Source organism: Haloarcula sp. H-hyl2, from assembly GCF_056934385.1.
Map to the genome: position 1 here is coordinate 771,978 of NZ_JBRIIJ010000001.1, position 54,973 is coordinate 826,950.

At 64.6% G+C, this 54,973-nt stretch carries 54 protein-coding genes and 1 tRNA gene (2 of these 55 only partly in view); 24 read left to right on the forward strand and 31 right to left on the reverse strand.

The genetic code is table 11. The features are described 5' to 3' along the window. The 4 genes in view from Hhyl2_RS04030 to Hhyl2_RS04045 are tightly spaced (each overlapping or abutting the next) and all read right to left on the reverse strand, a layout consistent with a single transcriptional unit that may run on beyond the window. A protein-coding gene (locus Hhyl2_RS04030) for a SpoVR family protein (RefSeq protein ID WP_483549444.1) crosses the window boundary here: on the reverse strand, positions 1-206 show its beginning. It extends 1,831 nt beyond the left edge of the window; only the first 206 of its 2,037 coding nucleotides appear in the window; the start codon lies at positions 204-206; its stop codon lies off the left edge, out of view. Next, on the reverse strand, positions 203-1,516 hold the full coding sequence (locus Hhyl2_RS04035) for a YeaH/YhbH family protein (protein WP_483549445.1): 1,314 nt from the start codon (positions 1,514-1,516) through the stop codon (positions 203-205). Before Hhyl2_RS04035 ends, Hhyl2_RS04030 begins: the two co-directional genes overlap by 4 nt. Beyond that, complete coding sequence (locus Hhyl2_RS04040) at positions 1,507-3,789, reverse strand: PrkA family serine protein kinase (protein ID WP_483549446.1); 2,283 nt, start codon at positions 3,787-3,789, stop codon at positions 1,507-1,509. The genes Hhyl2_RS04035 and Hhyl2_RS04040 overlap by 10 nt, the downstream gene beginning before the upstream one ends. Continuing rightward, the gene (locus Hhyl2_RS04045; RefSeq protein WP_483549447.1) at positions 3,789-5,861 is read right to left on the reverse strand and encodes a PrkA family serine protein kinase; all 2,073 of its coding nucleotides are present in this window, start codon (positions 5,859-5,861) and stop codon (positions 3,789-3,791) included. The genes Hhyl2_RS04040 and Hhyl2_RS04045 overlap by 1 nt, the downstream gene beginning before the upstream one ends. Positions 5,862-6,310: 449 nt before the next feature. On the opposite strand from Hhyl2_RS04045, the gene Hhyl2_RS04050 reads away from it, so the two are divergent. Beyond that, on the forward strand, positions 6,311-6,688 hold the full coding sequence (locus tag Hhyl2_RS04050; protein ID WP_483549448.1) for a DUF5820 family protein: 378 nt from the start codon (positions 6,311-6,313) through the stop codon (positions 6,686-6,688). Between the two features lie 32 nt (positions 6,689-6,720). Further along, positions 6,721-7,173 carry a UPF0179 family protein gene (locus Hhyl2_RS04055; RefSeq protein ID WP_483549449.1) on the forward strand — a complete coding sequence of 151 codons (453 nt, stop codon included), beginning with the start codon at positions 6,721-6,723 and terminating at the stop codon, positions 7,171-7,173. 26 nt (positions 7,174-7,199) lie between these two features. On the opposite strand, the gene menD is transcribed toward Hhyl2_RS04055, so the two are convergent. Further along, positions 7,200-8,972 carry a 2-succinyl-5-enolpyruvyl-6-hydroxy-3-cyclohexene-1-carboxylic-acid synthase gene (gene menD, locus Hhyl2_RS04060; RefSeq protein ID WP_483549450.1) on the reverse strand — a complete coding sequence of 591 codons (1,773 nt, stop codon included), beginning with the start codon at positions 8,970-8,972 and terminating at the stop codon, positions 7,200-7,202. Continuing rightward, complete coding sequence (locus Hhyl2_RS04065) at positions 8,969-10,306, reverse strand: isochorismate synthase (protein ID WP_483549451.1); 1,338 nt, start codon at positions 10,304-10,306, stop codon at positions 8,969-8,971. Before Hhyl2_RS04065 ends, menD begins: the two co-directional genes overlap by 4 nt. A gap of 230 nt (positions 10,307-10,536) precedes the next feature. Here Hhyl2_RS04065 and Hhyl2_RS04070 point away from each other — a divergent pair, with 230 nt between their 5' ends. Both Hhyl2_RS04070 and Hhyl2_RS04075 read left to right on the forward strand, forming a co-directional pair. After that, the gene (locus tag Hhyl2_RS04070; RefSeq protein WP_483549452.1) at positions 10,537-10,752 is read left to right on the forward strand and encodes a ribbon-helix-helix domain-containing protein; all 216 of its coding nucleotides are present in this window, start codon (positions 10,537-10,539) and stop codon (positions 10,750-10,752) included. A gap of 74 nt (positions 10,753-10,826) precedes the next feature. After that, positions 10,827-11,108 (forward strand): UPF0058 family protein, encoded by a 282-nt coding sequence (locus Hhyl2_RS04075; RefSeq protein WP_483549453.1) that lies wholly within the window; start codon positions 10,827-10,829, stop codon positions 11,106-11,108. A gap of 87 nt (positions 11,109-11,195) precedes the next feature. Here Hhyl2_RS04075 and Hhyl2_RS04080 read toward each other — a convergent pair whose 3' ends face one another. The 3 genes from Hhyl2_RS04080 to Hhyl2_RS04090 are packed head-to-tail and all read right to left on the reverse strand — an operon-like array spanning position 11,196 to position 13,495. Beyond that, positions 11,196-11,708 (reverse strand): winged helix-turn-helix domain-containing protein, encoded by a 513-nt coding sequence (locus Hhyl2_RS04080; protein ID WP_483549454.1) that lies wholly within the window; start codon positions 11,706-11,708, stop codon positions 11,196-11,198. Positions 11,709-11,745: 37 nt separating this feature from the next. Next, positions 11,746-12,645: a ferritin family protein gene (locus Hhyl2_RS04085; protein WP_483549455.1), complete on the reverse strand. Its 900-nt coding sequence runs from the start codon at positions 12,643-12,645 to the stop codon at positions 11,746-11,748. 55 nt (positions 12,646-12,700) lie between these two features. Further along, a complete protein-coding gene (locus tag Hhyl2_RS04090) occupies positions 12,701-13,495 on the reverse strand; it encodes an enoyl-CoA hydratase/isomerase family protein (RefSeq protein WP_483549456.1) in 795 nt (264 codons plus the stop codon). 90 nt (positions 13,496-13,585) lie between these two features. Here Hhyl2_RS04090 and Hhyl2_RS04095 point away from each other — a divergent pair, with 90 nt between their 5' ends. The 6 genes from Hhyl2_RS04095 to Hhyl2_RS04120 all read left to right on the forward strand — a co-directional run bounded on the left by Hhyl2_RS04095 (position 13,586) and on the right by Hhyl2_RS04120 (position 17,821). After that, positions 13,586-14,989, forward strand: a complete 1,404-nt coding sequence (locus tag Hhyl2_RS04095; protein ID WP_483549457.1) for a cryptochrome/photolyase family protein — start codon at positions 13,586-13,588, stop codon at positions 14,987-14,989. Positions 14,990-15,347: 358 nt separating this feature from the next. After that, positions 15,348-15,959, forward strand: coding sequence for a superoxide dismutase (gene sod, locus Hhyl2_RS04100; RefSeq protein WP_483549458.1), 612 nt, complete (start codon positions 15,348-15,350; stop codon positions 15,957-15,959). A 96-nt stretch (positions 15,960-16,055) separates the two neighbouring features. Then, complete coding sequence (locus Hhyl2_RS04105; RefSeq protein ID WP_483549459.1) at positions 16,056-16,325, forward strand: DUF5827 family protein; 270 nt, start codon at positions 16,056-16,058, stop codon at positions 16,323-16,325. Continuing rightward, entirely contained in the window at positions 16,322-17,149 is an 828-nt protein-coding gene (locus tag Hhyl2_RS04110) for an ATPase (protein WP_483549460.1), read from the forward strand. Before Hhyl2_RS04105 ends, Hhyl2_RS04110 begins: the two co-directional genes overlap by 4 nt. Before the next feature lie 118 nt (positions 17,150-17,267). Next, complete coding sequence (locus Hhyl2_RS04115) at positions 17,268-17,498, forward strand: DUF433 domain-containing protein (RefSeq protein WP_483549461.1); 231 nt, start codon at positions 17,268-17,270, stop codon at positions 17,496-17,498. Then, entirely contained in the window at positions 17,495-17,821 is a 327-nt protein-coding gene (locus Hhyl2_RS04120; RefSeq protein ID WP_483549462.1) for a DUF5615 family PIN-like protein, read from the forward strand. The genes Hhyl2_RS04115 and Hhyl2_RS04120 overlap by 4 nt, the downstream gene beginning before the upstream one ends. 70 nt (positions 17,822-17,891) lie before the next feature. Here Hhyl2_RS04120 and Hhyl2_RS04125 read toward each other — a convergent pair whose 3' ends face one another. Then, positions 17,892-18,497, reverse strand: coding sequence for a hypothetical protein (locus Hhyl2_RS04125; protein ID WP_483549463.1), 606 nt, complete (start codon positions 18,495-18,497; stop codon positions 17,892-17,894). A 65-nt stretch (positions 18,498-18,562) separates the two neighbouring features. Continuing rightward, on the reverse strand, positions 18,563-19,144 hold the full coding sequence (locus Hhyl2_RS04130; RefSeq protein WP_483549464.1) for an MBL fold metallo-hydrolase: 582 nt from the start codon (positions 19,142-19,144) through the stop codon (positions 18,563-18,565). A 131-nt stretch (positions 19,145-19,275) separates the two neighbouring features. Between Hhyl2_RS04130 and Hhyl2_RS04135 the strand changes: the two genes are divergently transcribed. Next, complete coding sequence (locus Hhyl2_RS04135) at positions 19,276-19,860, forward strand: HalX domain-containing protein (protein ID WP_483549465.1); 585 nt, start codon at positions 19,276-19,278, stop codon at positions 19,858-19,860. Positions 19,861-19,870: 10 nt separating this feature from the next. After that, positions 19,871-20,530, forward strand: a complete 660-nt coding sequence (locus Hhyl2_RS04140; protein ID WP_483549466.1) for an RAD55 family ATPase — start codon at positions 19,871-19,873, stop codon at positions 20,528-20,530. Positions 20,531-20,555: 25 nt separating this feature from the next. On the opposite strand, the gene Hhyl2_RS04145 is transcribed toward Hhyl2_RS04140, so the two are convergent. After that, positions 20,556-21,179 (reverse strand): trimeric intracellular cation channel family protein, encoded by a 624-nt coding sequence (locus tag Hhyl2_RS04145; protein ID WP_483550549.1) that lies wholly within the window; start codon positions 21,177-21,179, stop codon positions 20,556-20,558. 167 nt (positions 21,180-21,346) lie between these two features. Here Hhyl2_RS04145 and Hhyl2_RS04150 point away from each other — a divergent pair, with 167 nt between their 5' ends. Next, positions 21,347-22,558 (forward strand): outer membrane protein assembly factor BamB family protein, encoded by a 1,212-nt coding sequence (locus Hhyl2_RS04150; RefSeq protein ID WP_483549467.1) that lies wholly within the window; start codon positions 21,347-21,349, stop codon positions 22,556-22,558. Positions 22,559-22,561: 3 nt separating this feature from the next. Here the strand turns inward: Hhyl2_RS04150 and Hhyl2_RS04155 are convergent, their stop codons facing one another. The 4 genes from Hhyl2_RS04155 to Hhyl2_RS04170 form a co-directional block, all read right to left on the reverse strand. After that, positions 22,562-23,302 carry a hypothetical protein gene (locus Hhyl2_RS04155; RefSeq protein ID WP_483549468.1) on the reverse strand — a complete coding sequence of 247 codons (741 nt, stop codon included), beginning with the start codon at positions 23,300-23,302 and terminating at the stop codon, positions 22,562-22,564. Between the two features lie 297 nt (positions 23,303-23,599). Continuing rightward, positions 23,600-23,674 (reverse strand) — tRNA-Glu (locus Hhyl2_RS04160). Positions 23,675-23,741: 67 nt separating this feature from the next. Next, positions 23,742-24,944, reverse strand: coding sequence for a helix-turn-helix transcriptional regulator (locus tag Hhyl2_RS04165; RefSeq protein WP_483549469.1), 1,203 nt, complete (start codon positions 24,942-24,944; stop codon positions 23,742-23,744). A 130-nt stretch (positions 24,945-25,074) separates the two neighbouring features. Then, positions 25,075-25,476 carry a YlbF/YmcA family competence regulator gene (locus tag Hhyl2_RS04170; RefSeq protein WP_483549470.1) on the reverse strand — a complete coding sequence of 134 codons (402 nt, stop codon included), beginning with the start codon at positions 25,474-25,476 and terminating at the stop codon, positions 25,075-25,077. Between the two features lie 93 nt (positions 25,477-25,569). Between Hhyl2_RS04170 and dph2 the strand changes: the two genes are divergently transcribed. From dph2 to Hhyl2_RS04195, 5 genes are all read left to right on the forward strand, one after another. Further along, positions 25,570-26,616, forward strand: coding sequence for a diphthamide biosynthesis enzyme Dph2 (gene dph2 / locus Hhyl2_RS04175; RefSeq protein ID WP_483549471.1), 1,047 nt, complete (start codon positions 25,570-25,572; stop codon positions 26,614-26,616). Positions 26,617-26,690: 74 nt separating this feature from the next. After that, entirely contained in the window at positions 26,691-29,015 is a 2,325-nt protein-coding gene (locus Hhyl2_RS04180) for a PAS domain S-box protein (RefSeq protein ID WP_483549472.1), read from the forward strand. Beyond that, on the forward strand, positions 29,012-29,455 hold the full coding sequence (locus Hhyl2_RS04185) for a response regulator (protein ID WP_483549473.1): 444 nt from the start codon (positions 29,012-29,014) through the stop codon (positions 29,453-29,455). The genes Hhyl2_RS04180 and Hhyl2_RS04185 overlap by 4 nt, the downstream gene beginning before the upstream one ends. Beyond that, positions 29,455-30,549 (forward strand): sensor histidine kinase, encoded by a 1,095-nt coding sequence (locus Hhyl2_RS04190; protein WP_483549474.1) that lies wholly within the window; start codon positions 29,455-29,457, stop codon positions 30,547-30,549. Before Hhyl2_RS04185 ends, Hhyl2_RS04190 begins: the two co-directional genes overlap by 1 nt. A 41-nt stretch (positions 30,550-30,590) precedes the next feature. Next, a complete protein-coding gene (locus Hhyl2_RS04195) occupies positions 30,591-31,217 on the forward strand; it encodes an METTL5 family protein (protein WP_483549475.1) in 627 nt (208 codons plus the stop codon). On the opposite strand, the gene Hhyl2_RS04200 is transcribed toward Hhyl2_RS04195, so the two are convergent. Further along, positions 31,214-32,878 (reverse strand): rhomboid family intramembrane serine protease, encoded by a 1,665-nt coding sequence (locus tag Hhyl2_RS04200; protein WP_483549476.1) that lies wholly within the window; start codon positions 32,876-32,878, stop codon positions 31,214-31,216. The genes Hhyl2_RS04195 and Hhyl2_RS04200 overlap by 4 nt on opposite strands. Positions 32,879-32,944: 66 nt before the next feature. Then, entirely contained in the window at positions 32,945-33,364 is a 420-nt protein-coding gene (locus Hhyl2_RS04205; RefSeq protein ID WP_483549477.1) for a DoxX family protein, read from the reverse strand. A 136-nt stretch (positions 33,365-33,500) separates the two neighbouring features. Between Hhyl2_RS04205 and Hhyl2_RS04210 the strand changes: the two genes are divergently transcribed. Continuing rightward, positions 33,501-33,845 (forward strand): winged helix-turn-helix transcriptional regulator, encoded by a 345-nt coding sequence (locus Hhyl2_RS04210; RefSeq protein ID WP_483549478.1) that lies wholly within the window; start codon positions 33,501-33,503, stop codon positions 33,843-33,845. Between the two features lie 129 nt (positions 33,846-33,974). Then, positions 33,975-34,301, forward strand: coding sequence for a hypothetical protein (locus tag Hhyl2_RS04215; RefSeq protein ID WP_483549479.1), 327 nt, complete (start codon positions 33,975-33,977; stop codon positions 34,299-34,301). Here the strand turns inward: Hhyl2_RS04215 and aglJ are convergent. Continuing rightward, the gene (gene aglJ / locus Hhyl2_RS04220) at positions 34,298-35,323 is read right to left on the reverse strand and encodes an S-layer glycoprotein N-glycosyltransferase AglJ (protein WP_483549480.1); all 1,026 of its coding nucleotides are present in this window, start codon (positions 35,321-35,323) and stop codon (positions 34,298-34,300) included. The two genes, Hhyl2_RS04215 and aglJ, sit on opposite strands and share 4 nt — an antisense overlap. A gap of 406 nt (positions 35,324-35,729) precedes the next feature. On the opposite strand from aglJ, the gene Hhyl2_RS04225 reads away from it, so the two are divergent. Further along, positions 35,730-36,608 (forward strand): glycosyltransferase family 4 protein, encoded by an 879-nt coding sequence (locus Hhyl2_RS04225; protein ID WP_483549481.1) that lies wholly within the window; start codon positions 35,730-35,732, stop codon positions 36,606-36,608. Positions 36,609-36,697: 89 nt separating this feature from the next. Next, positions 36,698-38,110, forward strand: coding sequence for a lipopolysaccharide biosynthesis protein (locus tag Hhyl2_RS04230; protein ID WP_483549483.1), 1,413 nt, complete (start codon positions 36,698-36,700; stop codon positions 38,108-38,110). A 28-nt stretch (positions 38,111-38,138) separates the two neighbouring features. On the opposite strand, the gene Hhyl2_RS04235 is transcribed toward Hhyl2_RS04230, so the two are convergent. The 4 genes from Hhyl2_RS04235 to aglG form a co-directional block, all read right to left on the reverse strand. Next, on the reverse strand, positions 38,139-39,278 hold the full coding sequence (locus tag Hhyl2_RS04235; protein ID WP_483549484.1) for a glycosyltransferase: 1,140 nt from the start codon (positions 39,276-39,278) through the stop codon (positions 38,139-38,141). A 39-nt stretch (positions 39,279-39,317) separates the two neighbouring features. Further along, a complete protein-coding gene (locus tag Hhyl2_RS04240) occupies positions 39,318-40,295 on the reverse strand; it encodes an alkaline phosphatase family protein (RefSeq protein WP_483549485.1) in 978 nt (325 codons plus the stop codon). 117 nt (positions 40,296-40,412) lie between these two features. After that, a complete protein-coding gene (locus Hhyl2_RS04245) occupies positions 40,413-41,561 on the reverse strand; it encodes a glycosyltransferase family 4 protein (RefSeq protein ID WP_483549486.1) in 1,149 nt (382 codons plus the stop codon). Between the two features lie 3 nt (positions 41,562-41,564). Beyond that, positions 41,565-42,500, reverse strand: coding sequence for a glucosyl-dolichyl phosphate glucuronosyltransferase (gene aglG / locus Hhyl2_RS04250; protein WP_483549487.1), 936 nt, complete (start codon positions 42,498-42,500; stop codon positions 41,565-41,567). A 94-nt stretch (positions 42,501-42,594) separates the two neighbouring features. On the opposite strand from aglG, the gene Hhyl2_RS04255 reads away from it, so the two are divergent. Further along, on the forward strand, positions 42,595-45,513 hold the full coding sequence (locus Hhyl2_RS04255; RefSeq protein WP_483549488.1) for an oligosaccharyl transferase, archaeosortase A system-associated: 2,919 nt from the start codon (positions 42,595-42,597) through the stop codon (positions 45,511-45,513). A gap of 152 nt (positions 45,514-45,665) precedes the next feature. Here Hhyl2_RS04255 and Hhyl2_RS04260 read toward each other — a convergent pair whose 3' ends face one another. From Hhyl2_RS04260 to Hhyl2_RS04290, 7 genes are all read right to left on the reverse strand, one after another. Further along, positions 45,666-45,845: an HEWD family protein gene (locus Hhyl2_RS04260; protein ID WP_483549489.1), complete on the reverse strand. Its 180-nt coding sequence runs from the start codon at positions 45,843-45,845 to the stop codon at positions 45,666-45,668. A gap of 73 nt (positions 45,846-45,918) precedes the next feature. Further along, the gene (locus tag Hhyl2_RS04265) at positions 45,919-46,374 is read right to left on the reverse strand and encodes a DUF7992 family protein (RefSeq protein ID WP_483549490.1); all 456 of its coding nucleotides are present in this window, start codon (positions 46,372-46,374) and stop codon (positions 45,919-45,921) included. 83 nt (positions 46,375-46,457) lie between these two features. Further along, the gene (locus tag Hhyl2_RS04270) at positions 46,458-47,204 is read right to left on the reverse strand and encodes an MBL fold metallo-hydrolase (protein ID WP_483549491.1); all 747 of its coding nucleotides are present in this window, start codon (positions 47,202-47,204) and stop codon (positions 46,458-46,460) included. Between the two features lie 46 nt (positions 47,205-47,250). Then, positions 47,251-48,909, reverse strand: coding sequence for an ATP-dependent DNA ligase LigA (gene ligA / locus Hhyl2_RS04275; protein ID WP_483549492.1), 1,659 nt, complete (start codon positions 48,907-48,909; stop codon positions 47,251-47,253). 110 nt (positions 48,910-49,019) lie between these two features. After that, on the reverse strand, positions 49,020-51,464 hold the full coding sequence (locus Hhyl2_RS04280; protein ID WP_483549493.1) for a type II secretion system F family protein: 2,445 nt from the start codon (positions 51,462-51,464) through the stop codon (positions 49,020-49,022). Between the two features lies 1 nt (position 51,465). After that, positions 51,466-53,088, reverse strand: coding sequence for a type II/IV secretion system ATPase subunit (locus Hhyl2_RS04285; RefSeq protein ID WP_483549494.1), 1,623 nt, complete (start codon positions 53,086-53,088; stop codon positions 51,466-51,468). Positions 53,089-53,209: 121 nt separating this feature from the next. Next, complete coding sequence (locus Hhyl2_RS04290; protein WP_483549495.1) at positions 53,210-53,710, reverse strand: TIGR04206 family protein; 501 nt, start codon at positions 53,708-53,710, stop codon at positions 53,210-53,212. A gap of 158 nt (positions 53,711-53,868) precedes the next feature. Between Hhyl2_RS04290 and Hhyl2_RS04295 the strand changes: the two genes are divergently transcribed. After that, a complete protein-coding gene (locus tag Hhyl2_RS04295; protein WP_483549497.1) occupies positions 53,869-54,291 on the forward strand; it encodes a DUF5793 family protein in 423 nt (140 codons plus the stop codon). Here the strand turns inward: Hhyl2_RS04295 and Hhyl2_RS04300 are convergent. Beyond that, positions 54,288-54,973, reverse strand: partial view of an NAD-dependent protein deacylase gene (locus tag Hhyl2_RS04300; protein ID WP_483549498.1) — the 3' portion only. Its footprint extends 88 nt past the window's final position; 686 of the gene's 774 nt are visible here — the last part of the coding sequence; its start codon lies beyond the right edge, outside the window — the gene reads right to left on this strand; its stop codon occupies positions 54,288-54,290. The genes Hhyl2_RS04295 and Hhyl2_RS04300 overlap by 4 nt on opposite strands.

The following is a 54,973-nucleotide window of genomic DNA, read 5'->3' on the forward strand; positions in this document are numbered from 1 at the left end:
TACTGCATCCCCCAGCGCCAGTGTGGGTAGCGACGCTGGAACCCGCCGTAGGCGATCAGTTCGTTCATCTCGTCGTAGTCGACGACCCAGTAGTTGACCGGGTACGGCGAGAGCCCGAGCTTCTCTGCCAGGTTGCTCGCCTCCTCGACGTGTCGTTCGAGGTCGGCGGCGATACGCTGCTTGGTGATTCTGTCGTCGGTGCTCATTCGTCGTCCTCCGTGCTGAGTATCTCGTAGATCGCGTCGACCACGTCCTCCGGCGAGGAGACGTACGCGACCGCGACGTTGTCGGCGTCGCGGAAGCTCCGTTCGACCTCCTCGGCGTGGGTGGCGTTGATCGCGTTGCCGCTGGGCTGGGTCTCCACGTAGGCGTGGAGGTTCGCGGGGATATCCTCCATCAGCGGGATCACCTTCTCCTCGGTGTCGTTGCTGGAGTTCTCGCTGTCGCCGGCGGCGAAGACGTAGCGGTTCCACTCGCTCCAGGGGTACTCCTCTTCGAGAACCGCGGCGGCCAGTTCGTACGCGCTGGAGATGCGGGTCCCGCCGCCAGAGCGGATGCCGAAGAACTCGTCACGGTCGACCTGCCAGGCGTCGGCGTCGTGGGCGATGTAGACGAACTCGGCGTTGTCGTACTTGCCCTGGAGGTACCAGTCCAGCGGCGTGAACGTCCGCTCGACGAGTTCGCGCTTCTTCTGGCGCATCGATCCCGACACGTCGCGGATGTTGACCACGACGACGTTCTTCTCGCGTTCCTCGATGATCTCGGGGTAGCGGTAGCGCTCGTCCTCCCGGCGGAAGGGTACCTCGTCGACGCCGTCCCGACGGATGCGCTGGGCGGTTGTGACCTGCTCGACGTTCGCTTCCATCTCCTCGATAGAGGCCCACTCGCTCTTCTCGTCGCTTGCGAGTTCGTCGTAGGCGTCCTCGATCCAGGCCTTCGAGACCGGGATGTTGTGCTCCCGGGCCCACTCGAAGACGGTCTGTGGCCCCCACCCCTCGATCTTGAGGGCCTCGCGGACGTAGTCCTCGTCGAACTCCATCGCCAGCTTGCGCTTGAGCCCCTTCTTGAACAGCCGCTCGAAGTCCAGCGTCGAGGACGGGCCGGTCCGGGTCATGTCGGTGAAGTCGCCCTCCGTCTCCTCGACGACCTTCTTGCCCTTCGGTTCGAGGTCGAGGCCGAGTTGCTCGTCGAGTTCCTGGGCGAACTCCTCGGGGTCCATCTCGTAGTACTCGTGCTCGCCGCCCTCCTCGCCGGGGTCGCCGTCCTCGTCGCCGTCGCCGGGCTGGGGCTGTGGCTGGCCGACCGGGTCGCCGGGCTGGGCGCCTTCGCCCTGGCCGACGCCGCCCTTGTCGCGCTGGTCGTACTCGAAGCTCGGCAGGTCGACGATCTTGATCGGGATACGGACCTCGTCGTCCCTTGACTGGCCCAGGTCGCCGTACTGGATGAACTCCGAGAGATCCTGGCGGCGCTCCTCGCCCACTTCACGGTACCGTTCGAGGTCGTCTCTCAGTCCCATCTGTAGCTCACCTGGTTCATGACGTGCCGGCTGGTCAGTTCGGCAGAGGCCTCGCTGTAGTCGTGCATCTCGACCATGTTCCGGACGGTCTTCTCTTTGAGCCGGGCCGTCTCGGTCCCCGACGGCGGGGAGTCCCACTGCCGGGGGTCGAAGTCCTCGTAGGTCCGCCGGACGTCGTCCCAGTCGTGGCGGCCGAGGACGGTCTTGATGACCGGGATCTCGGTCGGGGAGACGTCGCCGACCTGGAACTCCTCGTCGCGGCGCTGCCACGCGTGGCGGTTCAGCGCCGTGATGATCTTGTCGGTGCGGAACGTCTCGACGGCCTCGTCGGGCTCGTTGCCGTCGTAGTTGTCCTCGTCGAACCGGCCCAGATGCTCGATCTCGAAGACCTTCATCTCCAGGGGGTCGGGATCGACGTACTCGCCGCGGTCGTTGACGATCTGCTCGTCGGACTCCCAGGCGTAGACCTGCTCGATGTAGGCCTCGACGGTCGCCTCGTCGACGCGCTTGTCCCGCATCATCGCGTCCAGCACGTCCTGTTCCTGCTGGCCGAAGACGTGGTTCTTGACGGTGACGACCCGTTCCTCGTACTCGCTGGCCTCGTTGGCCGAGAAGACGGGCGCCTCGCGCATCCCCTCGGCGACCGCGTTGAGCACGTCACGCGGCATGATGACGTTCTCGACGGGGAGGTCCGGGTGGTGGCGGTCCTGTGTCTCGTGGAGCAGGTCCGCGACGACGTCGCGAACGTAGGTCACGGGGATGCCGTGGTCGCCGTCACGCGCCGTCGTCGCCATGTCGTAGTCGTCGATGTCGACCCGGTCGTCGCCCTCCATCAGGTAGCCCCGGTCGAACAACAGTGCCTTGTCGACCAGGTCCAGTCCGTTGGGGACCGACCGTTCGTCGAGCCGCGAGACGACGGCGTACAGCGCCGCCGCCTCGATGGTATGGGGTGCCAGTTCCTTCTCCGTGGCCGTCGCGAGTTCGTCCCGGACCGAGATCGAGAGGGGCTCCTGGATCCACTGTTCCAGTTCCTCCCAGGAGTCCGGGTCCCAGACGCTCGTCTCGTCGGTCAGTTCACGCCGGAGCAGTTGTGCCTCCAGCGAGAGGTTCGTCAGGTACGTGAACTCGTGTTTGTCCAGTCGCCGCTTCAGCGCCTTCAGCGGGTCCTGGCCCTCGCGGTCGGCGTGCTGATTCAGTTGGGCCTCCAGATCCGGGTTCGAGATGATGATCAGTTGCGTGTCGATGTCCATCCCGATGCCCTTGTCCAGTTTGACGTGGCTCTCGTCGGGGACGTTCAGCAGTTTCTGGAGCAGGTCGGCGTGCTGGCCAGCGTCCTCGACGACCGTCAGCAGGCCGTTGCCCTGCGAGAGGACGCCGTCGTAGCTGAACGCCTGGGGGTTCTTCCGGCCCCGTGAATCCAGTTCGCGGAGCATCCCGTGCATCCACGACCCGACGAGCCGTTCTTTCGGTGTCCCCTCGTCCTCGGAGTGGAGGACGCCGATGCCGTGGCCCACGTCGACCACGAAGTTCTTGACCCGGAGGTGGTCCGGCCCGGTCACCGCCGAGAACAGGTCTTTCGTCCCGGTGCGCCGGTACTGCTCTTCGAGGTAGTCGTAGGCCTCACGCGAGAACGGGTCCAGATCGCCGTCGACGCGGATGGGGATGTGATCGTCGAGGGTCTCGTTCAGCGCCGTCAGCAGATCCTGCCGGACGTCGTCGGGGAACACCGTCAGCGGGTGGATCTGGACGGGGCTCTCGTACCAGTCGTCCTCGTCCTCGATGGGCTGATCGCCGTAGGTCAGCGCCGAGTCAGACCCACCGGCGCCGGCGACGTTCCACTCTAAGGTGTATCGCCGACCGGTGGGTGTCTTGGAGTACTCGCGCAGGCCGTTGATGAGACAGCGCTTGAGTTCGGACTTCCCGGTGGCAGTCGGCCCCTCCAGCCAGATGATCTTCTCGTCCTTGCCGCGTCCAGCGGCGATCGACCGCAGGTCGTCGACGAAGGCGTTGAGTACGTCGGTGTTGCCCAGGATGGCGTGCTCGCCGTCGTTGTGGGGGTCGTCGAAGAAGCGATACCGCTCCTTCTCCTCGCCCTCCTCGATGACGGTCCGTGTCCCGGCTGCCTCGATGGCGTCGAGCAGGTACTTCGAGGCGTGGGCGGCCAGCTCCGGCGATTCGAGGATCTGGTCGACGTACTCTGCGAGCCCCATCGGCGCCTCGTAGGCCCGATCCAGCGAGTCGTCCGCCCGGCCGATGTACTCCTCGCCTGTCATCACTCCTCCATTTCGCTCTTTGCGACCTCGGCGCCGGCGAACTCCAGGACCTCCTTGGCGCCGGCCTCGGAGTAGCCCTGCTCGATGAGGGCGTCGATCCACTGGTTGCGGTCGTCGTCGTCCATCTCCCCCGACGACACGAGCGCCGAGAAGTTGATGTTGTGTTTCTTGTCCTCCCAGAGTTTCCGTTCCAGGGCGCGGCGCAGACGGTCGTTGTCCTGCGGGTGGAACGTGTCACCCTCGCGTGCGCGTCGGGAGACCCAGTTCGAGACCTCCTGGCGGAAGTCGTCCTTGCGGTCCTCGGGGAGGTTGAGTTTCTCCTCGACCGAGCGCAGGAACTGCTCGTCGGGTTCCTGCTGGCGACCGGTGAGTTCGTCCTCGACGGTGTCGTCGTCGATGTAGGCCATGACGTGATCCATGTACTTCTCGCCCTGGCGCTGGATCTCGTCCATGTCGTAGGCCAGTGCGTGGCGGACGTCCTCGATGGCCCGCTCCTTGTACTCCTCGCGGACGAGTTCGAGGTAGCGGTAGTACTCCTCGAAGTTCTCGGCCGCGATGGAGCCGTGGTTCTCCAGGTTCTCCTCTAAGTGGTTGAACGTCGTCAGCGGCGAGAGGAACTGGCGGTCCCGGTGCATCGAGTCCATGATCGCCTCGGCGATCTCGTCGCCGATGAACCGCGGGGAGACGCCGTCCATCCCCTCGCCGATGTCGGCGGTCTTCTCGGCCTCCTCGCGGAGCTTCTTGACGTCGATGTCGTCGGCCTCGTCGATCTCGCCGTTGTAGGCCTTGGCCTTCTGGACGAGGTCGATCGAGGAGGTGTCGGGCTCCTCGATGCGGGTCAGCACGCCGAAGAGGCCGGCCATCTCCAGGGTGTGGGGTTCGACCTGGATGTCCGGGAGGTCGGCGTTGCGCAGCATCTTCCGGTAGATCCGCGACTCCTCCTCGTACTGGAGGACGTACGGGAAGTCGATACGCTTGGTGCGGTCGTTGAACGCCTCCATCTTCTCGTCGCCCTTCTTGTCCCGGTACTCGGGCATGTTCGTCCGGCCGACGATGACCTGGTCGATGTCGATCCGGGGGTTGTTCTTGGGTTTGATCGTCTGCTCCTGGCTCGCGTGCAGGAAGTCGTAGAGGAACTCCCGCTGGAGTTTCAGTAGCTCTTCGCCGGAGAAGATACCGCGGTTGGCGTTACAGAACGCCCCGGAGTAGTCGAACGCTCGTGGGTCGCTCTCCCCGTAGATAGCGATCTTCGAGTAGTTGACGTCGCCGGTGAGTTCGGTCTCGTCCTGGTTCTTCTTGTCCTTGGGCTCGAAGGTCTCGATCCCGCGCCGGCGGTTCTCGTCGGCGACGAACCGGATGATCTCGACGTGGTCCTCCAGGACCCGCTGGAGGTCGTCGTCGTAGTAGGCCAGCAGTTCGTCCATGTAGAACTCGCTGGCCGGATCGAGTGCCTGCTCGTTGCGGATGGTGTATGGGGCGTCCAGTTCCCCGTTGATGTCCTCGATGACCCGGTCGCGTTGCTCCTGGGGGAGCAAGACGAGCGGGTCCTGGTTCATCGGGGACCGGACGATATCGTCGGCCGGGTCCTGGTCGTCGACGACGTCACAGAGGTTGGTCCACCGGAACGTGTACATCCGGCCGTCGTCGCGGCGGGTGTAGTCCTCGAAGTACCGACGGAGTTGGCGGTCGAAGTCGGACTTGCCCGAGCCGACCGGGCCCAGCAGGAGCTTGATACGCTTCTGTGGACCCAGCCCGCGGGCGCCGGACTTGACCTTGTTGACGAACTCGTGGATCGCCTCGTGGATGACCCGCCCATAGAACGTATTCTCGCCGTCGTTCAGGGGGTCCTGGCTGGCGAGTTCGTACTCGACGACGCCGGCTTCCTCGTCGTACTCGGTCCCGTAATAGTCGAACATGTCCGCGACCCGCTGGTGGGCGTTCCGGGCGATCCGGGGCTCGTCGTACAGCTGTTCGAGGTACCAGTCGAACGACCGTGACTTCCTGAGGTCGGCTGGTATCGTGTCCCGGTACTCCTTGCTCAACGCTTCTAGTGTCTCTTTGTTCTTGCTCATGCTATCACAGTGGATTCGTCTCGCGGCAGCATGTGTCGATCAGTACCACCAGACGCCGCGGGCAGGGCCCGCAGTAATGTCTCGGTAACAGACAGTCCGCCACGCTCGGCGCGCGTGCGAACAGATGTCGCCTGACCCACGGACGTGGGCCGGTCGTTGAACCATGCCATGTCTTGGTTGACGGGGGAAGCAGCAGGGACGACTCCACCCAGTCTGAGAACGGTTGACAGTGTGTGACTGTTTCCGATACTATTTATTGTATGAGAACTCCAGACTTAAAAGGTTGCCTCCGTAACCCATAAAACACCGCATCTTTTCACCCGGTTTTCAGCCCTAACACGGAGACAGCAGCCCGAAGTAATGTTACCATACGACATACCTCGCACTCTCCATTTATATACCATTCCCGGAATCACTGGATTATTGGTCGCTGCGGCGAATCTCTTCCCATGGACCTCGCGGACCTCGACGACGACTGGACGGTGTGGAACGAGACCGACGAGAAGGTGATACTCGCCTACCGGCCCGACGTCTTCGACAGTCACGACTTCCCCGCACCCTGTCTCCCGACGATCTATCTCACCCGTGGGAAGCGGACACGCCGGCCGGGTGCTCAGCGGGCCGGCGAGTCCTGGTACGTCACGCTCTATCTCGAACCGGAGGTCGAACGGGACGCCGACGTCTACGACGACCGGGAGGGTGCGCTGGCGGGCGCCGTCGACCTGGCGAACCGCTTCGCCGCCGGTGACGTCGACTATCGCTCTCTCTACCAGATTCCCCGCGAGGAGTACCTCGACGAACTCGACGAGCGGACCGGCCGAGCCTGACGTTTAACTCTCCCGGCAGCCAACGGACGGCTATGACTACGGTCACGCTCGTCGGCACTCGCCTGGCGGCTGTCGGCGAGGAGTTCGTCTACCACGGTGAAGCCAGCGGCTGTGAGGGCTGTCCCTACCGGAACCAGTGTCTCAATCTCACGACCGGCCGCCGGTACCGCGTCACCGACGTCCGCAAGAGCGGCCAGACACTCGACTGTGCGATGCACGAGGAGGGCGTCCGTGCCGTCGAGGTCGAACCGGCACCGGTCACGGCTAACGTCCCGACGAAAGGGGCCTACGCAGGGAGCGCGGCCCAGCTGGCCGGCCCCTGTCCCCACACCGAGTGCCCGAGCCACCGCTACTGTGAGCCCGCGGGCGCGGAGTTCGACGAGGAGTACCGCATCGACGCTATCGTCGGCGACCCGCCCCACGACTTCTGTATGCTCGACCGGGACCTGACGCTCGTGGAGTTCGAAGCGCCCGACGACGCCTGATTCTGACCGCCGCCGATCACTACGACTCAGCCGAGTCGGTCGGCGACGGTCCGTTCGAGGTCGTCCCGGACCTCGTGACTCGCCGCCGCGTCGAAGGGGACCTCGACGACCTGCGTCCCCGTCGACGCGACCGATTCCTCGAAGGCCGCGACGAACGCCGCCCTCTCGTGAGCGCGTTCGAACGAGAGATCGTAGAGGTCGCTCGTCGGCGCGAAGTCCAGCCCGTGGGGCGTTCGGAACTGCGACTCGAAGGTCTCGTGGTCGGCGATGGGGAGCATGTGGAAGATGCCGCCACCGTCGTTGTTCACGAGGACGATGGTCGCGTCGACGCCACACCGCCCAAGTGCCAGCAACCCATTCATGTCGTGGTAGTAGGCTACGTCGCCGGTCACCAGGACCAGCGGGTCCTCGGTCGCACTGCCAGCCCCGAGTGCCGTCGAGGTGATACCGTCGATACCGCTCGCACCCCGGTTCCCAAGCACGGTCAGGTCGGCGGTTCGGGGCTTCCCGAATCGGTCGATGTCGCGAACCGGCATGCTGTTGGAGACGAACACCGTCGCCGGGTCCGGGGCCGACGCCGTGACGTCGGCGAGGACGCCACCCTCCCAGTAGCGGTCGCCGAGTGCGTCCTCGACTGCAGCCCAGTGGGTCTCCTCGGCGGCGGCGAACCGTTCGGTCCAGCCGTTTACCGGTCCAGCGCCGTCGACCGCTTCGGCCACCGCCCGCGCCGTCACGTCCTCGTCGGCGACGAGCAGGTCCGTCGCCGTGAACTCGGCCTCCGTCCAGTCGCCGGACGGGTCGACGACGAACTGTCGACAGTCGGCGTCCCGGAGGTAGTGGCGCAGGGGCTTCGATGTCGGTGAGGCACCGAAGCGGAGCACGACGTCCGGGTCCGGCCACCTGTCGGCTTCGTCGCTCCCGAGATAGGCGTCGTAGCCCCCACAGACCGGTGGCCCGGTCCGGTCGACGTGCGGGCCGAACCGTAGGTTCGAGAGCGGGTCGGCCAGTACCGGGAAGCCGGTCGCGTCGGCCAGGGCTGCCAGCGCGTCGGCCGAGAGCCCGTCGTGGGCCGGGCCCGCGACGAGTAGTCCACGGTCGGCGGCGCCGATGGCCGCGACGAGTCGCTGCTGCTCGCCGGCCTCCAGCGTCGACACGCCCTCGCCCGTCCTGACGAACGGGCCGTCTCGGCCCGCGGCCGCCACGTCCCCGTCCGCCCAGTCCTCGGGGACTGTAGCCGGGTCACCGGCCTCGGCGGGGATCGGTTCCAGGGGCTTGCGGAATCGGCAGTTGAGGTGGACCGGACCGGGGTCGGCCCCTGTCGCGGCCGACAGCGCCCGCGCCGCCGTCGTCCGGAGCATCCGGACCTTCCGGGGTTCGGCCTCGGGTTCGGGCATGTCCCGGTACCAGCGAACAGCGTCGCCGTACAGTTTCTCCTGGTCGACGGTCTGGTTGGCGCCACTGTCGATGAGTTCCGGCGGCCGGTCGGCGGTCAGGACCAGCATCGGGACGCCGGCCTGGTTCGCCTCGATCACTGCGGGGTGGAAGTTCGCCGCGGCGGTGCCCGAGGTACAGACGAGCGGCGTGGGCTGGCCCGTCCGCCGGGCACGACCCAGTGCGAAGAACGCCGAGGACCGCTCGTCGAGGTGCGAGAAGACGGTCACGTCGGGATGCTGGGCGAACGCGACCGTCAGCGGAGTCGACCGGCTCCCCGGTGAGATACAGACTGCGTCGACGCCGCTCGCGACCAGTTCCGCGACGAGCGTCTCCGCCCAGAGCGTGTTGACGTTCGGGTAGCTCATTCCAGTTCGTCGAGCATCGGCCGGTACTTCAGCTGAACCTCGTCCCACTCGCGGTCGGGGTCGCTGTCCGAAACGATACCCGCTCCGGCGAACAGCGTCGCCGTTCGGGCGCGCGCGACCGCCGAGCGGATGCCGACGGCGAAGGTCCCGTTACCCCGCCCGTCGACCCAGCCGATCGGTGCGGCGTACCAGCCGCGGTCGAACGCCTCGGTCTCGCGGATCGTCCGGAGCGCGGCATCCGGCGGGAGGCCACCGACCGCGGGCGTCGGATGCAGCGCCTCGACCAGGTCCAGCACGTGCTCGTCGGCGTCGAGTTCGGCCGTGATCGAGGTCCGGAGATGCTGGACCGTCGCCAGCCGTCGCACGGTCCGGTCGCCGGTCCGGATCGCCGTCGCGAACGGCGCAAGCTGATCGCGGATGGCGCCGGCCACCAGTTCGTGCTCGTGGCAGTCCTTCTCGCTCTCTAGGAGTTCCTTTGCGAGCCACTCGTCCTCGGCCGGGGTGTCTCCCCGACCGGTCGAGCCCGCCAGGGCCTCGGTCCGGACGGTCCGCCCGCGGAGCGAGACGAGCCGTTCCGGGGTCGCGCCGAAGAAGGTGCCCGCGTCCGGTGGCGAGAACATGAACCGGTAGCAGTCCGGATACGTCTCCGCGAGCCGGGCGAGTGCGTCGGGAACCGACAGCGCACGCCGGAGCGACACGTCGAGAGCCTGTGCGAGGACGACTTTCTGGAGATCGCCACGGTCGACCTTCTCGATCGCCGCACCGACCTGGTCCCGCCACGCTGTCTGGGACGGGGTCCGTTCGCGGCCCGTGATTCCGGGTGGACCCGAACGCTCGCCGTCGGCCATCGCGGCGAGTTTCGACTGCCACTCGTCGAGCCGCTCGTCGGCACGCTCGTGGGCGTTCGGACCCGTCGCCGCGACGGTCAGCCAGGCGTCGTCGTCGCGGACGGTCAGCTGGACCGCCGGCAGAAAGAAGCCGGCGCCAGGAAAGCCCTCCCAGGGCGAGTCCGCACCCTCGTGCTCGCCGTCGTGGAAGGCAAAGCCCCCGAACAGCCGCGGACGCGCCGCGCTCGGGAGTGCGTCGGGGACCGTACAGCCCTCGAACAGCGACTCCGACGCTGCTCGCACGTCCCTGAACCGTGAACTCCCCTCGGCGGCGATGGTGGCGGCCGCGTCCCTGGCTGCGATAGTTTCGGTCCCCGTCGCCCACGCGAACCGAGGGCGCGTCTCCGTCTCGAGGAACGCTCGCACCGGCGCGTGGTCGACGGGACGTCCGCGGGTGGCGACTATCGTCTCGCCGACCGTCACTTCCTCACCACGCAGTGGTTCCATCGACCAGCAGTTAGGGTTCCGCACCTTTGAGCCTAACTATACCCCATCCGTCCGGCCGGACAAACCCCGTCAGCCCGGACCTGCCGTCGTCACGACGGAGCTACCGGTTTCGATAACTTGCGACTCGTTACCGAAAACAATAGTTGTGGTTCCGGCACCGACTGTGGACGATTCCGGAACAAACCCCCGTCAGGTTTAAATACAGCTTGCTCGAACCACCCTACAGAGCGATGCCAAAGGTAGAGATAACGATCCCGGAGCATCTGGAGATGCAGATCGCTCAACTCGTCGATCAGGGTGAGTTCCTCAACCGCGAGGAGGCCATCGAAGACCTGCTCTCGACTGGGTTGAAAGCGTACAAGACGTCCGGGCCACAGGACGACGAGGAGGAACCGGGCTTCGAAGAGGACGGGATGATGGGGCACGACGACGAGTACGTCTTCTGACGCGCGGACGTGACACTCTGTCAGCTCTTCCCAAGTAATTCTTATACGGGTCCCGTCGCATAGAGGAGACAACGATGCACAAAGACGAACTTCTGGAGCTCCACGAGCAGATGGTCACCATCATGCAGTACTTCCGCGACGAGATGGACTCGGTCGACCCGAGCCTCTTCGACCAGTACGAGGAACTCGACGTGCGGCCGTCTGACGTCCACAAGTCCAAGAGCGAGCACAAACACGCCGTGTTCGTGCTGGGCAACGCCCTGGCGACGGCGATGAGCGAGGACGAGTTCTCCGATGCCGGCCGCGTCGGCAAGCGCATGAAGGAACTGGCCGAGGACGCCGAGCGGAAACTGTAGAGGGTCCGTTGCTGCTCTCTCTCTCTCTCTTCTGCAGTTCTACAGGCGGAGCAGGCCGAGTGCCTCGGGGCTTGACCCCGAGGCGGTTCACTCGTCTGTTAGATCAGTGAATAGCTCCGGGTCCGTCTGGAACTTCAGGACGTTGTGGATGACGGAGTTGCGGACGTTCTGGACGACGTCGCCGTGTTGTTTGTAGAACTCGTGGATCCACTTCGATTCGGCCTGGCGACTCGGGAACATCATCACCGACTTCCACTGGTAGGTCCCATCAGAGAGGAAATAGAAGAGCGTGTGCCGGTCGTCACGGATGTAGACCATGGCGTCGTGCCAGGCGTCCGCGAAGTTCTCGGGATTGAACTTGAACTCGAAGAGCGCGAAGTTGAACAGCGACTCGTTGGGGACGATCGCCTCCCGGAAGACGCCCTCGTCGCGCATCTTCCTGATGGACTCGCTGACGGTGACGTGTGAGACACTGATATCGTAGTCTTCCTCCAGAATATCGGCCAGCTCCCGCGACGAACGTTGTGGGTCGGCTGCGAGTTCCCGCAGGATATAGACGTCGCGTTCCTTGAACTCCCAGTCGGGCATATCGGACGTCATACTCTCCCTGGTGGACGGAGGGTTGTGACAGTTTCGCTCACGGTTCGAGTGCGACCAGCGTCTCGACGTCCGGCAGATCCGCTGTCTCGTCGGTGATCTGTCCCATGCGCTCCGTGTGTTTCTCCGCGGCGTAGGTCTGGAGGTCCGCTGCCGACGGGCCGGGCGTGTCGCTACTTCCACTGGCGGAGATGCCGTCGGTCGTCGTCCGCTGGACCAGCGGGAGCAGTTCGGTGACGGTGTCGTGGAGGAGTTGGGGGTCCAGTCCCTCCGCGACGAGTTCCTTGAGCTGTGCCATCCCGAAGCCGACGTGACGGCCCTCGTCGTGTCGAATCTGCTCGATGCCCGTCGAGAAACCCGGCAGCGTCGGCAGGTCGGGTTCGGCTTCGCCGAAGCTCTGCTGGAGGCCCCAGTAGGCGGTCTGTGCGAGGATGCCTTCGATGGTCAGGTGGTAGTGACAGAGTGCGATGGCGCGGTTCTCTGGGGTATCCTCGTCCAGGAGCCGATGCATCGCCTCGTCGGTCCGCGCGAGCAGTTCGTCGTAGGCGTCGTTGATCCAGCGGTCCTCGTCGGGGGCCGTCCGCTCGACGCCGCGGGCGTCCTCGACGGGAGTGACGACCTCGGTCCAGTATCGGTCGAAGAAATCCAGGTGGCGTGCTTCCTCGTACAACTGTGTGGTGAGATACGCCTGCGCTTCGGCGTCGTCGAGGACCACCGCGAGCGGCGCCAGATCTTCGGTCACTGCCCGCTCGCCGGCGCCGAACTTGGCGACGGTCGCGCGGAAGTTCTCGAAGGTCTTCGGATGGGCGTCGATCAGTGGGTCGACGTCACCCGCGAGGTCGATCGCCGCGGGGTCCCAGTGACGTTCGACCGCGTTGCGGTAGTACCTGAACGACCGGTCCTCGCGGTCGACGCCGAGACGGAACGTGTCGTCGCTCATACGCGTCTCGTCAACCCGGTAAGATATAAGGGTTGACGAAAGCACTCGCTGCCGTTCAGCGACCCTCGAACTCCGGGTCCCGCTGTTCCATGAACGCGGTCGCACCCTCGGCGTGGTCGTCCGTGGTGAACGCGATCCCCTGCGCGGTCGCTTCGCGGTCGAGTGCCTGTTCGAGCGACACCTCGGTACCGCGGTCGAGCAACCGCTTTGCCTGGGTCAGCGCGACCGTCGGGCCTGCTGCGATGTCCGCGACGATGTTGTCGACCCCCTCCTCGAAGGAGTCGGCCTCGAACAGTCGCGTGAACACGCCCAGTTCACGGGCGGCATCCGCGTCCAGCAGTTCGCCCGTGAACACCAGTTCCTTGGCCTTGTTCGGCCCGACGATACGCGGCAGGAAGTACGAGACGCCGGAGTCGATAGCCAGGCCGACCCGGCGGAAGCCGAAGCCGATCTTCGCGTCGGGATTGGCGAGCTGGATGTCACAGGCCAGTGCGAGGCCAGCGCCGGCGCCGTAGGCCGGGCCGTCGATGGCCGCGACGACGGGGAGCCGGCAGTCGTGGACGGCCCGGATCGCGCCGTTGATCGCCGAGACGACGAGTTCGATCCGCTCGGCGACGGGGTGGTCACCCGCGACGCCCTCGATCATCGCCTCGATGTCGCCGCCTGCACAGAACGCCTCGCCGGCACCCTCGACGACGACACAGCGCGCGTCGCTCTCCTCGACCGCCTCGAAGACCTCCGTGAGGGCCAGTGCGGTGTCCTCCGCGAGCGCGTTGCGGACGTCCGGGCGGTTCAGCGTGACGGTGGCGACCTCGTCGGTGATATCGAGCAGCACTGGATCGGTCGACATACTCACCGGGAGAACCGGCCCCGGCAAAACGTTGGCGTCCCCACAGTGGTTTGGTACTACCTTTTGAAGGGCAGGGGACGAGTAGTCTGTATGCGCCTCCACTGGCACCGGCGGGATCTGCGGGCGGCCGACAACGCGGGGCTGGCACGAGCGAGTGCGGACGATCCGGTCGTTCCGGTGTTCGTCTTCGACCGGGACGTACTCGACCACGCCGCGCCGCCGCGCGTGACGTTCATGCTCGACGCGCTGGACAGTCTCAGGGAGTGGTATCGCGACCATGGGAGCGACCTCGTCGTCGCCGAGGGTGACCCGCGTGAGGTGCTCCCCGATCTCGCTCGGGAATACGGTGCCGAGGCCGTGACCTGGGGGAAAGACTACACCGGGCTGGCCCGCGAGCGTGACGCCGCCGTCCGGCGGGCGCTCGACGACGCCGGCGTCGCCCGCGAGGCTGTCCAGAACGCCGTCCTCCACGAACCCGGCGAGATCACGACCAACGACGGCGACCCATACAGCGTCTTCACCTACTTCGGCCGCAAGTGGCACGACCGGGAGAAGACACCACCCTACGACCTGCCGTCGGCCGACGAACTGGCCACTGTCGACGGTGATGCCCTCCCGACGCGGGCCGATCTGGGGTTCGAGGCCCCCGAGGCGGACGTTCCGACGGCCGGAACCGACGCCGCCCGCGACCTCCTCGACGCGTTCCTCGAAGACGACGTCTACCGCTACGAGGAGCGCCGGGACTACCCAGCCGACGAGTGTACCTCCCGGCTCTCTGCTCATCTGAAGTTCGGCACGATCGGCATCCGTGAGGTGTACGCCGCTACTGCCGACGCCCGCGATCGCGTCGAGCCCGGCAGCGAGCGCGAGGCGTCCGTCGAGGAGTTCCAGTCACAGCTCGCTTGGCGGGAGTTCTACACCCAGGTGCTGTTCGACCAGCCCAACGTCGTCACGGCCAACTACAAGGACTACCAGAACCCCATCGAGTGGTACTACGACGAGGACGCTCTCCAGGCCTGGAAGGACGGCGAGACGGGCTATCCCATCGTCGACGCCGGGATGCGCCAGCTCCGCGAGGAGGCCTTCATGCACAACCGTGTCCGGATGATCGTCGCCTCGTTCCTCACGAAGGACCTGCTGATCGACTGGCGCCACGGCTACGACTGGTTCCGCCAGAAACTGGTCGACCACGACACCGCTAACGACAACGGCGGCTGGCAGTGGGCCGCCTCGACGGGGACCGACGCCCAGCCGTACTTCCGGATCTTCAACCCGATGACCCAGGGCGAACGGTACGACCCCGACGCCGAGTACATCAAGCGCTACGTTCCGGAGCTTCGTGATGCGGGTGCCGAGGTTATCCACGAGTGGCACGAGGCGTCGCTGACCCAGCGACGGAACGCCGCGCCGGAGTATCCCGACCCGATCGTCGACCACAGCGAACGGCGGGAGGAAGCGATATCGATGTTCGAAAGAGCGAGAGGCGATGCGTGAGCGTCGGCCCTCGGCGGAGCGGTGAGCAGAGTGAACCGCGGAGAGAGCGAGAGGCGATGCGTAGCATCGGCTCTCGGCGGAGCGGCGAGGAACGAGCCGTGGAGTGGGCGTCGCACAGCCGCTGACCCCCGACAATCGGGGAATTATCAACGAAAGAATACGACGGGGCACGACGTGGTCTTTCGCCGTACGTGCGACATATCTGCATTCGTGAATGTGTCGTCGATGTTCCGGCGACCACTGCCGGTATCCGGCACGGAAGAACCACCTGACGGCACCGGGTGAATGTGGTGTGGTAGCGTACCGCTCCTAACGTTTAAACGGCCTCCGAACTACGGTAACAGTGGAGGAATTTCCTATGCCTGAACATTCCGAACCCGAGCTGCCACCGCTCCCGTACGACTACGACGCGCTGGAGCCGCACATCTCCGAACAGGTCCTCACGTGGCATCACGACACCCACCACCAGGGCTACGTAAACGGCCTGGCCTCCGCGGAGGAGACGCTCGCGGAGAACCGCGAGTCGGGTGACTTCGGCTCCTCGGCCGGTGCGCTGGGGAACGTGACCCACAACGGCTGTGGGCACTATCTCCACACGCTGTTCTGGGACAACATGGACCCCAACGGCGGCGGCGAGCCGGAGGGTGACCTCCGTGCCCGCATCGAGGAGGACTTCGGCTCCTACGAGGGCTGGAAGGGCGAGTTCGAGGCTGCTGCCTCGGCCGCCGGTGGCTGGGCGCTGCTGGTCTACGACCCCGTTGCCAAGCAACTTCGCAACGTGAAGGTCGACAAGCACGACCAGGGCGCGCTCTGGGGCGCACACCCCATCCTGGCCCTCGACGTCTGGGAGCACTCGTACTACTACGACTACGGTCCGGCCCGCGGCGACTTCATCTCGGCGTTCTTCGAGGTCGTCGACTGGGACCACGCCGCAAAGCAGTACCAGAAGTCAGTCGAGCACTTCGAGTAACGCTCCCCACCTGCATTTTTATCGGCGCCACTCCCCGCCAGTGGCGACCACGCCGAGTCCGAGAGATTTACCCAGCCGCTCGGCCAACCGAGGGGTATGCCAGTCGACAAAGCCGAGTTCGACGAGATCCTCCCCTTCCAGTTGCACGAGCCCCAAGACGTTCTGGAACCGGACAAACTCTACACCATCCCGGAGCTGGCGCGGCTCCTCCAGGGACTGCCCGCCGACGCCGAACTGAGTGACTTCAACGAGTCCGTCTTCATCGACTGGGCCATCCCGTGGATGATCTACAACCAGGGCGGGCTGGTCTTTGCCGACCCGGACGACGAGGACGTCGTCGGCCTCTACGGGCTCGCGGAGTCATGAAGCTCCTCGTCGCCGGCGCCGACCGGGTCGACGCCGGCAAGACCACCTTCTCCGTCGGGCTGCTGGAACACACCGGCGCACGTGGGTTCAAGCCACGGGCGGGGAACAACTACTGGTTCGACCAGGACGACGTCGTCTACGCGACCGAGCAGGGGCGTCTGTTCGGCAAGGACGCCAAGCGACTGGCCGCGGCCTCACCCGGCGAGGTCCGCCCGGAAGCGATCAACCCGATCCACCGCCTCTGGCACCCCTCGCCCGGCGGTGGGACGGGCATCCTCGGCCGTGACGACCAGCAGTTCGTCGTCGACCGCGTCGGCGTCGGTGCGGACAGCACGGGAACCGGCGAGTTCGTCGTCAACGGTACCGTCGGGCTCCCAGACGCGCTCACGGAGCGACTCGACCTCGACGCGGCGCCGCGCGTGACCTCGCTGCCGGATTTCAACGACCTCATGGGCGCGATGCACGTCGAGGCGCTGGAGAGCGTCGCCGAGGACATCGCGGCTGCCGACCGCGCCGTCGTCGAGTCCTACGGCGACGTCGCCACACCGCTCCAGGGGTTCGAACCGGACGCCGTCGCCGTCGTCGAGCCAGGCCGGGCGCGGTTCTACGACGGGCGACGCTACGCGAAAGCCTGCGAGGTGGCGACTGGCAGTCCCGAGGAGGGTCAACTCGAACAGCGCGTCGAGAGTGTCGTCGATCTCATCGACGCGACGGGGGCGGTCCGACTGCCGGCGCTGGACGGCGAGACTCAGTCGGATCCGGCTGCCGTCGCCGACGCCTACGACCACGCCTACGACGCGTTGCTGGCGACGGCGTTCGACTGAGACGGGACGTACACACAGGGAAGCGCCTCGTCACAGACGGAGGCGTTCACGAGATGGCCGATGAAACGCTGCTGGAGTGAACCCGGAGTTTAAGTCCGATTGGGGCGTCCGTTTTCCCATGGGAATCGTCCGGGAGAGCGAGCACAGCGACGGAGCACCGACGATAGAGGGCACCGGAATCAGAGTCAAGGATATCGCGGAAGCCTACGAGCACAGCGGCTACGATCCGGACGAAATCACCACTCTGTATCCTGATCTGACCCTCTCCGATGTCCACCGAGCGCTCGCGTACTACTACGATCACATCGATGATTTCCGTTCACCGTCGTCTGACGTCCTCTCAGCATGACCCGACCGCTGTACTGTGACGAGAGTATCTGGATTCCAGTAGCCGAGGGGCTACGTCGCCGTGGCTGGACCGTCCACACCGCCAGAGACGAGGGGACACTCGGCAATCCGGATCGGGAGCAGTTGCGATACGCGATGCAGAACGACTGGATTCTCGCCACCTTCGACGACGACTTTCTGTCGCTCATCGAGGGTGAAGGGCTGGACCACGCGGGGTTGATCTACGTCCAGCAATCGGGACGGCAGATCGGCGATGTCGTGAAGGCGCTCGACGGACATCTCGAAGAGCGAGACGATTCTGATCTGTCGATACAGTACCTGTAACGCAAATATTCCACTATTAGCTGTCGGTCTACTGGAGTTAGATTTCGACGGTGAATTTGGCTGCCTCTCGTCAGTACACACAGGGAAGCGCCTCGTCACAGACGGACGCGTTCACGTCCTTCCGAACCCAGACGCCGACGTACGAGTCGCCCGGGTTCAGTTCCGTATCGTTGATCGGGATGGTCTCCTCTGGTTCGTAGGACACCGCGTCCATCGTGGCGTTCGGCGCCTCGGCGACGACCCGATAGGTCCCGTCCTGTCCCTGCGTCCAGATTCGGAAGTCGCGTTCGTCGTCGACAGCGAGCGTCGTCCGGTTGACGACGCCCGCACCGGAGTTGGTGGCACACTGGACCGTGATCGTGACGTTCGTCGGCCGTGGTCGGTGGTTCGTGATCTCGACGTCGATGTGGCTCACGACCTGGCTGTCCGGGTAGTCGCTTTGCACGTTGTAGGCGGCGATGATGTCCATGGTCGTCTCGGCACGCAACTGGCCGTCGTCGTACGCCGCGATGGCGTTCTGGACAGTCATCGGCCTGACGACGGGCGGGGAGCGGTCGTCACACTGGAATCCAGGAGCGGACTGACTCTGTGGGCTGGCGGCTGCTGCTGTCGGCACGACCGCGAGGGCAGTGACGACCGTGAGCACTGCGATGACGGTCGTGAATGAGGGTCGCATGGTTCCACCAACAACTGGACGAATATTAAAAGTGCAAGCAAGATTAGCTTTTCCAGAGATCTTGCTCAGAACCGTGCGGCCTGCCAGGCCAGTTCGATGTCCTGGTAGGCGTTGTCGGTGACGCTGGGGCCGTGGCCGGTGTGCATCACACCGAGGTCCTCGTCGACGGTGTCGAGGATGCGATCGATACTCTGGACGAGCAGGTCACGGTCCCCTTCTTCGAGGTCGGTCCGGCCGAAACTGCCGTTGGCGAACACCAGGTCGCCCGCGAACAGGACGCTCGCACCTTTCGAATAGAAACAGAGGTGGTCGTTCTTGTGGCCCGGCGTATGCAACGCCCGGTAGCTGTCGTCACCGAGGCTGACCGTCTCTTCGTCTTCGATAGCGTGGTCGACGCCCTCCTGTGCCGTGTCGTACCCCCAGACGTCGACGTCGAACGCGTCAGTGACGGCGCCGAGGTTTCCGACGTGGTCGTAGTGGGTGTGGGTCAGGACGACGGCGTCCAGGCCCCCGACGTGTTCTTCGACCGCCGAGACGACGTCGAACTCGTTGCCGACGTCTACCAGGACCGTCCGCTCGCCGGTGACGAGGAAGACGTTACTCGTGAACGCCTGTGCGCCACGCGCCAGGTTCCGGATCGTACTCATAGCCACCCCTTGGCCGTCGTGGGGCATGTCGGTGTCGTTACGAGAATGGCAGGACGGGTGGGCCCTGACCGGTCGTCGCTGACCCACAGGGCTTTGTAGGTGGATACAGAAACGGAAACAGTAGAGACGAAATGTCTGATTCGGACCCCCCAGTGGTACTTATTGTCGAAGACGAACCGGACGTGGCGGAGACCTACAAGCTGTGGCTCCAGGAGGAGTACGAGGTCCGCATGGCACAGAACGGGGACGAGGGCCTCGAGATGCTCGACGAGTCGGTCGACGTCGTCCTGCTGGATCGGATGATGCCGGGGCTCTCCGGTGACGAAGTACTGGAACAGATCCGCGACGGCGATCTCAGCTGTCGGGTCGCGATGGTCACCGCGGTCGAGCCCGACTTCGATATTCTGGAGATGGGGTTCGACGCTTACCTCTCGAAGCCGATCCGTAGCGCACAGCTCCACGAGACGGTGGAGAACCTCCTCGAACGGTCCGAGTACGACTCGCTCCTTCAAGAGTACTACGCGCTCGTCGAGAAGCAGGCGACGCTCGAAGCGACGAAATCGAGCGCAGAACTCGCAGAGAGCGAGGACTATACGGCTCTGACCGACGAGATTGCGGAGATGCGTGAGGATCTCTCCGATGCACTGGGTGGCATCGAGGACGACGACGATTTCATCGCGACGCTCCGTGGGTTGAGCGAGGGCGACGAGAACTGAGTTACTGACAATGTACGATCTCTCATCCGTTCTCGATTTCGACGCGCTCCGCGAGGTCCGGCCGGGGTCGAACATCCTCGTCTCCGGGCCGGCGATGAGCGGCAAGGAACGGCTCGCGTACGATATCCTCGCAGACGGTGCCCGGAACGGCGACGGGGCCGTCGTCGTCTCGACCAGCGACGGGGCCTCCACCATCGTCAACGACTTCCGTGAACTCGTCCCCGAACTCGAGGAGTCACAGCTCGGTGTCGTCGACTGCCGGGGTGAAGGCAGCGGTGACAGTGGTTCCCTCAACGGTGCGTACGTCCACCAGGTCTCCTCACCAGGTGACCTGACGGGTATCGGGATCGGGATCACGAAGGCACTGGAGGGGCTGCACAACTCCGGCCGCGACAAGGGCCGGCTGGCACTGGTCTCTCTGTCGACGATGCTGACCTACACCGACAAGAAGACCGTCTTCAAGTTCTGTCACGTCCTCTCCTCGCGGCTCGACTCCGCCGGCTACATCGGCGTGTTCACCATCGACTCCGGGGCACACGACGAACAGACCCTGCAGGTCATCAAGCAGGCGTTCGACGGCCTCATCGAGATCCGGGATGCCGCAGGCGGGGGGCGCGAAGGCCGCGTCCTCGGACTGGCGGGCGAGCCGACGCCATGGAAAGAGATCTAGCGCTGCGACCGTCTTCTGGAGGGACTCACCGATCACCGAATCGCTTGTTCGCGAGCCCGAGCACCTGCGCCGTCGGGAGTTCCCACCCGTAACTGACTGCCGTGAGCCGGAGGCCGACGGTGACGGCGGCACAGACGCCCGCTGCGACGCCACCCGAGCCGCCGCCGGCCACGACGACCCAGTGGGTTGCCCCACCGATGATCGAACAGCTCGCGTAGAAGTCGTCGAAGAGGATGAACGGCGACCGGTCCAGCAGGATGTCGGCGAACGCACCCCCGCCACAGGCGTTGATCGCCGCCACTGCGACGACGCCGAACGCGGAGACGCCCGCGTCGGTCGCGACGATGGCGCCGGCCGTCGTGAACGCCGCGAGACCGATAGCGTCCGAGACCAACGTGATCGGATGCCGGTCCGGATCGTCGAGCAGGACGCTCAAGCCGATCGCCAGCACGACCCCCAGCATCCCGAGACTGATCTCGCCCATGTTCCGCAACGCCAGTGGCACCCGGTTGACCAGGACGTCACGGGTCGCCCCGCCACCGAACGCGGTCATCAACCCGACGACGGCGACGCCAAGCAGGTCGAACTCCTCGCGGATCGCCTTCGTCGCCCCGACGAGCGCGAACGCCACCAGGCCGATGGTGTTCATGATCGTGAACGGGTCCGCCGGTAGCGACCGCAGGATGCCGGTCACCACGGGCACGAACTCCTCGAGCACTGGATAGAGCCTCGTCAGGGGTGGTCTTGAGGGCTACGGAAGGCGACTGCGGGTGGCCAGTGCAAGCATCTAACTATCCACGCAAACAGGGTACAGGCATGCCGGGAGACCGGTCCGATCGGTCGATGCACCGACGGGCCATGCTGGCGACACTCGGGATGGGACTGACCGCTGGCTGTCTCCAGCTTCAGGACCCCGACGACGGTCGGACGGTCGAGCCCTCCACCGAGGGTGTGACTGTCGGTTCCACACCCGACACGACAACCCGACGGTCGAGTACCCCGACCAGCGAGCAGTCACCCGAAGCGCGGACCACGCTCGAACCACGAGCGCCGGGGAACATCCGCTGGCGGTACGAGACCGAGACTACTGTCGCCGAGCGCCCTGTCGTCGCCGACCGGACGGTGTACGTGGCCACGAAGGGCGGTCGGGTACTGGCACTGGCTACCGACACCGGTGCCGAGCGCTGGCGGTACGAGACGAAGATGGACGCCGAGAACCTCTGGCACGCTGTCGCCGGGGACCACCTGTTCGTCGCCGGGTCGTTCGCCACGGAAGCCGTCCGGCTGGCCGACGGGACGCTCTCGTGGGGGACATCTAGTGGCACCAAGTACAAGCCGCTGGTACGGGATGGGGTCGCCTATCTGGGCGGCTCGTCGGGTGCGGGCATCGTCAGAGTCTACGATGTCGCCGCCGACGAACTGCTCTGGTCGTTCCGGTGCGGCAGTACTGTCAGGGGCCGTCCCGCACTCGTCGACGGAACGCTCTATCTCACCGCAGGTTCCCACGACGGGAAGCGGGCCAGTCCGATGTACGCATTCGACGCCAGGACAGGCGAGCGACAGTGGCGACGCACGATCGACGACAGGCTCCCGTCGAGTGTCGTCCCCTACGACGGGCGGCTCTACGTGACGGGCGACACCGGAACTGTCGCCGCCATCGATCCGGCCGACGGGTCGATCATCTGGCGACGCTCTATCGACGGGGTCAAGGGGGCGGCCGGCGCTCCCGACCCGCAGTTCGCCAACGGACGGCTCTACATCGCCGATCGGGCCGTCCGGGCGCTGGACCCGGCCACGGGGGAGACCCAGTGGACGTACGACGACCGGAACTTCTACGGCCGCCTCGCGATGGCCGACGGCGCGCTCTACACCGCTCGCGACGACGCCATCCACGTCCTCGACCCTGCGACCGGAGCACGGCGATCGACCTTCGAGCTCCCGACAGGGGAGCCTACGGGTCTCACCGTCGGTCCGCGGACGTTGGTGTACGGCGACAGGGAGGGCGAGGTCGTCGCGGTCTGGCGCTGACGTTCACTCTCGTTTCGCGCTGATCTCCGTAACGAACGCGGTATGCTTGCCTGGCCAGACGCCCAGGACGAACCGCAGTTCGGTTCCTGGTGGATAGTCCTGTGAGAGTGTCGCGGTCATCGGCTCGCCGGGCGACTTGCTCGTCGCGATCTGGTTCTGGTTCGCGTTCCCGCGGCCCGGCGGAAAGAGCAGGAGTCGGACCTGCCCCAGATCGGGCTCGAAGTCGGGCGACTCCCACGCAGCCCGCACCTCCGTGCCGGCGGCCAGCCCGTCGACGGTCCGGGCGACACCGACCGCACTCGGTCCGCCGTCGACGTACAGGCGGACGCTGCCACCGTAGTCCGTCGAATGTCCTCCCTCTCCCTCCACGAGCTGGTATTGCGGGAACTCCCCGGCGCCCGGTTCCTTCGTGTTCCCGGTCCGATAGCGCGTGCTCACGATCCACTCGCCGAGGCCCTCGGTGAAGGATTCGGTGAACGGCACCGACAGCGGTGGTGTCTGCACGTTCGTCGGGAGATCGGCCGGGGTTGGCGACGGTGAGGGTGCCTGGTCGGTGGCTGTCTCGGCAGCGTCTGTCGGCGTCTCCTCCGTCCCGGTCGGGGCGGTACTAGCCGATCCTTCCCCAGCAGCGGTGGCCGGTCCGTCCGGGTCCGACTGATCGGCGTCCACTGCCGTCTGTCGGAGACACCCACCGGCGCTGCCCAGTACGCCCGCCGTAACGAGACAGAACGACCGCCTGTTCATGGTCGATGGTATGGCGAGTGCTACTTACCAGTTTGTCTCGTCTCACTCCGTGGGAGACGGGTCGAATCCCCTCGGTCGCATCGATAATCGAACACGACTCACTGTCGTTCGTCGGTTCGGGAGAAGAGTGCTCCGTCAGGGATTCGAACCCGATGGCGAGACTCCCTGCTCGCGGGTTCATCGCTCGCTATCGAGGCGCAGCGCACCTCGAACCGCTCGACTCGCGTGATTCGAATCCCCTCGGTCGCATCGATAATCGAACACGACTCACTGTCGTTCGTCGGTTCGGGAGAAGAGTGCTCCGTCAGGGATTCGAACCCTGGTCATCACCGTGAGAGGGTGATATGATTGGCCGGACTACACCAACGGAGCGTACACTCATCGGTAGCGAGGAGAGACGTTTAACCATTGCGTTTCTGGCGTGCTCTGTGTGGGTTTCTCACTCCTCGTCGAAGGGCGAACTGGCGGCGTCGGGCTCCTCGCCGGCGAGACTGATGATGTTCTCGCGACCCACACGGAGTTTGCTGATCTCGTCGTCGTCCTCCATATCCGAGAGGAGCATACTGACCTTCGATTTCGACCAGTCGGTGCTGTCGACGATGTCGACCTGCTTCATCCGTCCGCCGTTCTCCCGGAGGAGCTTGATGACACGGTCGCTGTCGCTCAGGAGTTCCTCGTCTGCGACGGCCGGTTCTGGCTGGGGCTCCGGTTGGTCGTCGGACGGTGCCTCCGTGGCCTGTTGGGCCGCTCCGGCGCCACCGTCGCTGCTGCTCTCGTCCGAGACGGCCGTGCCGCCGCCGAACCGCCAGACTGCGGCCCCACCGGCTGCCAGGACGACGACCACGACGAGCGCGAACAGCCAGTTGCTGCCGCCGCCACCCTGTTGTGGCGTCGCCTCCTCGCCGGTGGTCGGGGTGGCGCTCCCGTCGGTCGGTGTCGGTCCGCTGCCGTCAGTCCCCGACGCAGTCGTCGACGGGGTATCGACCACGGCGGACCTGACGCCCAGTTCGACGTACGGCCGCTGGTCGTTGAACGACTGTTCGCCCTCCCAGGTGACGGTACTACTCCTGGATAGGGAGTTTGGATCGCTCCGGGAGTCGGGGGTGGGCCGCGCGTCGGTGAAGGCCAGGTCGGGCCCGCGCTCGACGACGAACGACTGGTTCGGGCCGATGTAGAAGCCACCCTCGAAGACGTCGCTCATGACGACCCGGTCGTTCCGTTGCTCGGTGAAGTTCGACCACTGGAACGACATCTGGACTGCACCCGTCCGGCGGACGGGGTCGACCGTCGCCGACCGCTGGAACTGGCTGGCGGCCATCGTCCGGCCAGTCCGATTGGCCCCGAACTGTGTCAGCAGGCCCGCCTGCTCGACGAAGTCGACGTACAGCTCCGTCTCCGTCGACTCGAAGGTCTCCGCGAACGACTCGAACTGCTGTCGGTCGGACTCGTTCGTCAGTGGCGTCCGGTGTTCGATGGTCCATCGCGCGGACCCGTTCGCGTAGACCGTCACTCTGAACGTCGTCTCGTCGAACCCGGCGGGTGTCTGAAGCCGCTGGGGCTGTTGCTCGGCAGTCGTCACTGGCAGGCCGGCGATTGGACCGACCAACAGCAGGGCAACCACGACGACGACCCGAGCAGCCATCACACTATAACGACCCAAGGCCGAGACAAAAACACTGTGGCTTCGAACATATGGGACCTGACACGAATGGGGGCGGATATGGATCTATCCAGGGGTCTGCTAACGACGCGAACCGCGGGACTGCGGAGGGTCAGTCGTCCTCGCAGCAGCCGCCGGCCTTCTGGCCGAAGTCGATGGCCAGGTCCGCGGAGACGACCTCGTTGAGTTCCTGCAGGCGCAGTTCGAGTTCGTTCTGGGCCTGGAGATACTCGCTCATCACCGGCAGATCGTGGAGATCTTCCTGGGCCTGCTGGAGAGTCCGCAGGTCCTCCTGGGAGGCCTGGCCGGTCTGGCGGGCCAGCATGTACTCCTCGCGGATCTGCTCGAACTCCTGGATGGCCTCTTGGGCTTCCTCGTCGTTCTCGACGGCCTCTTTCGCCTCTGCAAAGCGTTCGTAGACGGGCAACTCGGCGATGGCGTCGCCGAATTCGGTCGCGAGTTCCTCGACGCGGTCACCGGCCGGGTCGGCGGCGGTGTCGGTGTCGATGCTCATCGCCGTCAAGTTGGGACTCGCACGGTATAGGCTTGCCGAAACCTCGGTTCGGAAGCGCGGACGTTTTACGCGCTCGACGGGTATCCCTGTCCAATGAGCCAAGAGCGGACAGAGGGCGACCTCCGGAACACCGGCCTCTCACTCAAGCACGACCGAGAGTGGGACTACGAACTCGACCGGATCGTCGAGGAGGTCCACGAACGTGACGCGGACAAGGTAGGACTGCAGTTCCCCGAAGGACTGAAACGACGTGGGCCGGCCGTCGCCGACGACCTGCGCGAGGAACTGCCCGACGACGTGACCGTCATGATCTCGGGCCAGCCGTGTTACGGCGCCTGTGACCTGGACACCTTCCTGATGCGCCGGACGGACGTCTTCGTCCACTTCGGCCACTCCCCGATGAAGGAGTCGGACAAGATCATCTACGTCCCGCTGTTCTCGAACGTCGACGTCTTCCCGATGATGGCGGAGGCCGCCGAGGAAGAACTGGCCGACCCAGACGATGACCCTGCGGTCGGCCTCGTGACGACGGCCCAGCACATGAACAAGTTCGACGAGATGCGCACCTGGCTGGAGGAGCGCGGCTACGAGGTCCACACCCGCAAGGGCGACGAGCGTCTGACCCACGAGGGACAGGTGCTCGGCTGTAACTACGCCTCGGCCGAGGTCGACGCCGATCAGATCCTCTACGTCGGCGGCGGGAAGTTCCACCCGCTCGGGCTCGCGATGGAACACCCCGAGAAGAAGGTCGTCATCGCCGATCCGGTCAACAACGCGCTGACGGTCGCCGACACCGAGCAGTTCATGAAACAGCGCTACGCCTCGGTCCACAAGGCGATGGACGCCGAGACGTGGGGCGTCATCTTCTGTACCAAGATCGGCCAGGGCCGGTGGGACCAGGCCGAGGAGATCGTCGAGAACAACGACGACGCCTACCTCATCACGATGGACGAGGTCACGCCGGACCGCCTGACCAACTTCGGGATGGACGCCTACGTCAACACCGGCTGTCCCCGGATCACGACCGACGACGGCCCGCAGTTCAAGCGGCCGATGCTCACGCCGGGCGAGTACAGGATCGCCATCGGCGAGAAGCCCCTCGACTCGCTGGAGTTCGACACGTTCCACGGCACCTGGTGACCCGGTCGGCCGACTGTTCTCGAACCTGAGAACTGCGGGGGTAGGGTCTTAACCGGTGGCTGTGAGAACGTATCATGGCTTCGACGGACGAGGAAGCGTACGCCTATCGTGACGTCTTCGAGGCGTCTCCCGACCCGATCTTCGTCCATCACCCGGAGACCGGGGAGATACTGGAGGCCAACCCCGCTGCCGCCGAACTCCTCGGTGTCGAGCGACAGGAGGTGATCGGGATGGACGTCGGCGAGTTCAGTCCTCAGGAGTACACCACCGCGGAGGCGACGGAACTGGTTCGGGAAGCAGCGCACGAGGGGTCGAACCACATCGAATGGGCCGTCCAGGGACCCGACGGCGACCCGAGATGGGTCGACGTCGCGATGGAATACGCGACGGTGGACGGCGACCCCCGCGTCGTGGCCTACGTCAGAGATGTCACCGAGTACCGGCGTGCCGAACAGGAACACCGAACGGAGCGGAATCTGCTGGACCGTCTGCTGGACGTCAGCCCGGTCGGCATCGTCATCCACGGCGCCGACGGGACGATCCAGCGGACGAACGAGGAGGCAGAGGAGATTCTCGGCGTCGACCGTACGGAACTCGTCGGCGAGACCAGCATCCCGGATCAGTTCCGCCTGCTCACCGTCGACGGCGACCCGCTGGCTCGGGCCGACGTACCGGCTCAGGCGGTCATCGGGACCGGCGAGCCAGTCCAGAACCGCGAACTTCGTATCGAGCGCGCAGACGGCACGCAGGTGGTCGTCTCGGCGAGCGCGACACCGCTGTACGATGCCGAGGAGGCCCTCCAACACGTCGTTGTCAGTATCACGGACATCACCGAACGACGCGAGCGCGAACGCGAGCGGTCGGAACGGAACGAGCACCTGCGGACCCTGATCGACAACCTCCCTGTCGTAGTGTTCACGCTTGGTCCCGACGGCGTGTTCACCCACTCCGCAGGCAAGGGGTTGGAGACGCTTGGCCTCGAACCCGGCGAACTCGTGGGGACCTCGGTGTTCGATGTTTACGCCGAGTACCCCGACATCGTCGATGCGGCCGAACGTGCTCTCGACGGGGAAGAAGTCAGGGTGACACAGGAACTCGGGGACCTGTCGTTCGAGACGTGGTACCGGCCCGTCGTCGACGAATCGGGGGACCTGACACAGGTGGTCGGCGTCGCCAGGGACGTCACCGATATCAAGCGCCAGCAGGCGAATCTCAGGCGGCTGAGCGACGCGACCCAGGAGTTACTGTACGCGGAGTCCGCATCCGAGGCCGCCGAGACGGTCACGACAATCGCGCGCCAGATCATCGACAGGCCAATCGCTGCCATGTGGACCTACGACGAATCCGATGACACACTATACCCCGTCGGCGCGACCGGGGAAGCCACCGAGGTCGCTGGCGTCGCGGCTGCGACGGAACTCCCGCCGATGCCCCCAGGGACACGAGAGAAAGCGATCTTCGACAGTGGGGAACCGACCCACATCGAGGATTACCAGCAACTCGACTCGCCCTCCGACCCGGACCTTCCGTTACGCTCCCTGATCTGTTTCCCGCTAGAGGAGTCCGGGCTGTTGTGTATCGGGTCTCCCGAGGTCGAGGAGTTCGACGAGACTGAACGAGTCCTGCTGGAAATCCTGGCCGGGGCCGCCGCGGCGGCGCTCGACCGTGCAGAACACCAGCAGGAACTCCGGGCGTACCGGAGCGAACTCGAACGGTCCAACGAGAGTCTCCAGCAGTTCGCCTACATCGCCTCTCACGACCTCCAGGAACCACTCCGGATGGTCTCCAGTTTCCTCGACCTACTGGAGACCGAGTACGCCGACGAACTGGACGACGAGGCGACCGAGTACATCGACTACGCCGTCGACGGCGCCGACAGGATGCGGTCGATGATCAATGCGCTGCTGGACTACTCGCGGGTCCACACCCAGGCGGGCGAGTCGGAACCGGTCGATAGCGAGCAGTTGCTGGCAGACACCATCTCGGACCTCCAGATGTTGCTCACGGAGACGGACGCGACCGTCGACTACGACGACCTCCCCGTCGTCGAGGCCGACGCCGACCAGGCCCGACAACTGTTCCAGAATCTGCTGAAAAACGCCGTCGAACACTCGGCGACGGAGACACCGCCACACGTCACGGTGAGCGCACACACGCTCGACGACATGGTTCGATTCGAAGTGGCCGACGACGGCCCGGGAATCGACCCGAAGCGCCAGGACAAGGTCTTCGAGATATTCCAGTCGGGCGACCGCGAGGGGACCGGTATCGGACTCGCCGTCTGTGAACGCATCGTGGCCAGACACGGCGGGAACATCTGGGTCGAGTCGACACCGGGCGAGGGGGCGACCTTTTGTTTCACACTGCCTGCCGAATCACCAGGAGGCGCTTACGAATGACACCCAACGAGACCGAACCGATAGAGATACTGCTCGCAGAGGACAACCCGGGCGACGTCCGCCTGACCGAGAAGGCCTTCGAACAGGGGAAGGTGCTGAACAACCTCCACGTCGTCAACGACGGCGAGGAGGCACTCACGTACCTCCGCCAGGAGGGCGACTACGCGGACGTCCCCCGTCCGAACCTCGTCTTGCTCGACATCAACATGCCCAAGACCGACGGGACAGACGTCCTCGAAACGATGCAGGACGACGACTCGCTGGCCCGGATTCCGGTCGTCATGCTGACCAGTTCCGAAGCCGAAGAGGACATCGTCCGCTCGTACGACCTCGGGGCCAACGCCTACCTGATGAAACCCGTCGACTTCGAGGGGTTCATCGACGTCGTGGAACGCATCGAGGACTTCTGGCTGACGGTGGTCGAGATGCCAGAGGACTGATGTCGGAGCTACTTCGCGACCTCGACGTGTTGCTCGTCGAGGACAACCCCGGCGATGCGGTACTCATCCGGAAGCGGTTCGAGCGCGAGTACGGCGAAAGCGACGCCGTCCTCTCGGTCACCCACGAGCAAACACTCGAAGAGGGCATCGAGCGCGCACAGGCCGATCCGTTCGACGTCGTCCTCCTCGACCTCGGGTTGAACGAGACCACGGGGCTGGAGACGCTCGAAGCGTTCCTCGCCTCGGTCGAGGACCTTCCGGTCATCGTCCTGACCGGTCTAGACGACGAGGAACTTGCCCTCGAAGCCATCAGAGCGGGAGCACAGGACTACCTCGTCAAGGGCGACCTGACCGATTCGCTACTCATCAGGACGATCCGGTACGCACGCGAGCGCCACGATCAGGAACAGAAGCTCCAGCGCCAGGCCGAGCAGATGGAGTTCTTCAACAGCATCCTCCGGCACGACATCCTCAACGGGATGAACGTCATCCGTGCGCGGGCCGAACTGCTGGAGGGCGACCTCGACGGCCGGCAGGAGGAGTACGCCGACACTATCGTCGACTGGAGCGACGACATCATCGACCTCACCCGGAAGGTCCGGTCGGTCCTGGAGACGCTGTCGGGCGATGGTGAGACCGACTCGGAGATCGTCGAACTCGCTCCGGTCCTGACGGCCGCCGCCGACAGGGCCCGCTCGATGGACGACGGCTGTCGGGTCACCGTCGACGACTTCGACGCCTACGTCGTCGCGGACGACCTCCTGGAGGACGTCTTCGGGAACATCCTCACGAACGCCGTCGAACACGCCGGCCCTGGCCCGTTGATATCGATCACTGTCGACGTCGGCGACGAGGTCGTGACGGTCCGGGTCGCCGACGACGGCCCTGGCATCGACCCCGCAGACCGGGAGACGGTCTTCGAGCGCGGGGAGAGCGGCACAGAATCTACCGGTACAGGCTTCGGTCTCTACTTCGTCGCCGCGATGGTCGAGAGCTACGGCGGGGACGTCTGGATCGAGGACAGCGAGGCGGGGGGCGCGGCGGTGGTCGTCGACCTCCCGCTGGCGAATGATCGCTGGCCCGCTAGTCTCTGAGACGCACAACAACTTTACACGAACGCGGTCTATCGCCGACGATGCCCACGAAGAGCGCCCTCGCGCAGCAACTCGCCGTCGTGGCGGGGTTCGACAACCCGCGTGCCAGTCTGGAACAGTATCGGACGCCGCCGGACCTCGCCGCACACCTCGTCCACACCGCCGACCTCCAGGGTGACCTGGACGGCCGGACGGTCGTGGACCTTGGCTGTGGGACGGGGATGCTCGCCCTCGGTGCTGCCCTGCGCGGCCCGGATACCGTCGTCGGCCTCGACATCGACGCGGCCCCGCTCTCCACTGCGCGGGCCAACGAGCGGAAGGTCGGCTCGACCACGTCTGTCTCGTGGGTCCGTGCCGACGCGACAGTTCCGCCGCTCTGTCCTCCGGTCGAGGAGACGACGGTCCTGATGAACCCGCCGTTCGGCGCCCAGGCCGACAACGAACACGCCGACCGGGCGTTCCTGGAGACCGCTGCAGAGATATCGAGCGTCTCCTATTCGGTCCACAACGAGGGCAGCCAGTCGTTCGTCGAGGCCTTTGCCGCGGACAACGACGGTGCGGTGACTCACGCCTTCCAGACGGAGTTCGAACTGCCACGGCAGTTCGAGTTCCACGACGAAGACCGCAGTAAGATCACGGTCGAAGTGTACCGTATCGAGTGGATCTAGTTCTGTCGGCGCTGACCGGGTGGCGTCCGGACCGTCGCGATCCGTATCCGCGTGTCGTTGGCGGTTGCGTACAGCCGACTCCGGTTCCGTCTGAAGGTGAGTCCGCCCACCGCCGTAGTCGACGTGTTGGCCGGGACGGGGCCGGTGTCGATGGTCTCGTTCCCGCGCGTGACCGCGAGTTCGAACCCACTCCCCGCTGGCTGGATCGTCACGTTCCGCCCAGCGAGGGTCGCGTCGGCGGTCGAGGGCGGCGAGCGATAGCTCGTCCGTGGGGCCTCCCCACGGCGCCAGAGCTGGACGACGTACACCGAGCGGTTGCCGACGACGTTCCAGGTGGTGCGGTTGGCGAAGACGGTCTCGCGCCAGCCCACGCCGCCGACGGTGACCGACGCGCGGCCGTCGGTAGCGAGTTGCCCCTTCGGTACCTCGGCGATCCATATCTCACGGTCGTCGCTAGCGACGATGATGCCGCTCTCGTTGACCATGGTCTGGTCGGTCTCGATGGGCGTCGGGATGTTCGCCGCGTACTGATTCAGCACGTCCTCCTCGTAGGCGACGACGTAGTCACGGATCTCGATGCCGTCCTCGGGGACGTCGTCGGCGCCGATGGTCGTCAGATTCCCGGGGACTGCCCCCAGACTGAGTGTCGCGAACGCGACGAGGAGGACGACCCCCGCCCAGCCGATCCAGCCGGCTTCGAACCGCGGGACGACGATGAGGTGATCGTCCGTATCGACCGTCGCGGCGGCGACGACGGTCGCCATGAAGAAGACGAGCACCGTCCCGAGCCAGCGGAACAGGGTGAACCTGGCGTTCCCGAGTGGGATGTAGACCGCCCAGAGACCCTGGAAGACAGCGAAGACGAGCGTCGCGGCGAACACGCGCTTCGGATCTGGCCGTTCCGCTCGGTACCACAGCAGCACCGCGGCGAGGACGATGCCGGCCAGAATGCCGATGGCGTGGCCCTGGATCGCCACGTCGGACCACCAGGGCGTGACGAACCGGGTCTGGCCCCTGACAGTGGGTTCGGGGAACCGCAACGCCGTGAACACGAGGTCGACGACGCGGTTGCCGACGAGCGCGCCGACGAACAGGTACGGGCGAGCCAGCAGGGCGAACCCGGCCATGGCGAAGACGACGCCGGAGAACCCGATGACGGGGCCGAGCGAGAACAGGCCCGTGAACACGCCGACGACGACCGATACGATTGGGACGGCGAATACCCGCGCGTAGGGGTTCGTCCGCAGCGAGGTGAACGTCTGTGTCCCGCGTTCGTCCGGGTAGTGTCCCCAGACGTACTCCACGACGGTTCCGTAGACGAGGGTCCCGAGGACGTTCCCGGTGACGTGGCCCTGCCCGCTGTGGGTGAACGGCCCCGTCAGTATCCCCAGCGGGTAGAAGTACGACCACGTCCGGAACGGTGTCACGAGGGGCCGCGCGTGGGTCCACGCGCCCTGCAGGAACAGGTACAGGAACACGACGCCAGTTATCGTCAGCAGCGTTCCCCACGGCACACCGAACAACAACCGCCTGCGGAGCGGGTCCGCGAGACGGCCCCCCGAGAGGCGGCGCACGGCCGCCAGCGAGGCGACGACGGCGACCACGACGACCAGCGCCCGGAGCGGGAGCCACCCCGGGACGGTCGGCAGCGACTGGAGCATTCGTCCACACCTGTGGGTGGTGACTGCTTAGCAGTGACGCAAAAAACCGAGTATCTGTGGGAGCCGTTAGAACAGGCCGACGCCCAGACTGTAGGGCCAGCTCGTCCCGGCCGCGGCCAGTAGCGCGAACGCGGCGCCGGCCATGGCGACGTTCTTGAGGAACTGGGTCATCTCGTCTTGTTGCTGGTCCTCGGGGACGGCCCAGAAGTCGTGCATCGTGACAGCGGACCCGATCAGGAACGTGGCGAGCGCGCCGGCGGCGAACACCGGATAGACGCCCAGGATGACGAACAGCCCGCTGACGACGAGCAGGCCACCGCTGGTGTAGACCGCGGCGGCAGGCGCCGGCAGCCCCTTCATCTCCGCGTAGGGGATCATCCCCTCGGCGTTCAGGAAGTGATTGAGGCCCGTGAACGCCAGGATGCCGCCGAAGAGGACCCGGCCGAGCAGGAACAGTTCGGCCGCGCCGGCACTCTCGTAGACCATCAGGGAGTCACCGCCGTGGTCGCGGTCGTTCGAGCGCCGATGCGTCGCAGCGTGGATTGTAGTTTCATTACGTTACTTGGTTCGAATCCGAACCTATATATCGATTCCCGGACATAGGTGTGATCAGGTATCATCGATGTCATCCGAACTACGCCACGAATCCGAGAGCGAGGCAGGCCCCTGTGCGGTCATCGAATCGCTCGACCAGATCGGCTCACAGTGGCGGCTGGTCGTCCTGCACGAACTCCAGGACGGCGAACGCCGTTTCAACGAACTCAAGCGAGCCACCGACGCGAGTTCGCGGACCCTCTCGCGCGTGCTCGACGACCTTCAGGAGATGGATTTCGTCGAGCGACGCCTGGAGGAGGACGCCCCGGTCGCGACGTACTACAAATTGACACCGAAAGGGCGGTCGCTCTGTCCGGTGTTCGAGGAGATCGAGGACTGGGCCGAGGAGTGGCTGGCACCGGCCGACGACTGATAGTGATTAGTGGAGCGATGTACCGGTACGCGCCATCCCCGGAGGCGGCGCTATCCGGACATAATCTACACTAATCACTATGACCGCACAACACAGGACTTTCCACCGAGTACGTCCTACAGGATACTAATGGGAGTACGGCCACCCGCCGACGACAACGACGAGCCAGACGTCATCGAGTTCGGCATCGCGGCACTCGACGCACGCCTGTCCGACGTCGAGATCGAGTACCCGGCGACCGCCGACGAGGTCCGCAAGATCGCGGGACACGTCGAGGTCCCGTTCGACGCGGCCGGTCACTCGGTGACCGTCGCCGAGGCGCTCGGCGAGACCAGCGTCAGACAGTTCGAGAACGAACAGGAACTGTTGAACGCACTGCACCCGGTCTTCGAACGGAAACGAGAGGCGACCAGTAACAGTCTCATCTCCCAACTGCGCGCGCTCGTTCCCTTCTAGTCTTCCGTCTCACCGGGCGCGACCGCTTCGGTCTCGCCGTCCGCGGTCGCGTCGTCGGTCTCGCGGTTCGCAGCCTCCACCGACTGCTCCGTCTCCGCCGAGAGCTTCGTCGCGATGTCCTCCAGTCGCCGGGTCTGTTCCCGGTTGACGGTGACGATCATGTCCGAGAGGACACCGAACATCAGCAGCTGCAGCCCCAGGACGATGGCGATACCGCCGACCATCGCGATGACCTCGTGTGAGATGCCGTTGACGAACCAGTCGTAGGCGACGTAGGCCCCCAGACAGAGGCCGGCACCGATGGCGCTGAACCCGACGCTCCCGAAGTAGAACAGCGGGTTGTTGGTCTTGGCCATCCGGTAGAGCGTCAGGATGATGGTCGCGCCGTCCCGGAACGGGTGGAGGTTGGTCTCCGACTCGTCGGGCCGCGGTTCGTACGTGATAGGCACGACCGTGACACGGACGTTGTGTTTGACACACTCGACGGCCATCTCCGTCTCGATGCCGAACCCGTCGGCGGACAGCGAGAGCCGTTCGAAGGACTCCCGCGTGAACGCCCGATAGCCCGACAGGATGTCGACGTACTGGTGGCCGTGGATGACCGAGAACGCCCAGTTGATGATCCTGTTTCCGGTCTGGTTGAGTTTGCTCATCGCACCGGGCTTCATATCCGCAAAGCGGTTCCCGATGACGTGTTCGGCCCGGCCGTCGAACAGTGGTTCGAGCATCCGGTCAGCCTCGTTCGGCCGGTAGGTCTCGTCGCCGTCGGCCATCAGGACGTACGGTGCGTCGACGTGGCGGCGGACGGCTTCGCGGACCGCCTGACCCTTGCCGTCGCCGGACTGCTGGACGACGCGTGCGCCGGCGGCCGCGGCGATCTCCTGTGTGTCGTCGCTCGACCCACCGTCGATGACCAGGACGTTCTCGAACCCCTCCCCACGGAATCCACTGACGACTGCCTCGATGGTCTCGGCCTCGTTGTAGGTCGGCAACAGCACACAGACGTCGTCGCGGTCAGCCATTGTCTGCTCCTCTGCCACCGAGACTCAAATAAATGCGGGTCCACGACTCGAGCAACACATCGGGGCGGGCGTGACAGTCCGGAACGTTCGGTCTCATCTGGGCCACAGGCAGATGCCACTTTCTGGCCCGCTCACGCACGTTCACCTCCACGCTGCCAGCTAGATTTCCACCGAACAGAACGGGTATCGCAGAGCGAGCATTTAATTACACCCAGGTCACTACGTTGCGCTACCTACCTTCAGGTCGCTCGAAATAATGAAAATCGGATATTTTTGTTATAATCTCTCGGGGACGGGTCCGCGCGTCCGGGCACAGACGGTTATCAACGCTGTTGCTGAAGAGACGGATCACGATGTCGTCGTTCTCACCAACGAACCCGAAAAAGTCTCTTCGGCAGCTACAGCCGTGGAGGTCAGTGTCTCGGATATCGTAGATACCTGGCGCAGCACACGCAGACAGTTCAGTGATGCCGATGTCGTCCACGTTCCGATCAACGTCTATCAGGTCACTTTCGTCCGGACGGCATACCGCGGCCCACTGGTAGCCGGAGTGGGGCCTGGGATACAAATCGGGCATCGTCACCGGGCGCTGGGTCGTCTAGTCGGGATCGACAAGAAGATCCAGTTACTGGCCGACGAGAAACGCTGGGAGCGGTGGGGGTTCTCGACGGCTGTCTGTACGGCTGCGATCGATCGAGACAAGTTCTATCCGTACTCCGCGGAGCGTATCGAGGAACTCCGTCAGCAGTTCGGTATCACCGCCGACACGGTCATGCTCTACGTCGGTGAGCTCACCGAGTCACAGGGTGCACATATCGTCAGCGATATCGCACGACGGTGTGCCGACGACGATGCGGTCGAAGTAGTCGTGATCGGTGCTGGACCTCTCGAAGACGAGTTCCGCAACCGAGATGACCTACTGTTCGAGGGCTTTGTCGACAACGACCGCACACCCGACTACTACAACGTTGCCGACGTGCTCTTGGCCCCGCGAAAGACCGACAATACGTCTAACGTCGGTCTCGAGGCAATTGCCTGTGGAACCCCTGTCCTGACCACTGCGAAAGGAAAAATCGAACGGTTGTTCAAAGACCGGGGTACGTACGTCTGGGCCGACCGGACTCCCGAAGCAGTACAGGAGACGGCACTCGAACTCGTCAACGATACGGAGCGGTATCAGGAACAGGTCAACCGGGGCCTCGAGACACTCGACGAGATGCCACTGACGGTCGAACAGGCACTTGAGACACACGTGCAGGTGTACCGCGAACTTGCACGTCGCTGACGTGCTCTCGGGGTGTGACTTTCGTCGCGGCGAGGACAGTTCTTCGAATCACGTGATGTATATATCCCCACTCTGAATCATCCATTCGAATGCGAACCGACCGGACTGCCGTTCTTCACTTCGCATCACAGGTACTGCGGTCACTTGCTGGTTTCATGTCGGCGCTGTTTATTGCTCGGTACTTTGGCGCCTCGACGCTCGGAATGTACACACTCGGTATCGGGGTAGTCTTCTGGCTGAAGTTTCCGTTCAACGGCGTCACGAAAGCGATTACGAAACGTGTGAGTGAACGTCAGAACGAAGGAACGTTCCTGAGTACGGGGTTTCTACTGACACTCCTTCCTGCCTGTGGACTCGCCGGCATACTTCTCTTTCTGTCACCGTACGTACAGTCGTACGTCGGCGGCGAGGTCACACATGCACTCGCGGCGGCACTACTCTGTAATATCCTGTTCGATACCGTCGTCGCGTCACTCGTCGGGCAAAACAGAGTGGCCGTCTCGGGTTTTATCGGGACGGTCGAGCGCCTCGTGCGGTTGGCTGTACAGATAGTGCTTGCACTGAACGGATTTGCACTCCTGGGATTGTTCTACGGCTACATTACCTCGTTTCTCCTTGCCAGTGGTCTCGGGCTGGTGTTCTTCCGCTATCGTCCCCGGCTGCCGTCGAAAGCTGCAGCAGCCGACCTCGCCTCGTTTGCCCGGTATGCGTGGCTCGGGAGCCTCCGATCACAGACGATGGGATGGATGGACACCGCAGTCATGGGGTTTTTCGTTCCACCTGGACTGATCGGCATCTACGAAGCCTGCTGGACGCTTGCTTCGTTTCTAGCACTGGTTACGAAGTCGATCAGTAGTACACTGTTCCCAGAGATCAGTGAACTCGCAACCGGAGAGAACACAGAACGAATCAAAGAACTCCTCTCCGACGGTATCGTCTTCGTCGGTGTCCTCTTGATTCCCGGGTTTGCCGGTGCTGTGCTTATCGGAGACTGGGTCTTACAAATATACCGGCCGGAATTCGGCCAGGGACAGTGGATACTCGTGATACTAATTGCGGCCCGGCTCGCTGCGGCTTTCGGTCAGCAGTTCGTCAGCCTGATCAATGCTATCGATAAACCCAATATCGCCTTCCGAATCAACGGGACGTATTTCGTTGCGAACGTCGTTCTAAACGTGGTTCTCATCGCCACGGTCGGCTGGTATGGCGCTGCTACGGCGACGCTATTGAGTGGGGCTGTCCTCGCAGTGTATGGGTACCGTGCGACCCGCTCTCTTATCGGACCGTTTCCGGTCCCCATCCGCGAGATCGGGTACGAATTCCTCGCTGCCGGGGCGATGGTTCCGGTCGTCGTCGCGCTCTCTACTGTCGTCTCGGAGTCGAACGCTTCGACGATGCTAGTTATCTTCCTTGCTGCGCCGATATACCTTCTGACGTTGGTGTATCTCTCGACAGATATTCGGGAGAAGCTGCTCCGGATGGTTCCAGGCGATGCGGTGTAATAACACTGGGCATGGTCACAGGGAACAGCTACGCGTCGTAACTCGCTACGATCTCGTCTGCGAGCGCCGACCACGTGTGGTTCGAGGTGACGTAAGAACGTCCCCGACGACCCATCTCACGCCGCTCTTCTATGTCGGTCCCCGCGAGGGTCTGGATCGCTTCTGCGATTGCTGCAGGCGTTGGTTCGTCCACACACACTCCCAGTTCCGAGTCAAGAACAAACGAAAACTCGGAGACCGCAGTCGTAATTATCGGCCGTTCACAGGCGAGATACTCGTAACATTTGATCGGGTTAGACGGTTTGTCGGGCGAGACCGCTCCGTAGAGGGCGTCGCATGCTGATATGTACTCGTTGACGCGCTCGTGATCGACGAACCCTGTAAACGTAACTACGTCGGCAATCCCTCTCCTGTCGACGAGCTGTTCGAGTTTGTCGTAGAGCGGTCCGTCTCCGACGATAACCGCATGAATAGACAGCGTCTCGTTGGCACGTTCGACTGCCTCGACGAACTCGGTCAGGAGATGCCGATCCTTGAGGCTGCCGACAAACCCAACGACGAACGCGTCGCTTTCGACATCGAGACCGATCCGATCACGGGCGACTGATCGTTCTATCGGACGAAACGTCTCCGGGTCGACTGCGTTTGGAAACACTTTCACTGCTGATTGGAACGAAAGCCTGTACGACTCCAGCAGTTCCCGAAGTTCTTCGTAGGCGACGTATACGTCGTCGGCCAGCAACGCATTGAATCGAACGACCTGATACACCAGAGATTCGAACCGGAGGTTTCGCCCGACCATACCGCGGACGAGTGCGACGTATTCAGCACCGATAACTTTCGCCACAAGCGGAGGGAAGAGTGTCGAGGGCCCCACCCGAGAGACGACGATATCCGGGCGTGACCGTCTTACCGCTGTGATCAGTCCCCGGAGTGTCGGGAGCTGTGCAGACAGATGCCACCTGGCCGTCAGTGTCTGTTCAGGTACAAACCACGTCTCGTTTACAGCCGATTTTACCGTCGCTGGTAGCCCATCTACCGGACGTGGACAGATCAGAGAGAGCGTGATGTCGGGGTGGTTACCCAACGCAGTCACGATTTCGCGGGTCGCAATATTCCCGCCGGATCTACCCGCTAGATCCATCGAAGTCGTAAAGAGAATATCCATACGGGGACCGAAGCCACTCTCCAAATTTAAACCACCGATTCACATGTATCCGAGGTCCTCGAGCTGTTCTTGGACCTGTTCTCCCGTTGCAGAGCTGTCCTGTGTCTCTCGCTCGTCGATCTCGGGTGCGTGTGTTCCACCAGCCAGTTCGGCTTCGATCGCGGCTTTGACATCCAGAACTGAATCGATCTCGGCCACAAGGTCCGCCGATGTCCCGGCAACCATCGCTTTCTCCGTGTGTAACCCGTCCTGAAGTCCGTGATCACTCACTAACAGCAGCTCGTCCGACTCGCTGAGGTCTGCTCGCAACTCTCCGACGAACTCGTCTAATTCCTCGTAGGCACGTTCCTGTAGCGCCGGGCGGCTATGGGCGACGTGGCCGATGAGGTCGAGTCCACTCGTGTATCCGAACACTAATTCATGACGACGGCCACGGAGGCCCCTCCGCGTACGAGCGATACGTATCATTGACATCTCCAGGCACTGTTCATAGAATTCAGCCGGGTCAGCGGACCGGTGACCGCCTGTCGCGTCTGGATCACGTTCGAACAGGCTGCCGAGATTTCGTCTGAGGTTGTGTTCACGGTCCTCGGACTCGGGATCGACCACGTAGTTCGGGACACCGATCGCCGTCGCATCGCGATCATCGAACACCGTCGAGAGATTGTTCTCCTTGTAGTATGTCGCAGGTATTCGGAAGGCGTCCTCTGCCGTATTGTTCAGAAACCACGCCCCGATTCGAGTCTGAACTGACGACGGAAGCACCCAATCAGCGAATCGGCTACCGATCTTGAGTAGTGGGTTTTGCCAGGCGACGCCGTCCGAAAGTTGCAGCCCGTGTTCTTCAGGTGGCAACCCGGTAATGATCGTCGGCCACAGTTCGTGTGTGCTCGGCTCGCCTTCGACACTGACGATCGTATCAATCGGCCGGTGTGCCGACAGCGTGAGATTCGGATGTGTATCGGGGTCGACAATCTCGGGATCTAATGCATCGATACCCAACACAACGAAAACCATTATTGCGGAACCAAGCTCCGGGACGGATTAAGCTTTTTCGGAGACGTTTCCGCGGGCCAGATGATTACTCACCGGTCTCGGGCGTCTCTGTCCGCCGTAGCATCTGTGGTGTTCCGTCTACACGCTGGACTGGATATCCTGGAGAATCGTCCGATATCGGTCACAGGCCGCAGCGAAACTATAGTCGGACTCGATCAGCGCTCTCCCCTGCTCGCTGATGGATGGCAAGTCAGCGTCGTCGAGTATCTCTGTGATGTCGCTTCGCAACGCCGCTGGATCGCGTGATTCGAGGAGAAACCCCGTTTCGCCGTCGCGTACCACGTCGGGAACGCCCGATACCGGTGACGCCAGGACGGGCGTACCACAGGCCAGTGCCTCCAGAATCGTCGTCGGTAGTCCCTCGGTGGGCTGGGACGGCAACACGAGCAGGGAGAGATCGTTCAACTGCTCGGGGACGTCGTCGTGGTCGACCCAGCCAGTCAGTTCGACCTGACCGGCGTCGATCTCGGCGGCGAGTTCCCCTTCCAACCACTCCCGGAGTGCGCCGTCGCCGATGAACCGGAAGGTGACGTCGTCGGGCAGGTCCCGAGCCACGGCCGCCAGTTCTCGGATGCCCTTCTCCTCGTCGAGACGGCCCAGAAAGCCGACCACGCGGTCCCGCTCGGCGTAGGGTGTCCGGACGTCGAACTCGTCCGTCCTGACGTAGCGGGCCCCGGTCGGATAGACGTCCGGTGCTTCGGGGTGGAGTTCGAGCTGTCTGGCCATCTCGGGAGTGTAGGTGACGACGCCGTCGGCCAGCCAGAATCCGGTCCGTTCGAGCAGTTCGACGACACCAGCTAGCATCCGGGCTAGAGGTATCGGCAGCCGCTGTTCCCAGGCGAGTCGGAGTGTCAACGGCACGTCGCCGCGTGGCTCGACGAGAACGGTCTTTCCCAAGAGCCTCGCGGCCAGGATCGGCAGGACGTACGACGTCGCGCCGTAGAACAGGACGACCTCTTCGTCGCGGTCCGCCAGCACCCTGCACATCCGGAGCTGGTTCAGGAGGAACCGGACGGCGGCGACGACGACCGAGTCACCGGCGCCCTTCTGTGTGAGCTCGACGAGTTCGCGTTTGTCGCGGATCTCCGAGTCGGCCGGGAGATTCGCCGTCACGAGCGCGACTCCCGTGATGGCGCCGAGGATATCGAGCAGGCTCCGGGTGGCATTCTCGCCGGCAGCCGCCAGCGGGTGCGTGACGACACAGACGTCCGGTAGCTCTCCGCTCATCAGTCACCTCCACACCGTCATCCCGTAGAGGTAGCCGGCACCCACCGCCCCGGTTAGCACGAACAGGAAGACGAGCTGGAGGACGCCAGCGACGGAGGGCGAGGTGACGATGCCGTCCAGCCGGTTGGGCACCGAGTCGAACAGCAACGACGAGAGGAACGCCGACTCGTCGCCGGTCGACTCCGGCACGAGCACTTCCATGCCACGTTTGGAGTACCCCTGCCAGAACGCCCGGTCGACGAGCCAGCCGGGATCGGTCCGGTAGTCGAATATCTTGTGGGCGATGACGGCGTCGGGGTTGTAGTAGACGCCGTAGCCGTACTCCTCTTTTAGCCGGGCACAGAACTCCGTCTCCTCGCCCTGGAGGTTCTTGTCACCTTTTCGGCCGCCGATCTCCTTCTCGAAGCCGTCCAGATCCTCGAAGACGTCCGTCCGGAAGGAGATGTTCGAGCCGAACGTGTTGCGGACCTCGCCTGGCTGGTCCGGGTCGCCGTCGGGACCGAACCCGAGATGCGTGACCCCGATGAGCCAGTAGAACTCCGCGGGCAGGAAGGCTGGCTTCCCTGCGACCCAGGCTGGCACCTGCTTGCCGCCGACGGCGGGCACGTCCTCGCGTTCGTAGGTCGCGACGAGTTCGGCCACCCAGTCCGGGGCGGCGATGGCGTCGTCGTCGAGGAAGGCGACGACGTCGCCGGTCGCGACCTCGGCGCCGTTGTTGCGACTGACCGCGAGACCTTCGTTCTCGTCGTTACAGTGGACCCGGACGTCCTCGTGGTCGCCGAAGTCGTCGCGGAACCGCTCGGCAACCGCCTCGTCGCCGTCGGAGACGAGCACGAGTTCGACGTCGTCGTGCGTCTGGTCGAGCACGCTCCGGGCGGCCTCGTAACAGTCAGTGTACCGGTCCATCGCGTGCGTGCAGACGACGACCGAGACGCGCATGCTCGCTCGTGTGCCGTGTGCCGTTTTAGGCGTTTCCATCCCCGCTCGCCGGAGGTCAAAAGGCTTATGCGCGCCATGCCAGTCTTTCCGTCCAATGAGTCAATGGCGGGGCCAATTCGAGGATAACCCCGAACTCGAGGCTGCCCTGGACAAGGTCGAGCGGTGGTACCACGTCCCTGTCCTCTTGGCACTGCTCGGGTTCATGCTGTGGAATCGTGTCCGCAACTGGCAGAACTTCGTCGTCGACGGTGAAGTGCTGTTCTCGGGGAACGACCCCTGGTACCACTACCGGACGACGGTGTATACGGTGCGCAACTGGCCGGCGACGTTGCCCTTCGATCCGTGGACGCAGTTCCCTATCGGCACGGCTTCCGGTCAGTTCGGGACGCTGTTCGATCAGGTCGTCGCGACCATCGCGCTGATCGTCGGCCTCGGGTCGCCGACCGAGAACACCATCGCGATGACGGCCCTGTTCTTCCCGGCCGTCCTCGGGACGCTCGCGGCGATCCCGATGTACGTGATGGGACGTCGCGTTGGTGGTCGACTCGGTGGTGTGACGGCCGTTCTGGTCCTGGCGCTGTCTGCTGGCTCCTTCCTGGGCCGGAGCCTCGTCGGGACGTTCGACCACCACGTCGCCGAGGCCTTCCTCCAGACCACGGCCGTGCTCGGGATGATGGTCGCAGTGACTGCTGCCAACCGGGACAAACCGGTGCTCGAACAGTTCCAGGACCGCGACGTCGAAGCCCTCCGTTCGACGGTGCTGTGGTCCGTCCTCACTGGGGTCGCTATCGCAGCCTACCTCTGGACCTGGCCGCCCGGTGTCCTCCTGCTCGGTATCTTCGGGGTCTTCCTGCTCCTGCGCCTGACTATCGAGTTCGTCCGCGGAAAGAGCCCCGAACACACGGCGATTACGGGTGCTATCGCCCTGGGGACCGCCGGAGTACTGACGACTGTCAGCCTGGATACACTGACGATCAGCGCCGTTCGACACTCCTTGCTCCAGCCGGGTCTTTCGTTCGCCGTCGCCGGTGGCTGTGTGTTCATGGCGTGGCTCGCCCGGTACTTCGATCGCGAGTCCCTGGACGCGAACCTCTATCCGGTGACCGTCTTCGGCATCATCGGCGTGCTGGCCGGAGTGACGGCAGTCCTCCTGCCAGACCTGTTCGGCTTCTTCGTCGACAACGTCCTCCGTGTCATCGGGTTCTCGACGAGCCCCACCGCGGGGACCGTCGGTGAGGCCCAGCCGCTGAACCCCAACAGCCTCTACCCACGGTACGGTCTCACCGTCTTCATCGCAGCACTCGGCGTCCTCGTCATCTTCGCCGAGCAGTTCCTCGCGAGCGACCCGGACGGGCAGGAGTTCCTGCTCGCGGTCTGGGGTATTTTCCTGCTCGCAGCGACGTTCACACAGGCCCGGTTCGGCTACTACCTCGTGTTCCCGATCGGCGCGATCACAGGGCTTCTGGTCGGCCGGCTGGTAGCCTGGATCGACTTCTCGTCGGATGGCTCGATCGAGGCCTACGAAGTGATGACGGTCGTCTCGCTGTTGATCGTCGTCGTCGCCCCGCTGGTCGTCGTCCAGCCCACGGCGGTCGATTACGGTAACTCGGCCGGCCCGAGCGAGGGCATCCAGAACTGGGACGACAGTCTCCAGTGGATGGAGGGTAACACGCCTGCTGTCGGCGCATACGGCACCGGTGACGAACAATCGCTGGACTACTACGGGACCTACAAGAACCGTGAGGACTTCGACTACCAGACCGGCGACTACGGTGTCATCTCCTGGTGGGACTACGGGCACTGGATCACGACCCGTGCAGAGCGGATCCCCAACGCTAACCCGTTCCAGCAGGGGACCACCGTCGCCTCGAACTTCCTGCTCGCACAGAACGAGACGGAGGCCAACGAGGCGCTTCGGCAGCACGACGAGGACGATGCCCGCACCCAGTACGCCGCGGTCGACTGGAAGATGGCCCAGGTCCACGCTGGCCGTGGCTACGGCGGGAAGTTCTTCGCACCGCCACAGTTCGACGACGACTCCACACAGGGCGACTACTACCAGCCCCTCATCGGCGGTACGGGGAGTGAGAACGCCCGCAACTACGTGTTCTACTACCGCACGCAGGACTACTACAACAGCACCGTCGTCCGCCTCTACGAGTACCACGGGAGCGGGGTCAGCGCCCAACCCGTGGTGCTGGACTGGGAGATCTCGACGGTGAACGGACAGTCCAGACGGGTCCCGGCAGACCAACCGATCCGGACGTTCTCCAACATGAGCGCCGCACGGGACTACGTCCAGCAGGACGGTACCGCACAGGTCGGTGGGTTCGGTGCGGTGCCGAGCCAGCGGGTGCCCGCGATGGAGCACTACCGCTACGTCGGGTCCAGTAACGGCAGTGCGTATCAGTCCTCCAGTCACAATCGCGCTGTCCTCACCGAGCTACAGGGTCTCAATCTGCCGCCACGCCGTGGCGCGAACGGCACCTGTGGCGCCAACCAGACGAAAGCCCCGATCGGCGGGACGACCTACTGTGTGCAGGACAACCTCGCGAGCGTCATGCACCACAACTCGCCGGCGTGGACGAAGATCTTCGAGCGGGTCCCCGGTGGAACCATCGAAGGGTCCGGTCCGGCCAACACGACCGTCCAGGTCAGCGTCCAGATGCGCAACACGCAGACCAACGAGACCTTCGTCTACCGCCAGCGTGCCCAGACCGACGATGCCGGGAACTTCGAGATGACCGTTCCGTACTCGACGACCGGCTACGACGAGTACGGTCCCGAAGACGGGTACACGAACGTCAGCGTCCGTGCGACCGGCCCCTATCAGTTCCAGGCGATCACGATCCAGGACGGCAGCATCACGCCGGTGGGCGCGACGGCCCACGTGAGTGAGGGCCAGGTCATCGGCGAGAACGACACCGCGACGACGGTCGAACTGCAGTCCGCACAGGCAAGGGCCAACAGCTCGAACAGTAACCTCTCGCCGGCGGCGCCGGCTGAGAGCTGATCGGTCGCTGGACCGTTTTCGACGATTTGTCGCCGATAACGACGGCTACAGTCCCCCTCAGTATCCACCCGATCGCATGATGGTCGTGCGATCGGTGTATCGATCGTTTCGACTGTAGCTCCGTGACCGGTGGTCTCGAAAAAGCGTGTGTGTCAGTTCGGCAAGGGATTGAACGACCCGTTGATGTCCCACTCGTGGAGACAGTGTGGGTTCCCGGCCTGTTTCTCGCCGTCCTCGACGGCGATGGTCCAACTGGTCAGTTCGTCGTCCCAGACGTCGCACCGACCACACCGTTCACACGTCCGTTCGTGGGGCGTTTCGATTGCTACCATATCCGGTGTCAGTACAGCGGCGCTAATCAGCGTGCCGGTCACGGACCGAGATGAGTCACGTCACCGATCCGTCTCAGAAATCGGGCAGGTCCTCCGCGTCGACCGCCTCGGCGTCCCAGTCGAGGTAGTCCGCTGCGAGGACGTCACAGACAGTCTGTCCGAGTTCCGTCAGTGCGGCGTTGATGCCCGAGACCGTCTCCCACGAGTCCAGGTCTGGGTGGAGATCCCGCTCGCGCCAGTTCTCCGGGAGGCCGGGTGCGTGATACCCCACCCGTCCCGCGAACGAGTCCCAGAAGAAGTCGAACTCGCGGACCAGATCGAGATCCTCGACGATGACCCACTCCTCGCGGTCGAGATCCGTGTGGGCCGCCCACTCGTCGAAGGCCTGTTCCCAGGCACCGTCGTCGAGGGCGGTCGCGAGTTCCGAGCGGCGATAGTCGTCGCCGTCGACCGACACGTCGTCGTACTCGTCGGTCCCGGCGCTCGGGGTGAGTGCTGGCGCTGCTGGCGTCTCGACGTCGAGTCCCATACCGGGCGTTCGGCGCCGACCGGGATAAATCTCTGCGCCGTCGGTCGCGTCCCGAACTCGGTCGTATCGGGGGCGACCTGTGATCAGCGCTCGTCGAGGACGACCGGGACACCCCGTTTCGCTACGTCGGTCGCGAACGCGCCGGAGTCAGCTTCCAGACTCTCGAAGGTGTTGTAGTGGATCGGCAACACCAGATCGGGGTCCATCGCCTCGGCCAGGTCGGCCGCGTCGTGGCGGTCCATGGTGTAGCTCCGGGCGATGGAGGGGACGAACAGCGAGACGTCCAGTTCGGCGTGGCCCTCCAGGACGTCCGAGTCGCCGGGCCAGAACACCCGCGTGTCGTCCAGCGCGAGCAGGAAGCCACAGCCGATGCCCTCCGGGTGGTGCGGGTTGCCCTGAGCGTCGGTGTTGGGGCCGTCGGAGTGGTTGTAGGCCGGCATCGTCCAGATCGGAACGTCGTCGACCAGGATGTCCGCCTCCATCGACACCGTTCGGACATCGTAGGGCAGGTCCGCGAGGCGATCCAGATCGCGGTCGGACTGGTGGACGTCGATCCCCTCGAACGCGACGACGGTCGCGTCGTCGTTGGCGACCCGGCGGATGCCGTCCGGGTCGTAGTGGTGGACGTGGGTGACACAGACGATATCGCCGTCCTGCGGGCGGTAGTCCTGTGCTGGCGGATGCCCAACTCCGGGCGTGTCGGGTTCCCAGTCGCCGGTCAGGACGCCGTACCGGCCGGGGTCGAGATAGACGACCGTCTCCGCGCCTTCGAGTCTGAGCGTCGCGTAGCCGAGCCACTCCGCAGTGATCCCGTCGTGTCTGATGGTCATACCGGACGGTACCGCCACGGGCGGCATACGCGTGTCGGTCCGGTCGCTACTGTGACTGGGCGAGTCGCTCGACCCGTGTGAGCGAGTCGGCGTCGTCGGGTGTCTTGTCCTCCCGGACAGCCAGAAAGCGCGGAAAGCGCAGAGCGTAGCCCGAGCCGTAGGTCGTCGAGGACTGGATCTCCTCGTAGCCCACCTCGAAGACGACGCTCGGGTCCAGCGTGACCGACTGGCCGTCCTCGGCGGTGATCTGCGGTTCCAGCCGCTCGGTTACCGCGTCGAGTTCGGCGTCGGTGAGCCCGGTCGCGACGTTCCCGACGGTCGCGTACCCCTCGTCGGTCCGGACACCCAGTTCGAAGGTTCCGAGGACGTTGGCCCGCCGCCCTTCGCCCCACTCGGCACCGACGACCACGCAGTCCAGGGTCTCGACGTCGGGCTTTCGCTTACGCCAGTGTTTGCCCCGTTTGCCGGGCGAGTACGTCGATTCGGGGTCCTTGAGCATGATCCCCTCGTGGCCGGCCGCGAGTGCCTCGCCCTCGATGTCGGCGATGCGGCCGGCGTCGTCGCTGGTCCAGGTCGCGGAGACGACGTCGCTCTCGGCGGGGAAGAGGTCCGCTAACCGGTCGTGGCGCTGTGCCAGCGGCGCGTCGAGCAGGTCCTCACCGTCGACGTGCAGGCAGTCGAAGGCGTGCAGGCGGACCGCGACGTCCTCACGGGCCTGTGCGACGTCGTGTTTCCGCCGGAAGCGCTTGAGCACCTCCTGGAAGGGGAGCGGGTCGCCGTCGTCGTCGACCGCGACGACCTCGCCGTCGAGGATGGCAGGCACGTCGAGCGTCTGCTCGACCGTCTCGACGACCTCCGGGAGCGGGTCGGTGACGTCCTCCATGTTCCGGGAGAACAGCCACACCTCGTCGCCGTCGTAGTGGACCTGGACTCTGGCGCCGTCGTACTTCCACTCGACGGCGGCCCGTTCCCAGTCGTCCAGCGCTCCCGTGACGGTGCCGGCCTGCGCGAGCATCGCCTGAACCGGTCGGCCGACCGCTAGCGTGATGTCGGCCAGCCCCGTCTCGCCGTGTTCGCGTGCGACCGTCGCCACCTCACCACAGTCGTTCGAGACCTGGAGCGCCCGCTCGACGGTCTCGACCGGGACTGCGAAGGCCGACGCAATCGCGTCTCTGACAGTCCCTTCGCCGACGCCGATGCGCATCTCTTCGAGGACGAGCCGTGCTAGATACCGCGCTTCCCCGCTATCGCAGCGGTTGAACAGCCCGAACAGTGTTTCGACCTTCGTCGACTGGCTGCCGTCTCCGTCGGCCGCCGCGAGCGCCGTGAGCCGGTCGGCAACCTCGGCGACGGTCAGGCTGTCCGTGGTGTCCGCACCGAATGCTGCGAGGCCCTGCTGGCCGCCGAAGTCGTAACTGGCCGCGACGGTCCCGATCTCACCCCGCTCTGCGAGGCGGGCCTCGACATCGTCGGCGTCGACGTTCTGACCTGCGGCGCGAGCGATGGCCTCGTAGCAGAGCCGTGGGCCGATATCCAGCGTCCGCGAGTCGTGGGCCGGGAAGACACGCCCCTGGACGAACCGTGCGACGGTCGCCAGGTCGTCGCCGGCAACCTCGAAGAGGTCGGTGACGGCCGCGACGATGTCGGTGTCGGCGGACTCCGCCTCGATGGCGGCAGCGCGCTCGGCGAAGGTTGCGAACTCCATCAGTGCTGGCTATCGGACGCGTGGTCCTAATACTGCCGGCTATCCCTTCGTGACGGATTGTGCCACCCCGGCCATCGCCACGTGCGTATAGCCGGTAGTAAAACCCAGCGTCACGCTCGCAACTGGACGGTCACCGAGACGAACTCGCTCTGGCCCGCCGCGGGGTAGCGTCGGTCGGTGTCGCCGGGCGGTCCCGAGAACCGATAATCCAGACGTTCGTTCCCGTTGGTATCTAGATGCGGAACCAGGACGACATCTCTGTTCGGATCCGGTGTGCTGGTCAACTGGATGGCGACGTCCTTGTGGGTCCCCGCTTCGAGGTACTGTGAGGTACCGATCACCTTCCCGTCGGCCTCGTAGGCGTGGACCACCACGAACCCGCCCGAGGAGAGCGACACCGAGTCGACGGTCAGTTCGCCGCCGGTGGCAGTGGGCTGGTCGACGGTCAGCGAGGCGACCGGGGAGGTGAGCAGGAGGAACGCGACGTAGGCGACTCCCAGCAGGATGGCAGCGTGTTTCGCCCCGTCCTTCAGCGTCCCCTCACCGAGCTGGCCGCCGATGAACCCCGTCAGGATAGCCTGGATGATCGCAGTGTGGAAGAACACGAGCGTGTAGGCGGCCTTGTCGACCCGCCCGAACCGCGCGAACTGCTCGGCGTTGACCCCGAGGCGGTTCGAATCCGGCGTCGCGATGTTCGAGGGGAGCGCCGGCACGAGGACCTCCTGGACCGCGACGATGATGACCAGGAACACCAGGAACGAGATGTAGATGACCACGAGGTAGGTGAGCATCTGCTCCCGCCGTCGTTTCCGGAGCTTCGTGTCCGCACGGGCCTGGTTCGATGCGATGCGGAGGACCGGCCCGAGTTGCCCGGAGGAGTGCATCGCGTTGGTCAGCAGCGTCACCACGCGGGTGATCGCCGTCGTCCGGATCCGTCGGCCGAACCGGACCAGCGCGTCGTCGACGTTGGCCCCCATCGAGATATCGGCCCAGATACGGTCTATCTCCGGAGTGAGGACGCCGATATCGCTCCCGCGGAGCCGCCGGAGACTCTCGACGATGGTCATCCCGGCCTCGTTGAGGCTCGCGAGCCGTTCGAGCAGTTCCGGCGTCGCCGCCTCGATGCGGTGGATCCGCCGCGTGTAACTGTACCGGACGATTGCGAACGAGCCGAGCACGAGCAGGAGCGACTGGATGACCAGGTCGTCGAGCAACCGGATGTTGACCTGCGTCGTCTGGAACGCCTCCGGTGCGCGGAGCGCGAACAGGAGCAGTGCGACCGGTACGGCGGCGTAGAGGATGCGCGTCGGGTTCCAGAGCAGCGATTCGATCGGCGACTGGAGCGTCCGCGTGACCGCTTTGAACCGGTCGTAGGTCTGGAGCCGTGCCAGGTTCTCCTGTGCGGTCTGGCTGACGCCGCCGTCTGTCAGCTTGGACAGCGAGGGAGTCTGCGAGGGCTTGCCGAAGGTCGCAGTCTCGTACCGGTCGAGCACACTCGTGGTCCCGCTGTCGCCGATACCGAGAGCTTCGAGCTTCTGTGCCAGATAGACCATGAACCCGGCGTTGGCCAGTGGGATGACCAGGTACGCGAGCAACTGGAGGATCCACAGCGTATCCGTCGTCGTCAGCCCGAACACGAGCAGGATCGTGATGAGGAACAGGACGGCCGCGACGAAGAGGGTCACGTAGGCCTCCGCGATAGTCGCGAGCCGTTCCAGCAGTTCGGCCTGTCGTTCTGCGGCCTCCTCGTGGTGGCGCTGGTGTTGCTCGTGGAGGAACGACGACAGCGATTGGCCGCTCTGGAGGACACTCGAGAGGTTCTCGGAGAACGTCTTGAACGTCTCGCTTGGGGTCCGGTGGGAGACGTGACTGAGCGACGTGATCATGTCGCGGCCGAACAGATCCATCTGCCGGACCGCAACGCCGACCTCCCGTGCCGCCTCGCCGTAGATCTCTTCGTTTTGAGCGAGTACGCGCATCACCTCCGGGAACGCCATCCCGCCCCGCGAGAGTGCGTACATGAACGCGATGGTCCGTGCCATCCCTTCGTCGATGCTGCGCTGGCGGACCTCGGCGTCGCTCTTCGGGAGTTCCCAGCGCATCGTGTAGGTCACGACGGCGGTGACGGTGCCCGAGAGGACACCACCTGCGATCAGAACCACCAGTGTCTCCTGTGGCTGCAAGACGAGTTCGAACCCGCGGATCCCGAGCGCGTTCACCATCGTCGGAGGCAGCCCCATCAGGAGGTCGACGATACTCGGCACTGCCAGCAACAGGCCACCGAAGACGTACGCACCGGCCAGGGCGCCGCCGATCGCGCTCAGTCCGGTAAAAAAGAGCGTCCGCGAGGCGTAACTCCGGTAGCTCTCCCCGATGAAGGCCGCTTCGAGCTGGCGCTGGCGCTCCGGGGATTCGGAGACGTAGCGACCGAAGACCCGCCGCGAGTACCGCGTCAGCCGCCGGTCGAACGACTCGCTGACCGAGCCCAACAGGACGAACCCGACGATCACCACGAGACCGGCAAGCGGTGCCAGGCCGAGCGGGTTCAGTGCCATATCAGACTGTCACGTTCGCTTCGATGTTCTCCATGACCTCCGCCGAGTCGGCGTAGTACTTGTTCACCATGGCGGTGAACCGGCGGTAGTCGCGGATGTTCTCGTCCCAGAGGTACTGGAGGAACTTCTGTCGGTTGTTCAGCTCGCGAAGCAGTTGTGACTGACTCCACCCGCGTTCCTCGCGGATCTCGTCCATGAGTTCGCTGTTGTTCTCGTTGAACCGGTCCTCGACGGCCTGCCAGGAGTACGTGTTCGAGTAGTCCAGTTCCCCGGTCCGCTGGTCGATCCCCTCGATCTCCGCCAGCGTCTTGGCACGGCGGACCCGCTCGTCCCCGGAGCGGGTCAGCACCTGGACACAGAGGATGTCGAGGCTCTGGACCATCGGCCGCGGGACGTTGATCGGTTCGTTCTCCAGGCGGTTGATGACCGTCTGGACCGAGTCGGCGTGCATCGTCGAGAACGTCGTGTGGCCGGTGTTCATCGCCTGGAACAGCGTGATCGCCTCGTCACCACGGACCTCGCCGACGATGATGTACTCCGGCCGGTGGCGCAGTGCGGACCGCAGCAGGTCGTACATCGTGATGTCGGAGTCGTCCAGTCGTTCGCGGGTCACCGAGGAGAGCCAGTTGTCGTGGTACAGCGACAGCTCACGGGTGTCCTCGATGGTCAGGACCTTCGACCGCGGCGGGATGAACATCGAGACGGCGTTCATCGAAGTCGTCTTCCCGGCTGCGGTCCCCCCGGCGAAGATGAGCGAGCGGTTGGACTCGATGGCCAGCCAGAGGTACGCCAGCATCTCCAGCGAGAAGGTGCCGTACTCCAGCAGGTCGATCGGCGTGAACGGCTCGTCGGCGTACTTCCGGATCGTGAAGGCCGATCCGCGCGGCGTGACCTCCTCGCCGAGCGCCAGTTCGATACGCGAGCCGTCCGGGAGTGTCGTCGAGACCACCGGGTCCGCGATGGAGACGTGCCGACCGGACCGCTGTGCGAGCTGGATGACGAAGTTGTTCAGCTCCTCCTCCTGGAAGACGATGTTCGTCTCGATGTCGGTGTACTCGTCGTGGTACGCGAAGATCGGCAGGTTCGCCCCGTCACAGGAGATGTCCTCGATGTAGGGGTCGTGCATCAGCGGGTCGATGTGGCCGTACCCCTGGAACGACCGGTAGAGGTAGTAGAACAGCCGGTAGTACATCTCGGGCTCGACGACGACGCCGTACTCCTCCAGACGAGCCCGCAACTCCTCGTGGAGTGCTGCTTCCGGGTCGCTGTCGACGGCGTCGCGGTAGATGAGCGGGCCACGGATGTCCTCGAAGAGGCGATCCAGCAACTCCGATTCGAAGGAATCGAGCTGTGGCTCGACGACGTGGTACCGGTGCTCGTCGCGCTGTCGGTCGCGGTTGATCGAGACGAACGCGAACGGGGCGTTGAGCCAGTAACGGTCGATCTCCTCGTAGCCGTCCAGACCGTCGAAGCTGACGAGGTTCCGGTGGCGACTCGGGTCGTAGTGGGACTCGGGAATCGCGCCCCCGCCCAGCAACGTCGCGGTCTGGGAGAGCCAGGCCCGAATCCGACCGAGTGGGTTCCGGACGTCGTCGCCTGCATCGGGTGTCTCGGGGTTAGACATGGAGAGAGTACCGGCGGTCGATGCCGAAGCTTATGCGTCGTTTCGTGGCCATCTACTTAAATTCGCTCCGCCAGTAATAATCGCTGAGAACGCTGGTGGCCTCTCCCTCATGGACTGCCCGTCAGGTCCGCTCGACGGTCGCCAGCAGGTAGGCGAACACGAGCGCGAGCAGCGACCCCAGCGGGACCGTGAACCCGGGGAAGAACTGGACGAACAGCACCGACGCTGCGAGTGAGAGGACACCGACCAGTCCCAGCAGCCCCGCGAACAGCCGAACGGGATCGATGGGGAGCGACGCGGCGACTCGCTCCTCCTCGAAGTAGTAGAACAGGCTGAGGAAGAACGGCAGCAGGTAGACCACGAACGCGGCGAACCCGAGTCGGCCTGCGAGTGTCAGTTCGGCCGATTGCTGGAAGTTCGCGACCTCCCAGCTCCAGATGAACGGTCGCTCGTTCGGGACGGCGCCCCCGAAGATGTACTGGAGCCTGAACGGGAGAAAGCGGAGCGCAGCAACTCTCAGCCCCGATATCGAGAACGTCGAAACGGACCAGGGTGCCAGCCCGACGAGCCACGTCGCCAGGACGGCGAGTTCGCCAGCGTACTCTGATTTGACCCACACCATCTGTCTGTCACCAGAGGCGACGCCGGTACTGGAAAAGTTACCGGTCGCCGGTGATACCACCATCCAGCCCAGTGAGCGACCCCACGGCTGTCGGTGGGTCGCCGACCACCGACGCCGTTACGTTCTTAGTACCACGCGCCAAAGAGTGGCGTACCGAGATGAGGCGCGACTACTTCACCGTCGAGATCCGAGCCCAGGCGACCGACGGTACTCCGACGGTGCGTATCGACTACGACGGCCCGGACGGCGAGCTACAGGAGCGCCTCACAGCAACCGACGACGTACTCGACGCCAGTGAGGTCGACGTGACGTTCCGCCGCCAGCCCGACGCGCCGACCGGCGTCCTGTCGTTGACGAACCGACTGACGGGCGAGTATCTGCTCGAAGCGAACGTCGACATCGAACAGGTCGACGCCCTGGTCGCGGCCGCCGAGGACCGCGACGACGGGCGCTACGAGGTCAGACTGACAGACAGCACCGGCAAGTCACTCGTCTACGAGAAACAGACGCTGCTGGTCTACGACCACGACGGGAGTCTGCTCCGCCAGCGGAGTCTGATCCCCGGCGGCGTCGAACTCTAGAGTCGATCCCGAACCGCCGGCAGTACCGTCGTCACGTCGCCACGGACGACGACGTCGGCGTCACCGTCCCGTGACGTCGACGCCAGATTTATCACGACCAGCGTGGCCCCCGCGTCGACGGCGAGTTTCGGGAGCAGTGACGCCGGCCGCACCGATAGCGACGACCCGACCGCGAGCATGACGTCACAGGTCCGGGCGAGGTCCTGTGCCGCCGCCAGCGTCTCGTCCGGGAGCGATTCGCCGAAGAGGACGACCGCAGGTTTGTAGACGCCGCCACAGTCACACCGGGGTGGTACCTCGCCGTTGCCGGCGCGCTCGAAGACGGGTGCCGCGGAAACGGTCTCGCCGCAGTCGTCACAGACGACGCGACGGTTCGTCCCGTGGAGTTCGAGGACCCGCTCGGAGCCGGCGTCGCCGTGGAGGCCGTCGATGTTCTGTGTCAGGACGGCGTCGAGGGCCCCGCGTCGCTCCAGGTCGACCAGCGCGTGGTGGGCGGCGTTCGGTTCCGGGTCGAGGTCGCCGAAGATAGCCGCCTGTAAGGCGACCCGATCCGTCCAGAAGCCCGCTGGGTCGGCGTCGAACCGGCGGCGGTGGAAGTCCATCGGGTCGAACCGGTCCCAGATACCGTCCTCGCCCCGGAACGACGGGATACCCGATGCCGTCGAGACGCCGGCGCCGGTGA

Bases quoted from the DNA above. Each gene is read 5' to 3' on its own strand.
- Hhyl2_RS04035 (WP_483549445.1), bottom strand. From the start codon at position 1,516: ATGGGACTGAGAGACGACCTCGAACGGTACCGTGAAGTGGGCGAGGAG.
- Hhyl2_RS04040 (WP_483549446.1), bottom strand. From the start codon at position 3,789: ATGACAGGCGAGGAGTACATCGGCCGGGCGGACGACTCGCTGGATCGG.
- Hhyl2_RS04045 (WP_483549447.1), bottom strand. From the start codon at position 5,861: ATGAGCAAGAACAAAGAGACACTAGAAGCGTTGAGCAAGGAGTACCGG.
- Hhyl2_RS04050 (WP_483549448.1), top strand. From the start codon at position 6,311: ATGGACCTCGCGGACCTCGACGACGACTGGACGGTGTGGAACGAGACC.
- Hhyl2_RS04055 (WP_483549449.1), top strand. From the start codon at position 6,721: ATGACTACGGTCACGCTCGTCGGCACTCGCCTGGCGGCTGTCGGCGAG.
- menD (WP_483549450.1), bottom strand. From the start codon at position 8,972: ATGAGCTACCCGAACGTCAACACGCTCTGGGCGGAGACGCTCGTCGCG.
- Hhyl2_RS04065 (WP_483549451.1), bottom strand. From the start codon at position 10,306: ATGGAACCACTGCGTGGTGAGGAAGTGACGGTCGGCGAGACGATAGTC.
- Hhyl2_RS04070 (WP_483549452.1), top strand. From the start codon at position 10,537: ATGCCAAAGGTAGAGATAACGATCCCGGAGCATCTGGAGATGCAGATC.
- Hhyl2_RS04075 (WP_483549453.1), top strand. From the start codon at position 10,827: ATGCACAAAGACGAACTTCTGGAGCTCCACGAGCAGATGGTCACCATC.
- Hhyl2_RS04080 (WP_483549454.1), bottom strand. From the start codon at position 11,708: ATGACGTCCGATATGCCCGACTGGGAGTTCAAGGAACGCGACGTCTAT.
- Hhyl2_RS04085 (WP_483549455.1), bottom strand. From the start codon at position 12,645: ATGAGCGACGACACGTTCCGTCTCGGCGTCGACCGCGAGGACCGGTCG.
- Hhyl2_RS04090 (WP_483549456.1), bottom strand. From the start codon at position 13,495: ATGTCGACCGATCCAGTGCTGCTCGATATCACCGACGAGGTCGCCACC.
- Hhyl2_RS04095 (WP_483549457.1), top strand. From the start codon at position 13,586: ATGCGCCTCCACTGGCACCGGCGGGATCTGCGGGCGGCCGACAACGCG.
- sod (WP_483549458.1), top strand. From the start codon at position 15,348: ATGCCTGAACATTCCGAACCCGAGCTGCCACCGCTCCCGTACGACTAC.
- Hhyl2_RS04105 (WP_483549459.1), top strand. From the start codon at position 16,056: ATGCCAGTCGACAAAGCCGAGTTCGACGAGATCCTCCCCTTCCAGTTG.
- Hhyl2_RS04110 (WP_483549460.1), top strand. From the start codon at position 16,322: ATGAAGCTCCTCGTCGCCGGCGCCGACCGGGTCGACGCCGGCAAGACC.
- Hhyl2_RS04115 (WP_483549461.1), top strand. From the start codon at position 17,268: ATGGGAATCGTCCGGGAGAGCGAGCACAGCGACGGAGCACCGACGATA.
- Hhyl2_RS04120 (WP_483549462.1), top strand. From the start codon at position 17,495: ATGACCCGACCGCTGTACTGTGACGAGAGTATCTGGATTCCAGTAGCC.
- Hhyl2_RS04125 (WP_483549463.1), bottom strand. From the start codon at position 18,497: ATGCGACCCTCATTCACGACCGTCATCGCAGTGCTCACGGTCGTCACT.
- Hhyl2_RS04130 (WP_483549464.1), bottom strand. From the start codon at position 19,144: ATGAGTACGATCCGGAACCTGGCGCGTGGCGCACAGGCGTTCACGAGT.
- Hhyl2_RS04135 (WP_483549465.1), top strand. From the start codon at position 19,276: ATGTCTGATTCGGACCCCCCAGTGGTACTTATTGTCGAAGACGAACCG.
- Hhyl2_RS04140 (WP_483549466.1), top strand. From the start codon at position 19,871: ATGTACGATCTCTCATCCGTTCTCGATTTCGACGCGCTCCGCGAGGTC.
- Hhyl2_RS04145 (WP_483550549.1), bottom strand. From the start codon at position 21,179: ATGAACACCATCGGCCTGGTGGCGTTCGCGCTCGTCGGGGCGACGAAG.
- Hhyl2_RS04150 (WP_483549467.1), top strand. From the start codon at position 21,347: ATGCCGGGAGACCGGTCCGATCGGTCGATGCACCGACGGGCCATGCTG.
- Hhyl2_RS04155 (WP_483549468.1), bottom strand. From the start codon at position 23,302: ATGAACAGGCGGTCGTTCTGTCTCGTTACGGCGGGCGTACTGGGCAGC.
- Hhyl2_RS04165 (WP_483549469.1), bottom strand. From the start codon at position 24,944: ATGGCTGCTCGGGTCGTCGTCGTGGTTGCCCTGCTGTTGGTCGGTCCA.
- Hhyl2_RS04170 (WP_483549470.1), bottom strand. From the start codon at position 25,476: ATGAGCATCGACACCGACACCGCCGCCGACCCGGCCGGTGACCGCGTC.
- dph2 (WP_483549471.1), top strand. From the start codon at position 25,570: ATGAGCCAAGAGCGGACAGAGGGCGACCTCCGGAACACCGGCCTCTCA.
- Hhyl2_RS04180 (WP_483549472.1), top strand. From the start codon at position 26,691: ATGGCTTCGACGGACGAGGAAGCGTACGCCTATCGTGACGTCTTCGAG.
- Hhyl2_RS04185 (WP_483549473.1), top strand. From the start codon at position 29,012: ATGACACCCAACGAGACCGAACCGATAGAGATACTGCTCGCAGAGGAC.
- Hhyl2_RS04190 (WP_483549474.1), top strand. From the start codon at position 29,455: ATGTCGGAGCTACTTCGCGACCTCGACGTGTTGCTCGTCGAGGACAAC.
- Hhyl2_RS04195 (WP_483549475.1), top strand. From the start codon at position 30,591: ATGCCCACGAAGAGCGCCCTCGCGCAGCAACTCGCCGTCGTGGCGGGG.
- Hhyl2_RS04200 (WP_483549476.1), bottom strand. From the start codon at position 32,878: ATGCTCCAGTCGCTGCCGACCGTCCCGGGGTGGCTCCCGCTCCGGGCG.
- Hhyl2_RS04205 (WP_483549477.1), bottom strand. From the start codon at position 33,364: ATGGTCTACGAGAGTGCCGGCGCGGCCGAACTGTTCCTGCTCGGCCGG.
- Hhyl2_RS04210 (WP_483549478.1), top strand. From the start codon at position 33,501: ATGTCATCCGAACTACGCCACGAATCCGAGAGCGAGGCAGGCCCCTGT.
- Hhyl2_RS04215 (WP_483549479.1), top strand. From the start codon at position 33,975: ATGGGAGTACGGCCACCCGCCGACGACAACGACGAGCCAGACGTCATC.
- aglJ (WP_483549480.1), bottom strand. From the start codon at position 35,323: ATGGCTGACCGCGACGACGTCTGTGTGCTGTTGCCGACCTACAACGAG.
- Hhyl2_RS04230 (WP_483549483.1), top strand. From the start codon at position 36,698: ATGCGAACCGACCGGACTGCCGTTCTTCACTTCGCATCACAGGTACTG.
- Hhyl2_RS04235 (WP_483549484.1), bottom strand. From the start codon at position 39,278: ATGGATATTCTCTTTACGACTTCGATGGATCTAGCGGGTAGATCCGGC.
- Hhyl2_RS04240 (WP_483549485.1), bottom strand. From the start codon at position 40,295: ATGGTTTTCGTTGTGTTGGGTATCGATGCATTAGATCCCGAGATTGTC.
- Hhyl2_RS04245 (WP_483549486.1), bottom strand. From the start codon at position 41,561: ATGAGCGGAGAGCTACCGGACGTCTGTGTCGTCACGCACCCGCTGGCG.
- aglG (WP_483549487.1), bottom strand. From the start codon at position 42,500: ATGCGCGTCTCGGTCGTCGTCTGCACGCACGCGATGGACCGGTACACT.
- Hhyl2_RS04255 (WP_483549488.1), top strand. From the start codon at position 42,595: ATGAGTCAATGGCGGGGCCAATTCGAGGATAACCCCGAACTCGAGGCT.
- Hhyl2_RS04260 (WP_483549489.1), bottom strand. From the start codon at position 45,845: ATGGTAGCAATCGAAACGCCCCACGAACGGACGTGTGAACGGTGTGGT.
- Hhyl2_RS04265 (WP_483549490.1), bottom strand. From the start codon at position 46,374: ATGGGACTCGACGTCGAGACGCCAGCAGCGCCAGCACTCACCCCGAGC.
- Hhyl2_RS04270 (WP_483549491.1), bottom strand. From the start codon at position 47,204: ATGACCATCAGACACGACGGGATCACTGCGGAGTGGCTCGGCTACGCG.
- ligA (WP_483549492.1), bottom strand. From the start codon at position 48,909: ATGGAGTTCGCAACCTTCGCCGAGCGCGCTGCCGCCATCGAGGCGGAG.
- Hhyl2_RS04280 (WP_483549493.1), bottom strand. From the start codon at position 51,464: ATGGCACTGAACCCGCTCGGCCTGGCACCGCTTGCCGGTCTCGTGGTG.
- Hhyl2_RS04285 (WP_483549494.1), bottom strand. From the start codon at position 53,088: ATGTCTAACCCCGAGACACCCGATGCAGGCGACGACGTCCGGAACCCA.
- Hhyl2_RS04290 (WP_483549495.1), bottom strand. From the start codon at position 53,710: ATGGTGTGGGTCAAATCAGAGTACGCTGGCGAACTCGCCGTCCTGGCG.
- Hhyl2_RS04295 (WP_483549497.1), top strand. From the start codon at position 53,869: ATGAGGCGCGACTACTTCACCGTCGAGATCCGAGCCCAGGCGACCGAC.